Annotated in this window: 49 protein-coding genes and 1 riboswitch; all 49 genes read right to left on the bottom strand. The window is 47.7% G+C overall.

What is annotated here, in order from left to right; genetic code table 11:
• Positions 1-257 precede the first annotated feature (257 nt).
• The 49 genes from AB4Z30_RS16720 to AB4Z30_RS16480 all read right to left on the bottom strand — a co-directional run bounded on the left by AB4Z30_RS16720 (position 258) and on the right by AB4Z30_RS16480 (position 57,429).
• Positions 258-1,016 carry a WecB/TagA/CpsF family glycosyltransferase gene (locus tag AB4Z30_RS16720; RefSeq protein ID WP_441928333.1) on the bottom strand — a complete coding sequence of 253 codons (759 nt, stop codon included), beginning with the start codon at positions 1,014-1,016 and terminating at the stop codon, positions 258-260.
• 7 nt (positions 1,017-1,023) lie between these two features.
• On the bottom strand, positions 1,024-2,175 hold the full coding sequence (csaB, locus tag AB4Z30_RS16715; RefSeq protein WP_441928331.1) for a polysaccharide pyruvyl transferase CsaB: 1,152 nt from the start codon (positions 2,173-2,175) through the stop codon (positions 1,024-1,026).
• On the bottom strand, positions 2,151-4,172 hold the full coding sequence (locus tag AB4Z30_RS16710) for a DUF5693 family protein (RefSeq protein WP_441928329.1): 2,022 nt from the start codon (positions 4,170-4,172) through the stop codon (positions 2,151-2,153). Before AB4Z30_RS16710 ends, csaB begins: the two co-directional genes overlap by 25 nt.
• A gap of 190 nt (positions 4,173-4,362) precedes the next feature.
• Positions 4,363-6,084: a phospho-sugar mutase gene (locus AB4Z30_RS16705; RefSeq protein ID WP_441928327.1), complete on the bottom strand. Its 1,722-nt coding sequence runs from the start codon at positions 6,082-6,084 to the stop codon at positions 4,363-4,365.
• A 72-nt stretch (positions 6,085-6,156) separates the two neighbouring features.
• Positions 6,157-6,588 (bottom strand): 3-hydroxyacyl-ACP dehydratase FabZ, encoded by a 432-nt coding sequence (fabZ, locus tag AB4Z30_RS16700; protein ID WP_441928325.1) that lies wholly within the window; start codon positions 6,586-6,588, stop codon positions 6,157-6,159.
• Between the two features lie 481 nt (positions 6,589-7,069).
• Positions 7,070-7,297: a DNA-directed RNA polymerase subunit beta gene (locus AB4Z30_RS16695; protein ID WP_441928323.1), complete on the bottom strand. Its 228-nt coding sequence runs from the start codon at positions 7,295-7,297 to the stop codon at positions 7,070-7,072.
• Between the two features lie 11 nt (positions 7,298-7,308).
• Complete coding sequence (locus AB4Z30_RS16690; RefSeq protein WP_441928321.1) at positions 7,309-8,145, bottom strand: flagellar hook-basal body protein; 837 nt, start codon at positions 8,143-8,145, stop codon at positions 7,309-7,311.
• Positions 8,146-8,224: 79 nt separating this feature from the next.
• On the bottom strand, positions 8,225-9,109 hold the full coding sequence (locus AB4Z30_RS16685) for a flagellar hook-basal body protein (protein ID WP_441928319.1): 885 nt from the start codon (positions 9,107-9,109) through the stop codon (positions 8,225-8,227).
• Positions 9,110-9,211: 102 nt separating this feature from the next.
• Entirely contained in the window at positions 9,212-10,210 is a 999-nt protein-coding gene (locus AB4Z30_RS16680; RefSeq protein WP_441928317.1) for a rod shape-determining protein, read from the bottom strand.
• Positions 10,211-10,430: 220 nt separating this feature from the next.
• Positions 10,431-10,718: a sporulation transcriptional regulator SpoIIID gene (gene spoIIID, locus AB4Z30_RS16675; protein ID WP_024632710.1), complete on the bottom strand. Its 288-nt coding sequence runs from the start codon at positions 10,716-10,718 to the stop codon at positions 10,431-10,433.
• 172 nt (positions 10,719-10,890) lie between these two features.
• Positions 10,891-11,631, bottom strand: a complete 741-nt coding sequence (locus AB4Z30_RS16670; RefSeq protein ID WP_441928314.1) for a peptidoglycan DD-metalloendopeptidase family protein — start codon at positions 11,629-11,631, stop codon at positions 10,891-10,893.
• Between the two features lie 232 nt (positions 11,632-11,863).
• Positions 11,864-13,258 (bottom strand): stage II sporulation protein D, encoded by a 1,395-nt coding sequence (gene spoIID / locus AB4Z30_RS16665; protein WP_441928309.1) that lies wholly within the window; start codon positions 13,256-13,258, stop codon positions 11,864-11,866.
• 474 nt (positions 13,259-13,732) lie between these two features.
• Positions 13,733-15,079 carry a UDP-N-acetylglucosamine 1-carboxyvinyltransferase gene (gene murA, locus AB4Z30_RS16660; RefSeq protein ID WP_441928491.1) on the bottom strand — a complete coding sequence of 449 codons (1,347 nt, stop codon included), beginning with the start codon at positions 15,077-15,079 and terminating at the stop codon, positions 13,733-13,735.
• A gap of 523 nt (positions 15,080-15,602) precedes the next feature.
• On the bottom strand, positions 15,603-15,860 hold the full coding sequence (locus tag AB4Z30_RS16655) for a DUF1146 family protein (RefSeq protein WP_090922880.1): 258 nt from the start codon (positions 15,858-15,860) through the stop codon (positions 15,603-15,605).
• 646 nt (positions 15,861-16,506) lie between these two features.
• Positions 16,507-16,911 (bottom strand): F0F1 ATP synthase subunit epsilon, encoded by a 405-nt coding sequence (locus AB4Z30_RS16650; RefSeq protein ID WP_090922878.1) that lies wholly within the window; start codon positions 16,909-16,911, stop codon positions 16,507-16,509.
• A 63-nt stretch (positions 16,912-16,974) separates the two neighbouring features.
• A complete protein-coding gene (atpD, locus tag AB4Z30_RS16645) occupies positions 16,975-18,378 on the bottom strand; it encodes a F0F1 ATP synthase subunit beta (RefSeq protein ID WP_441928306.1) in 1,404 nt (467 codons plus the stop codon).
• Positions 18,379-18,473: 95 nt separating this feature from the next.
• On the bottom strand, positions 18,474-19,346 hold the full coding sequence (gene atpG, locus AB4Z30_RS16640; protein WP_441928304.1) for an ATP synthase F1 subunit gamma: 873 nt from the start codon (positions 19,344-19,346) through the stop codon (positions 18,474-18,476).
• Positions 19,347-19,476: 130 nt separating this feature from the next.
• The gene (atpA, locus tag AB4Z30_RS16635; protein WP_090922872.1) at positions 19,477-20,991 is read right to left on the bottom strand and encodes a F0F1 ATP synthase subunit alpha; all 1,515 of its coding nucleotides are present in this window, start codon (positions 20,989-20,991) and stop codon (positions 19,477-19,479) included.
• A gap of 16 nt (positions 20,992-21,007) precedes the next feature.
• Positions 21,008-21,556 (bottom strand): F0F1 ATP synthase subunit delta, encoded by a 549-nt coding sequence (locus AB4Z30_RS16630; RefSeq protein WP_434749156.1) that lies wholly within the window; start codon positions 21,554-21,556, stop codon positions 21,008-21,010.
• Complete coding sequence (gene atpF / locus AB4Z30_RS16625; protein WP_441928301.1) at positions 21,553-22,041, bottom strand: F0F1 ATP synthase subunit B; 489 nt, start codon at positions 22,039-22,041, stop codon at positions 21,553-21,555. Before atpF ends, AB4Z30_RS16630 begins: the two co-directional genes overlap by 4 nt.
• 117 nt (positions 22,042-22,158) lie before the next feature.
• Positions 22,159-22,383, bottom strand: a complete 225-nt coding sequence (atpE, locus tag AB4Z30_RS16620; RefSeq protein ID WP_017691934.1) for a F0F1 ATP synthase subunit C — start codon at positions 22,381-22,383, stop codon at positions 22,159-22,161.
• Positions 22,384-22,461: 78 nt separating this feature from the next.
• On the bottom strand, positions 22,462-23,280 hold the full coding sequence (gene atpB / locus AB4Z30_RS16615) for a F0F1 ATP synthase subunit A (protein ID WP_434749154.1): 819 nt from the start codon (positions 23,278-23,280) through the stop codon (positions 22,462-22,464).
• A 45-nt stretch (positions 23,281-23,325) separates the two neighbouring features.
• Positions 23,326-23,703: an ATP synthase subunit I gene (locus tag AB4Z30_RS16610; protein WP_441928298.1), complete on the bottom strand. Its 378-nt coding sequence runs from the start codon at positions 23,701-23,703 to the stop codon at positions 23,326-23,328.
• Positions 23,696-23,950, bottom strand: a complete 255-nt coding sequence (locus AB4Z30_RS16605) for an AtpZ/AtpI family protein (protein ID WP_017691931.1) — start codon at positions 23,948-23,950, stop codon at positions 23,696-23,698. The genes AB4Z30_RS16610 and AB4Z30_RS16605 overlap by 8 nt, the downstream gene beginning before the upstream one ends.
• Positions 23,951-24,136: 186 nt before the next feature.
• Entirely contained in the window at positions 24,137-25,294 is a 1,158-nt protein-coding gene (gene wecB, locus AB4Z30_RS16600) for a non-hydrolyzing UDP-N-acetylglucosamine 2-epimerase (RefSeq protein WP_441928296.1), read from the bottom strand.
• Between the two features lie 39 nt (positions 25,295-25,333).
• Positions 25,334-25,963, bottom strand: coding sequence for a uracil phosphoribosyltransferase (upp, locus tag AB4Z30_RS16595; RefSeq protein ID WP_090922856.1), 630 nt, complete (start codon positions 25,961-25,963; stop codon positions 25,334-25,336).
• Between the two features lie 449 nt (positions 25,964-26,412).
• The gene (gene glyA, locus AB4Z30_RS16590) at positions 26,413-27,660 is read right to left on the bottom strand and encodes a serine hydroxymethyltransferase (protein ID WP_441928293.1); all 1,248 of its coding nucleotides are present in this window, start codon (positions 27,658-27,660) and stop codon (positions 26,413-26,415) included.
• Positions 27,661-27,878: 218 nt separating this feature from the next.
• Positions 27,879-28,472, bottom strand: a complete 594-nt coding sequence (locus AB4Z30_RS16585; RefSeq protein ID WP_441928291.1) for a TIGR01440 family protein — start codon at positions 28,470-28,472, stop codon at positions 27,879-27,881.
• Positions 28,473-28,613: 141 nt separating this feature from the next.
• Positions 28,614-28,695: riboswitch (ZMP/ZTP riboswitch) on the bottom strand.
• 96 nt (positions 28,696-28,791) lie between these two features.
• Positions 28,792-29,364 (bottom strand): low molecular weight protein arginine phosphatase, encoded by a 573-nt coding sequence (locus AB4Z30_RS16580; protein WP_441928289.1) that lies wholly within the window; start codon positions 29,362-29,364, stop codon positions 28,792-28,794.
• Positions 29,365-29,427: 63 nt separating this feature from the next.
• Complete coding sequence (locus AB4Z30_RS16575) at positions 29,428-29,988, bottom strand: manganese efflux pump MntP (protein ID WP_441928287.1); 561 nt, start codon at positions 29,986-29,988, stop codon at positions 29,428-29,430.
• Positions 29,989-30,253: 265 nt separating this feature from the next.
• Positions 30,254-31,501 (bottom strand): L-threonylcarbamoyladenylate synthase, encoded by a 1,248-nt coding sequence (locus AB4Z30_RS16570; protein WP_441928285.1) that lies wholly within the window; start codon positions 31,499-31,501, stop codon positions 30,254-30,256.
• A 238-nt stretch (positions 31,502-31,739) separates the two neighbouring features.
• Positions 31,740-32,399 carry a stage II sporulation protein R gene (gene spoIIR, locus AB4Z30_RS16565; RefSeq protein WP_441928283.1) on the bottom strand — a complete coding sequence of 220 codons (660 nt, stop codon included), beginning with the start codon at positions 32,397-32,399 and terminating at the stop codon, positions 31,740-31,742.
• 267 nt (positions 32,400-32,666) lie between these two features.
• Positions 32,667-33,893, bottom strand: a complete 1,227-nt coding sequence (locus AB4Z30_RS16560) for an FtsW/RodA/SpoVE family cell cycle protein (RefSeq protein ID WP_441928281.1) — start codon at positions 33,891-33,893, stop codon at positions 32,667-32,669.
• Positions 33,894-34,215: 322 nt separating this feature from the next.
• On the bottom strand, positions 34,216-35,445 hold the full coding sequence (locus AB4Z30_RS16555) for an FtsW/RodA/SpoVE family cell cycle protein (RefSeq protein WP_441928279.1): 1,230 nt from the start codon (positions 35,443-35,445) through the stop codon (positions 34,216-34,218).
• Positions 35,446-35,530: 85 nt separating this feature from the next.
• Complete coding sequence (gene prmC, locus AB4Z30_RS16550; protein ID WP_441928489.1) at positions 35,531-36,421, bottom strand: peptide chain release factor N(5)-glutamine methyltransferase; 891 nt, start codon at positions 36,419-36,421, stop codon at positions 35,531-35,533.
• 24 nt (positions 36,422-36,445) lie between these two features.
• On the bottom strand, positions 36,446-37,513 hold the full coding sequence (prfA, locus tag AB4Z30_RS16545) for a peptide chain release factor 1 (protein ID WP_441928277.1): 1,068 nt from the start codon (positions 37,511-37,513) through the stop codon (positions 36,446-36,448).
• A gap of 582 nt (positions 37,514-38,095) precedes the next feature.
• Entirely contained in the window at positions 38,096-39,196 is a 1,101-nt protein-coding gene (ychF, locus tag AB4Z30_RS16540; protein ID WP_123065294.1) for a redox-regulated ATPase YchF, read from the bottom strand.
• 186 nt (positions 39,197-39,382) lie between these two features.
• Positions 39,383-39,853: a GNAT family N-acetyltransferase gene (locus tag AB4Z30_RS16535; protein ID WP_441928274.1), complete on the bottom strand. Its 471-nt coding sequence runs from the start codon at positions 39,851-39,853 to the stop codon at positions 39,383-39,385.
• Positions 39,854-40,203: 350 nt separating this feature from the next.
• Positions 40,204-40,374 (bottom strand): aspartyl-phosphate phosphatase Spo0E family protein, encoded by a 171-nt coding sequence (locus AB4Z30_RS16530; protein ID WP_441928272.1) that lies wholly within the window; start codon positions 40,372-40,374, stop codon positions 40,204-40,206.
• Positions 40,375-40,640: 266 nt separating this feature from the next.
• Positions 40,641-42,011 carry a helix-turn-helix domain-containing protein gene (locus tag AB4Z30_RS16525; RefSeq protein WP_441928270.1) on the bottom strand — a complete coding sequence of 457 codons (1,371 nt, stop codon included), beginning with the start codon at positions 42,009-42,011 and terminating at the stop codon, positions 40,641-40,643.
• 1,243 nt (positions 42,012-43,254) lie between these two features.
• A complete protein-coding gene (locus AB4Z30_RS16520) occupies positions 43,255-46,542 on the bottom strand; it encodes an S-layer homology domain-containing protein (RefSeq protein ID WP_441928268.1) in 3,288 nt (1,095 codons plus the stop codon).
• 1,196 nt (positions 46,543-47,738) lie between these two features.
• Positions 47,739-48,806 carry a type 2 isopentenyl-diphosphate Delta-isomerase gene (gene fni / locus AB4Z30_RS16515; RefSeq protein ID WP_441928266.1) on the bottom strand — a complete coding sequence of 356 codons (1,068 nt, stop codon included), beginning with the start codon at positions 48,804-48,806 and terminating at the stop codon, positions 47,739-47,741.
• A 420-nt stretch (positions 48,807-49,226) separates the two neighbouring features.
• Positions 49,227-50,879, bottom strand: coding sequence for a phytoene desaturase family protein (locus AB4Z30_RS16510; RefSeq protein ID WP_441928264.1), 1,653 nt, complete (start codon positions 50,877-50,879; stop codon positions 49,227-49,229).
• Positions 50,879-52,027 carry a glycosyltransferase gene (locus tag AB4Z30_RS16505; RefSeq protein WP_441928262.1) on the bottom strand — a complete coding sequence of 383 codons (1,149 nt, stop codon included), beginning with the start codon at positions 52,025-52,027 and terminating at the stop codon, positions 50,879-50,881. Before AB4Z30_RS16505 ends, AB4Z30_RS16510 begins: the two co-directional genes overlap by 1 nt.
• Positions 52,028-52,040: 13 nt before the next feature.
• The gene (locus AB4Z30_RS16500) at positions 52,041-52,814 is read right to left on the bottom strand and encodes a lysophospholipid acyltransferase family protein (protein WP_441928260.1); all 774 of its coding nucleotides are present in this window, start codon (positions 52,812-52,814) and stop codon (positions 52,041-52,043) included.
• Positions 52,783-53,550: a carotenoid biosynthesis protein gene (locus AB4Z30_RS16495; protein ID WP_441928258.1), complete on the bottom strand. Its 768-nt coding sequence runs from the start codon at positions 53,548-53,550 to the stop codon at positions 52,783-52,785. The genes AB4Z30_RS16500 and AB4Z30_RS16495 overlap by 32 nt, the downstream gene beginning before the upstream one ends.
• Positions 53,550-54,422 carry a phytoene/squalene synthase family protein gene (locus AB4Z30_RS16490; RefSeq protein WP_441928256.1) on the bottom strand — a complete coding sequence of 291 codons (873 nt, stop codon included), beginning with the start codon at positions 54,420-54,422 and terminating at the stop codon, positions 53,550-53,552. Before AB4Z30_RS16490 ends, AB4Z30_RS16495 begins: the two co-directional genes overlap by 1 nt.
• A complete protein-coding gene (locus tag AB4Z30_RS16485) occupies positions 54,419-55,882 on the bottom strand; it encodes a phytoene desaturase family protein (RefSeq protein ID WP_441928254.1) in 1,464 nt (487 codons plus the stop codon). The genes AB4Z30_RS16490 and AB4Z30_RS16485 overlap by 4 nt, the downstream gene beginning before the upstream one ends.
• On the bottom strand, positions 55,879-57,429 hold the full coding sequence (locus AB4Z30_RS16480; protein ID WP_441928252.1) for a phytoene desaturase family protein: 1,551 nt from the start codon (positions 57,427-57,429) through the stop codon (positions 55,879-55,881). Before AB4Z30_RS16480 ends, AB4Z30_RS16485 begins: the two co-directional genes overlap by 4 nt.
• Positions 57,430-57,671 lie beyond the last annotated feature (242 nt).

Raw genomic sequence — 57,671 nt, 5'->3', positions numbered from 1 at the left:
AGCGTTCGCATTTATCACCGAATTTCATCCTTGACAAGGATATATAGAAATTTGGGGATAAGGGCGATCGGATGGTTCTCTTGCAATCGTAGTAATGAAGTGTAACCGCTCCTTTAGCCGTAGTGACTAGTGCAACAAAAAAATATTTTCATCGAGTGACACACGTATGTGCCGGAATGAATTATACGCTGATCATATCCGAAAAGCTATCCTCAATTTCTAGCAAAAACGAGCATTTATCTCGTAATTGCCTGTTTTTAACGGACTTTTGTCACGTTTTCTTTGTCCCGCATCACTTTCACGGCAAATTTCGGAAGCGCAAGCATACGTCCAGCCCGGCTAGGTTCACGCAACAGACGATAGAACCATTCCAGCCTTAACTTTTGGAACAGCTTGGGTGCGCGTTTCATTTTACCTGAGATGATATCAAAGCTGCCTCCAACCCCCATCATGACAGGAACTTGCAGCGCATGCTTATATTTGTGAATCCAGGGTTCTTGGGTATCCGCTCCGCGAGCCACGAATAACAGATCAGGTGCAGCCTGCTGAATCGTAGCTACAACCTGCTCATCCTCAGCCGAACCGAAGAATCCATCGCGGTAACCCACAATCCGAATAGCCGGATACTGCTGTTGTAACCGAACTGCCGTTTCTTGAATCACCTCAGGAGTAGAACCGAGCAAGTATACGCCCCATCGATAGTTTTCTCCAACTCGCAGCAATTCATGTAAAAGTTCAAAACCCGGCACGCGCTCTGCTACAGGATCGTCGCAGTAGTTAGCAGCCCATACCACACCTGTTCCGTCCGGAACGATCATCTCTGCATCCTTCATCACCGTCATGATTGCCGGGTCCTCCAGCGCAGCCATGACCATAATCGGATTGGCGGTGATAACCTGATGTGGCTTTTTGGACAACACAGCTTCTTCGAGCACCTTAACTGTTTCTTTCATTGTCAGTTTGGAAAAGGGGATACCGTAGATGCAAACGGTAGGAATCGTTCCGGTCTGAGTCATTGTTATCTCATCCTTTGCGGCCTAAATAGGTAATAATTTGCTTTGCAGGCTCTCTGGCCTCCTGCTTCAATGCAGTGATGCGATCTTCATTTTGTTTCAGCCACTGTGAACGCTGATCCAGTAGTCCAGCCACGGTGTCAGCGAGCTTATCGCCATCAAGTGAATTGGTATTACCGATGGCTTCACTTTCCAGTCGAAGCAGAAACTGATCAATTTTGGGATCGTACGAAATGCCAACGGGCACGACATACTGCGATGCTGCGTAGATCAGGCTATGCAGACGCATACCGATCATCAGATCACAGCGGCTTACTTCCTCCAGCATGTGCTGAGGATCGGTCAGATCCTCCGTGATGCTAACTTCGCTGCCTTTACTGGTCACATCGCCGATCAGTTCCATAATAAAACGGGATGCTTGCACATCATCAGGCAAGTGGAACGGCATAAAGCGCAGATGTACAGCCTTCTTCGCCGCCAGTTTTTTCAAACCAGTAGCGATGGCTGTAAGCTCCTTCCGGTCCGCTTCCCAGAATCGAACAGACACACCAACCACTGGCAACTCGGCATGTTTATCTGCCGTAGCTTGCGAATGAATGGGTTGTTGATCAATAGAAGCTGTATCCGGCAAAGGTAACCCCATCACCGGATCAGGCACAACATGAATCTGGTTCCATTTTAGTCCAAGACCACGCAGATAATCTGCGGATTGCTCGTCTCGTACCGATACATAGGTACAGGATTTGAATACCGATTTGATCATCGGATTAAAGATTTTACGGTTAACAGGGCCAATCCCCTGAGCATAGATAAATGTAGGCTTTTTCAACCACTGAGCCAGCTTGATCACACCGAGGTAATAGGGAATGGACTTCAATCCCGTTGCATCCTGCAGCAGACTTCCACCGCCGCTGATGAGACCATCGCTTTCCTTCAGCGCCTGGCGTACTTCCTTCAGCTTCATCCGATGCACAGCACGAACACCATACATGGAGGTTGTCCACTCTGGGTCGATCGAGAGCACAATCGGTTCAATGGTAACATTCGACCGCTGACTCTCTTCTTCCAATGCGGTCAGAATGGATTTCAGTACGGCTTCATCTCCACTATTGTGGAATCCGTAGTATCCCGAGATGACTAACTTTTTAGAAGTGGTGACCATTTTTTCCAACATCCTTCCGCGACTTGCCACACACCCACAGCGATGATACCCAAGATCAAGCCAAGTCCGAGACCCATCACACCACGAATCAGTGACAGTACAGCAGGTGTATGAATATGCGCAAACGTATCAACCATGGACAACTGCCCCATCGTGGCGATAATCAGCGCGAAGATGACTTTACGGTATTTTAAAGCGGCGAACACGCCAACGATAAATAGTGGGTGTCCCAGCATGAATTCTTTGAATCTAGGTCGTACACCGAACGTATCTTCCAACGTTACACGTAGGAACATCTCAAATGGTGTAACCGAGCCGGAGTTGCCTGTACGGCTCAAATAATAATATCCAACAACGGCAGCGACAAGTGCCAATATAACCATAATGATGTTAATCGGCATACGCAGCAGATCCTTAACTTGTTTCACAGAAATCGAACCGGAGCCGCGATAGAACACAATGTAGATCGCAACCAGACCAAGCGGCGCAAAGTGCAGCAGACTGACTCCACGGAACTGGTTAATAACCAAGCTATATGTGATGCTGTTCAATAATGCAATTACAAAAGGTACAGCTACGAATGAAATAACCGATGTCCTTACATATAAAACGATAGTCTGTGCCAAACGACGACCCGCAGGGGCATCCGGTTGACGCAGTTGTGTTGCATTCACTGTACGAACAGCCAGTACCATCGCAATGGTCGGGGCTGCAATGGCTGCCAACAAGGCAATCCCTTGCTCAAGCAGTGTTGGTTTCAATAAGAACAGACCAGCACTTCCCACCAATCCAAGGAGGAACACAGCAATTGTAAATACAGGTGCAAAATAAGAAACCATCAGTGTAATCAATGCGATTGCTCCAATGAGCGCGATCAGCTTCGCATAACGTTGAATGGACGAATCTTTTACCGTGAATGCTTCGGCTTGTCCAAGCTCAAAGCCATGTTTAGCCATACGTTCAACGGCATGTCCGGGCTCGCCCAGACTTTTGATCAGATTTTCAATCGGATCGGTGATTTCCGCTTTGGCCGTATTCCGGCTTGGTGCGGCGTTCATATAGATCATGCGAATGTTACGATCCTTCGCTGCCAATACAAAGCGATCCGCAATCGTATCTTCCTTTAGGTTTGCATCCGCATCGCTAAGCGAATAGAGACGAGTTACATTGTAATCAATTTTATAAGCCAGCGTCTGGAATCCGGCCTGTGGTTTCTTCAGATTTTCAATCGCTGCCAGACCAATGTGATGCTTATTTAGTAGCTGAGCAAATTGCTCCAGACTTTTCATCTCTGCATTATCATTGTACCCTTTCACTGCATCCCCATCAAACAGGATACGTTTCACGCCATTCTCTTCGAAGAAGGTAAGCAGACGCTCCATGGCTTGCTGGTTGTAAGGTACGTTGTCGGAGATACGGGGTAAAATATGAAAACCTTTATCACTCAGCATTTTCACCGCAACCGGATCAGGCTGCATCGGCTGCATGTTGGCATTCTCCGGCGGTGTCTGCAATATTAAGCCGCTGCGACCTTCATACTCCCAAGGTTCAACCGGGATCTGACGTTCAGCGAACGTTTGTTCAATAATAGGGGTATAGGTCCGCGCATTCTCTTCAGATGTAAACAACACATAAGTATAGTTCGCATTGGAAGGAATGATTTCTTTGGTCATGTTTGCGAGATCCTGACCTGAGTAAACCATTAAACGGCGTGTTTTCTTGAGCTCGTCCAGCGTACTCTCGAACACAGCCATCGTTGTTACACCAGCATCTTTCAGCCGTGTCATTTGTTGATCCATGAAATCTTGCGGATGAGCCTGATAGGCGGAAATATCCAGCAGTCCTCTATAATTGAAGACCAGTTCTACTTTGTTCGCAGAAGATTCAGTCTGCACTCGATCACTGATGACCGGAATGGATGCTACCAAACCAATAATAACGATGAGCCACAACCACTTCCGGGAAGCGTTATTCCAATAAAGCCATTTTTGACGCACTGCGTGTACCTCCTCAGTTGTTGGAGCCAAATGCCCGTTCTGCTCTTATAATCCTTACGTTCAGCATGTGTTAACACGCTCTCTAATATGCCAGCACACTATCCATTTTATTTCAAAGAAAAACCCCTCCGCCAACCAACCTTACGGTGCGGAGAGGCCTTCTGCATCTTTTCTTACAGTACCATTAGTTTTATTGTGCGTCTACACGCGACATAACTTCTGAAACCAGACGTTCGATCCGGCTCTCTGCATCGTCCAAACTCTCACCGCGTACAGCAAAGTATACTTTGATCTTCGGCTCTGTACCGGAAGGACGCAAGCAAAACCATGAACCGTCTGCCAAAATAAACTTCAGCACGTTCTCCTTCGGCAGCCCGTCCAGCCCCAGAGAATAATCCAGCACATCTTGCACAGCAATGCCGGCAACTTCCTTCGGCGGATTAGAACGCCAGTCGGTCATTTTCGCCTGAATCTGTGCTACACCGTCTTTGCCTTTCAGTGTGCGGGACTCCAGTTTCTCCAGGAAGAATCCGAACTGGTTGTACAGCTCCTGCAATACATCGTAGAGCGTTTTGCCTTGGCTCTTATAATAGGCAGCCGCTTCGGCAATCAACATCGAGGCAAGGACAGCGTCCTTGTCACGGGCATAGTTGCCGGAGAGGTAGCCATAACTCTCTTCATATCCGAAGAGGAAGGTATGACTTCCGGTGGCTTCGAACTGGTTCATTTTTTCACCGATATATTTAAAGCCTGTCAGGGTGTTCATCACTTCTGCACCGTAATGCTGAGCAATAACGGCACCCATCTCACTTGTTACAATTGTTTTGATTACCGCACCGTTGCTTGGCAGCGTGCCTGTCTCCTGAAGACGACTGAGCAGGTAGTGTACCATAATGGCACCCGATTGGTTACCAGACAAGACGAAATATTTGCCATCCTTGTCTTTCACGACAGCTCCCATACGGTCTGCATCCGGATCTGTACCGATCAGAATGTCTGCGCCTACGGATTCACCCAGCTTCATTGCCAGTGTGAACGCTTCGCGTTCTTCCGGGTTAGGGGACTTCACTGTGGAAAATTCAGCATCCGGCTGCTCTTGTTCAGCAACAATATACAACTGCTCGAATCCGATCTGCTCCAGTACGCGGCGAACCGGAAGGTTACCTGTACCGTGCAGCGGTGTATATACGATTTTGAAATCACGGCCGATGCCGGATTGAATCAGTTCACGGCTTAGACTGCGGCTTGCCACAGTGTCTACGAATGCCTGATCATCTTCTTCACCAAGCCAAACCAGCAAACCTTGTGCCTCGGCTTCTTCGCGCGTCAGCTTTTTCACATCCGCCAGAGAAGGAACCTCTTGAATGTATTGAATGACTTGCTCCGCTTCATGCGGAACCAGTTGTCCGCCTTCATGATTGTACACTTTGTATCCGTTGTACTCTGGTGGATTATGACTCGCCGTTACTACGATACCACCTGTAGCTTGCAGATGGCGCACACTGAAGGACAGTTGCGGTGTAGAACGCAAGGATGGATACAGCTTGGCTACGATGCCATTTGCCGCCAGTACGAGCGCTGCATCCAGTGAGAATTCAGGTGAGAAATGACGGGAGTCATGAGCGATGACAACAGAAGGTTTACCTTCCTTGTCCCCATGTTGTTCCAGCAAATACCGGGCAAAGCCTTGAGTCGCACGGCCAACCGTATATTTGTTCATCCGATTACTGCCGGCACCAATGACACCGCGCAATCCACCTGTACCAAACTCCAAGTTTCTGTAGAAGCGCTCCTCCAGCTCTTTGGGTTGATCCTTCAGATCACGGAGCTCTTGTTTGGTTGCTTCATCAATGGAAGCATCCTCCAACCATTGCTGCAACGTCTCGGCTGCTGCTGCGCTTAACTGTTCCATATCCAATAAGCCCCTTCCGTCTATATAAAATTCTATTGATGCACGTAGCTGTTCACGATTCGCAGTATGTAATCAGTTTGGGTCTGACAGTGCAAACATGATTTCGCCTTCAGCAACAATTTTGTCTTCTACGCGAGCCGTTGCTTTGCCTTTGCCAATCGAACCTTTCAGACGTGTGATCTCCACTTCCAGAATCAACGTATCTCCAGGCACAACTTGTCCACGGAATCGGAAATTGTCCAGTCCCGCTAGGAAACCGATTTTGCCTTTGTTCGCTTCCAGATTAAGCATAGCTGCTGCACCAACCTGAGCTAATGCTTCGGTGATCAATACACCCGGCATTACAGGATATTCCGGAAAATGACCAATGAAAAATGGTTCATTAATCGTTACGTTTTTCAGACCAACCGCACGCTTGCCGTCCTCCATCTCCAAAATTCTGTCCACCAACAGGAACGGCGGGCGATGCGGGATAATCGATTGAATTTGTTTGATATCAAGCACAATATAATCTCCTCTCGGGGTGTTTATACGAAGGCTCTCCATCATGCCATAATGCCGGCGCAATAGCGTCGTTTCGGAAAGAGATCGTTCTATGATCGCCATTGTCCCTGAATTTTTTTGATCCCATTATAATGGGTAAAATTCTGTGACAAACGCGAGCGCTTTGCTTCTTTTGAACGATTCTCTTCCCTCCACTTACTGTAGTGCGGAAACCATTAAACGAGCATGATTAAGTCGAATCCTCATATAAATGAGTTTCATTTTTAATGTAGTATGAAATGTTGATTTAGGGTTAACACTAGTAATATCCTTCATGACTGCAGTAGTGAAGGTTGAGATAAGGGGTCTCTCTTCGCGATGACAAGCATGTCTTTCGCAGGGGAGGCCTCTTCTGACGTTAAACGTCATCCATCATTATACTGTTTTCAACACCAAAAAGAAAACTCCTGCCTGCGCAGGAGTTTTCGCTGAACTCGTTATCTTATGGAGCAAATACCAGATCATAGACATGCTTCCAGGTACTCCATTGCCATACGGAACCGATATCCTGTTTGCCCAGTACCACATATCCAGCGACCATTCCGCCAGCGAGGGCAAGAATAAGCAAAATCGGAATCAGAAACCATCTTGCGATGCGCCACCAACTCTTCTTTTTCTTCTTGACTTCCTTCTGCTCCGGCTTGCTGTTCTGCTGCTGTGTTTCTGTCATCCCATTCACCTTTATGCTCTCATATTATTGGCAAGACCCGCCATAGAATCACTGGATGTAAGCGCCCGCGCCGCCAGTTGATATGTCCGCTGACCCTGCATGAGCAGCGCCATCTCCTGCGTCATATCCACATTGGACTGCTCAAGAAAGCCTGTACGTATCGATGCCTGTGACTCACGTGTTGCTGCATTCGCTCCAAACACATCGTCCTCGGTTATCCCAGCATTTAGCCCGAACAAATTCTCCCCTAACTGAACCAATCCTTCAGGACGCTCGATATCCACCATCTGCAGCTGTCCTCTAATTACGGCGTTGCCGTTGCCCTGACGCACCAGCAAATTACCTTTCTCATCAAAAGCAACTGTGCTGTCTTTCGGAGCAGTAATGGGCTCTCCCCGACGATTCAGAGCCAAATGGCCATCGCCATTGACGAGCACCATCAGGTCAGGATCATTGGGATTTGCCTTCGGTCGCATATCCGGTACAAAATGAAATGCTCCTTGCCGTGTCCATACTTTCTGACCATTCGACTGAACAGCAAACAACGCATTCCCCTCAATAGCGAGGTCTGTAGGGTTGCCTGTCTCCATCATGCTGCCTTGAGACATATCTCTGGTGAGATTGACCAGACGTGCTCCAAAACCAAGGTTGTACCCCATCGGTGTCGAACGTCCATCCTGCTTGTACTTATCATCTTGCTGCTGTGTACGGGTCAATACATCTTCAAAACTTGCCTGTTTACTTTTATAGCCTGCCGTATTTACGTTGGCAATATTATCGGAAATGACATCCAGCCGTTGCTGGATCGCTGTCATAGAGACCTTGGCACTAATCATGGAATTATTCATGCGGTGGTTTTACCTCCCTGCCTCTCTTTGCAAAGGGCCTATTGCCCATTACTACGCGGTTATATGGTGACGGTTAGCGCTAGACACGACCAACTTCATTAACGGCTTTGTCCAAACTACGATCATAGAACTGAATGACCTTCTGATTCGCTTCATAGGCACGAAATGCAGCATTCATGTCAACGGTAGCCTGTGAGGCATCCACATTCGATCCTTCCAGATAACCTTGATGAATCTGGACAACATCCGCAGCACCCATCATACGTGCAGTTGCTCCATTCTCTTCATTCAGACTATAATTACCGTCTCCTTGACGAACTAGCTGATTCGGCTGGTCAATAATGCTGATTCCAAGCCTAACGTCGGTTGGTGCACCTGTAACCGCATTAACAAGGCGGCCTGCCTCATCCACTTTAAATTGCTCCACAGAACCTGTCAATACAATGGGTTGCCCGTCCATATCCATTACCTGAGAACCGGTAGAAGTGAGAAGCTGTCCGGTTCCATTCACTTCAAAATGACCATCACGTGTATAACGCGTATTACCACCTGCATCACGAACCGTAAAATAGGCTTGTGGCTTGTATATTACCGTCCCATCTGCCCCTACAAATTTGCCAGAAGCATCAAACGGAATAGGCTCAAATGTTTGTGGATCATCCACATTTATATTGGAAGAGACTGCAAAATCACTATTTCGCTTTGTTTCCATGAGAGCGCCTTGAACATTCATGGATAAACTTTCCTCGGCGAATACGCCCGAGTTCAGTCTGCCCAGCCGCTTTGTTGGAAGATTGGCATCCCCGCTCGTTAAAGTAATGAGCATTTCCGGGAAAGAGCGATTTACACTGTTCACCTGTTTATATCCCGTTGTGTTCATATTTACGATATTTTGTGTAGCTGTGTCATGGCGGCGTTGCTCTGTGATCATTCCCGCAGCAGCAGTGTACAGACCTCTTAACATGAATGAACCCCTCTCCTCAAACGCTTGTCCCTGCATAACAGGTGGCTGTTTGTCCGTTCTGTTCACCTCAGCGGTGAACCTGTTGCTTTTTATATCGGCAGACTAGAACTTTTTCTTAACCACTTGATCCAAATTATTCAGCATAATGCCTGTCCCCTTAACCACGCAGTGCATCGGATCCTCTGCAACCCATACCGGAACATGCAATTCATTGGACAACAGTTCATCCAATCCATTTAACAATGCACCTCCGCCTGTCAAAACGACACCACGATCAATAATGTCCGCAGACAGTTCAGGCGGTGTACGTTCCAATACCGATTTGGCTGCAACGATAATGGATTGCACGGAATCCCATAGCGCTTCCTGCACTTCCCTACCTGACACCGTGACTGTAACTGGCAGACCGGTTACCATATCACGGCCGCGAATGTCCATCTCCGCTTGATGTCCGGCCGGATTCACGGAACCAATCGCGATTTTAATATCTTCCGCTGTGCGTTCACCGATCATGAGCTTATACTTGGCTTTGATATACTTGGTTATCGCTTCATCGAACTTGTCCCCTGCAACTTTAATAGAAGAGGCGGTGACTACGTCGCCCATAGACAGGACTGCAACGTTAGTCGTTCCGCCGCCGATATCCACGACCATATTGCCGCTCGGCTGGAAAATATCCATACCCGCACCGATCGCTGCCGCTTTCGGCTCTTCTTCCAAAAATACTTCTTTGGCACCGCTGCGCTCCGCAGCTTCACGAATAGCCTTCTGCTCTACGGAAGTGATATTTGTAGGAGCACAGATCAGAATTCGCGGATGACTGTACCAGCTTCTTGCCCCTACACGATTAATAAAATGCCTAAGCATCGCTTCCGTAATTTCGAAGTCCGCAATAACGCCATCGCGCAGCGGTCTAATGGCAACAATGTTACCCGGCGTACGCCCAACCATACGACGCGCCTCTTCCCCGACAGCAAGGACCCGCTTCGTATCGCTTTCAATGGTCACAACAGAAGGTTCATTGAGAACAACTCCGCTTCCTTTCACGTGAATAAGCACGTTTGCCGTGCCAAGATCAATACCGATATCCTTGCTAAACATAAAAGAGCCCCCAAAGTGATAGTATTTGGTCAGCGTATCCTGTGAAAAAGTGTCTCTTATCACGTCACCGCTCGTTCGACAAAGTGCAACATATATATGTAAAAATCGGGCTGATAAGATGTCATAATTCGATCCTGTACCAGCTTTTAACATATCATACTTCAGGGGAGGGATTCAATCCATGCTGTGAGCTTTTTGGCCTAGTTCTTGAAGAACTTGCTTATGATTTGGCGGAAGCCAGCACCTCACGTTTTTTTCCACTCGTTTTTTTGTACTTGATTTTGGTCGCTTCACCGCCCCGCAAATGACGGATCGACTTATGGTATTCCAAAATGTGTTTGACCTGGTCAGCAAGATCAGGGTTGATTTCCGGCAGACGCTCCGTCAGATCCTTATGCACAGTACTCTTTGACACGCCGAATTCTTTGGCAATGGTACGGACCGTATTTCTCGTCTCAACAATGCAGCGACCAATTTTGATGGTCCGTTCCTTGATGTAATCGTGCACGCTCCCGCCTCCCTACTGTGTGGATAGTTTGGTACATTATATGAGGAGCATGCCTATATATTCGCGGTTTAGAGGAGTGACAAGCTTCGATGGTCCCATTATTTTCTGAAAAGCATAAAAAGAGCAGAGGTTATTCACCCCTGCCCATCATGCTAGTGCGGTAAAAATCATTTTATTTTTCCGGAAGATATCCTTGCGGGTTCACGGGCTGACCATCTTCATAAACTTCAAAGTGAAGGTGGTTCCCCAAGTTTTTACCCAGTTCACTTACACCAGCAGATGCAATGGCATCCCCTTGCTTCACTTCATCGTCCTGTTTTACTTTGACGTCAGCAAGGCTTTGGTATACAGTTTTCAGGTTGTCGCCGTGGGTAATTTCCACCACTTGACCTGTGAGCGGGTTTTGCTCAACACGTGTAACTTTTCCGCTGAGTGCTGCTTTGACTTCAAACGATTTGTTGTCACCCCGCGCCAGATCTACACCCGTATTCGGAATAAATGTGTCATTGTACTGCACCATTGCCGCCTCATGCTCTTCGCTTGAAGCTTCGTTGTCATAGAATGGTTTCACGACCGAAATCTCGGACGGAGATGCTACGGGCCACACGAAGTTTTCCGACTTTGCAACAACTTCCACACTTTCCTGATCTCCACCCGTCGTTGTTCCTTCAGTATTCGCTGCGCCTGTTTCTACTGCTTCTTTAGCAGAGTCCGGGTTCAGAGCTTTACCGCCTGTTCCCTGATAGACCCACACTAGAGTTAGTATAATGCCTGCTGCTGCGATGTAGACTGCCGGGAAAACCCAACGTTTGGACATTGCTTTTCTCCATGAAGAGGGCTGAGCGGCCGGTACTCCTTGCGTTGTTTTAGGAGTTTCTTCTTGGACTGTTTTTTTGTTGTTTTGTTCATTCATCTTGATCACCTCAGTAACAAGTGTTACCGGGTGCAACTCTTTTATACACGCGCGACTCTAATTATTTTCACGCAGCTTTCAAAGAGTGCTATATATGGGTGGTAGTGCGTGCTCCGCTTCTACAGGCCTTTTCTGTCCCCTGCGCTCCCCATCCGCCAGAACTCCGCATATCTAGCCAAACCTTAAAAGCTCCGAAATGGGTGGTTAGTAGAGAAATGAAAACCATAAGTGATTACTTCCCCTGCTTTGAGGCTAGCATCTCGGATGCCTGTCCAAAAGAGATTCCCGTGTAATAATGCTTCAGAATCTCGGTAGCCGTGTGCCCCTCCTGTGCCATGCCATTAGCTCCCCATTGACTCATACCTACCCCATGACCATATCCATATGTTGTAATCTGCACTTCATCACCTTCCGTTCTCCAGCTGAACTGGCTGGATCTGAGCCCGAGGCGTTTGCGGACTTCCGGGCCGCTGAAGGTTTCACCTGCAATCTGTATTTCCTTAATACGATGCCCCTTCGTCGTAGATAACACTTTTATCCATGAGCCACCGTTCTCAGTAGTTACCGGAACCGCATCCAGGTTCATCTTTTGCAAAATTTCACTACGCTTCATCGTGATCGTTTCTTTAAAACCCGGTGCCAGCTGTTTATCCCATGGGCTATCTACACTTTTTAGATAGGGGACCACATTGCCCCATACATCCTCTGCATTTTCCGTATATCCATTACTAGTGGAGAAAAAAGAGGCTGTGATCGCTTGACCTTGATACGTCATTACTGCATCACGGCTTTCGCGGACGGCTTGCTCGAGCTTCTCCAACTCCTTAGCTTTGCCAAGCCTTGTCCAATCTGCCTTCACCTGTTCAGGCGGAATGAAGACCTGATGACTAATTGTATCGGTCACGTCGGCTTCGCCTGAAGGCACACCACTTGTATCTTTTGCAGCAAGTCTTCTTACGATAAAGGTACGAGCGGCTATCGTTTGAGCCTTTAATGCTTCTAACTTGAACTCCGCTGGCATCTCGGCAGCAACAACCCCCATTACATATGTCTCCAGCGGCAATTCTAGCGTTGTTCCGGTGGCTGACAAGTAAACACGCACATGGGGCTCAGGATAGGTTACAGGTACTGCTGGAACAGGGCTCGGACTCTGTGACCTCGTGCTCGTGCTTACGTCTGCAGGAGATGGCGTTGATGTCACCTGTTCGCCTGCGCGCGGCCACACCAGAATGACCGGAATGCTTATCGCCAGAACGAGCAGTGCTGTAACTGCTGCTGCGGGCTGCCACCTCCCCGGAATACGCCCCCAGCGGTGATGGCGGCCAAAAGCACGCATACGGCGACGTTTCACCTTACGAAACGTATCCAACTCAATGAGCGGGATATTTGTATGTTCTGTAGCTTCCGGCTTCAGTTCCTCTGTAAAATGTTGCTCAGGCCTTGTATATACCGTCTCAAGTTCAGCTCCCGCTACCCTCTGTACCTTCGTCATCTGTATTGGCTTACTTCTCTTCTTTACAGCAGCAGGCTTTTCTTTCTCTGCATCCTGGGTTGGACTCTCTTCTGATCCCTGCATCCCGGTTCGGGGGACAAGAGGTATTTTCACCTGCACACGAGCTTCTTTCATCCGAGATACCCTCCGTTGTTGTTAACCAGATCTTAGCTGGTTCTTTTCTCTAATCCATAGTTTAAGATATGAGTTCACTGGATCTGATAGAACCCGGTTTAAGAGAAATGAGAGGCATTTAAATCTGCTAATCCCCTTGTCTTCCGTTTCAGTAAACTCCCGAAAACATTGTTGCTATGCGGGTTAGACTATCCTGTTCGATCAACAGGGGTTCATAACAAATCTCTTTCATTTGGTTCAGAACAGGTAAAAAATCAGATCTTGAATTGAACAAGTTAAGATCACCTATTAATAGAATCAGGTACTTACGCTCCCTACCGCACACCACGTTTGGAAAACATAAAAAAGGACACAAAAAAAGCCAAGCCCGAAGGCTTAGCTTATTCAAACACATACGTCGCGGTTCCTCTCGCATGCAAATCCACATTTTACTGTGGATTTGCATGCGAGAATGATCCGTGAAATAAATATATTTTACGCCCAAGTTGGTTGTACTTTGAACATCGGAACTTCTTCCTCGACCTTTTCGGTAGGTGCTTTAACTGCATCCAGCTTAGGCTCTTCCACGGAAATCCGATAGATATCCGCACCAAGGCCATTCAGCTTTTCTGCCAAATGTACATAACCACGGTCGATGTGATGCACACCACCCACCTCAGTTGTACCTTCAGCGACCAAGCCAGCAATGATCAAAGCAGCCCCAGCGCGCAAGTCTGTTGCTGTGACTTTCGCACCCTTCAGCTTGGCATTACCCGTAATGATAGAAGAGCGTCCCTCAACTTTGATCTCTGCGTTCATCAATTGGAACTCGTCTACGTGCATGAAACGGTTCTCAAACACCGTTTCCGTCACAACGCTAGTTCCTTCGGATGCCAGCAGCAAAGCCATCATCTGGGATTGCATATCTGTAGGGAATCCTGGGTATGGTAAAGTTTTGACATCCACTGCTTTGAGTGGACGGTCTGCAATGACACGAACACCATTCTCATCAGGTTGTACAGTCACGCCCATTTCTTCCAGCTTGGCAATAACGGAACCCAAGTGATCGGAGATGGCCCCTTCGACATATACATCACCACCAGAGATCGCCGCAGCAGCCATGTACGTACCGGCTTCGATACGGTCCGGAATAACAGTATGTCTAACACCGGACAACTTTTCGACGCCTTCAATACGAATGACGCCTGTACCGGCTCCACGCACTTTCGCTCCCATCCCGTTCAAGAAGTTAGCCAGATCTACAATCTCAGGTTCTTTCGCCGCATTCTCCAGAACCGTTACACCTTCGGCCAAAGTTGCAGCCATCATAATATTTTGAGTGGCACCAACAGAAGCCACATCCAGATAAATTTTTGCACCGCGCAAACGCCCTTGGCTGCGTGCCTCAATGTAACCTTGGCCCAAGCTGATCTCGGCTCCCATGGCTTCAAAACCTTTGAGGTGCTGATCAATCGGTCGTGTACCGATGGCACATCCTCCAGGTAATGAGATTCTTGTTTGACCCAAACGCGTCAACAAAGGCCCCATGACCAGAAAAGACGCCCGCATTTTACTTACCCATTCATACGGGGCTTCACAGGAAGTAAGGTTCTCCGCATTTACGGTAATCACTTCGTCCCGGTATGTAACTCCCGCTCCTAGCGATTCCAATACTTTGTTAATCGTCATCACATCGTCTAGAGGAGGTGCGTCAATAATAACGCTTTGTCCTTCTTCCCCTAAGAGAGAGGCAGCGATGATCGGAAGAACAGAATTTTTAGCGCCGCTAACTTTGACACTTCCGGTCAACCTTTTGCCACCGCGGACGATAAATTTGCTCATCATGGTTCCCTCCGCGCTTTTATTCCCTTTTCCTCATTCCGGAATACGTAAGCCCCACTGTGGTAGAAGGACTGTTGCTGTGTGTGGAATTTCGACAAATTCTGGCATGGATGCACAGATGTCTGATCAGAAAAGAATTGGTTTGTATAATTCATATCGATGATACCATGTGTACTGTACATCTTGCTTCATGGCTCGTAAAAATCCATTAAACAGGCCATCTTGGCAACATAACAGACCCATTGGGATGGTTTTTAGCCGGTATCTACCGGATATCCCCTTTATAACCTACATAATTAGTGAAAAATTGTGAATTCCCTAACTTCCATCATAACATTGTTGAATTGTACGATACAAGCATTTTTTACATAAACATTTTAAATTTGGTCAGTTAAACGTTCACATTTACCCTCTTACATTTTGGCCGACAGCTTATACTCTAATTGTTAACACAATTAATCGATGTTATTCGACAATGAGCCGCTTGAAGAACCTAACAGATGATTAACCAACCATCTCAACATTAAAACAAATTTCTTAACATTTGAGTCCAGGACAAATAATCAATAACAAAGCCAGCAACGGCATGCCCTAAAATGATGGCAAGCAGCAAATGTAACAATCTCCCCTGAGGACCTTTCGGCTGTCTGATCACTAAATCCAGTTTCAGATTTTGCAATGACCACCATGTGATCGCTATACATATAAGAGAAACGACAATTGAGATCAGGCTGTTCGTGCTCAATGTCTGGTTCACCTGATTCGCCAGATCATTACCCATATCTTTTTACCTCCACCTTGATTGTTGCAGCGATCAGCATATCATATGCCTTGCACCCATAACTTGTTAGTGTACTGGAATGTCCGAAGCAGAATACATGTCTGTTCAAGCTGTCAGGTATTCTCCCTGATCTACAAGATCATCGGATGCCCATATGACCTAGCAGCAACCATTCAGCTATGCATGATGATGGAAATCTAGCATCCAACTTTCTTGCACACGCCGACTCTAAGGAATATAGGCTGTTTCGCTATCGCTTGTCAATTACTTGTTTTCTACTCCCAAAAACATTTTAATTTTTATTCGCTAAGATTTTGTGACTAAAACGACATAAAAGAGCGTTGCATCGATATCGATTCTGTCATTTCCTCGGAAATAATTGATCTTAATCTCGTAAAATTAGTTCTATCAGGGGGATATGCCCATAATACTTAAGTCCTATATGTTATTCACCTCATGATTAAAAGGTGAATCTTATCATTTAAAGCTATTCATACTATATAAAGAGAACACTCTCTAACGTTCAAATCCAAATAGCGTAGTGGCACATTATCATCGTATTCCACTATTTTTATTTCTATCTGTATTTCTTTATAAAAGATTAAAAGAACCCGGCAGACAATGCCGCCGGGCTCCAAAAGTTACTTTATTTGCCGAATACGTTGATCCGGTTAACCGCTTTTTGCAAAGCAATCTCTGCACGACGGTGATCAAAGTGATCCTGGTTGCTTTGGCTGGCAAGCCGGCGTTCTGCCCGCTCTTTGGCCGCACGCGCACGATCCACATCAATGCTTTCCGGGAATTCGGCACTCTCTGCGAGTACAACAACCTTATCTTTGCGGACTTCGATAAAGCCGCCGCCGATGGCGACTTGCTTATTCTCTTTTCCGTTTTTGATCGTGATCGGTGCAATCTGTAAAGGTGTAACCATCGGGATATGACCAGGGAGAATCCCCAGTTCCCCTTCAATACCACGAGCGATGACGCTATCCACTTGCTGTGAATAGACGAGACGCTCAGGCGTTACGATCTCCAACAAAAAGGTGCTCAATTCCATCCCTCCTGAAACTATCCGAAGGATAGCTCGCTTCATAAGGACAATCCTGGACTCAGATTATACCAGTGTTTTGGCTTTCTCCACTGCCTCTTCAATCGTACCCACGAAGAGGAATGCTGCTTCCGGCAGATCGTCATGCTTGCCTTCGAGAATCTCTTTAAAGCTGCGCACTGTTTCTTTAACCGGAACGTATTTACCCGGAATACCGTTAAATGCTTCAGCAACGTGGAAAGGCTGGGACAAGAAACGTTGAATTTTACGCGCACGATAAACGAGCGCTCTGTCTTCTTCGCTGAGCTCATCCATACCCAGGATTGCGATGATATCTTGAAGTTCGTTATAACGTGCCAAGATACGTTTAACGCCTTGTGCGACACTATAGTGCTCTTCTCCAACAACTTCAGGAGACAAGATCCGGGAGCTGGATGCGAGTGGATCTACGGCTGGGTAGATACCCATCTCGGAGATTTTACGCTCCAGGTTTGTTGTTGCATCCAAGTGAGCAAACGTTGTTGCAGGAGCCGGGTCAGTATAGTCATCCGCAGGTACGTAGATCGCCTGGATGGATGTAACCGATCCTTTTTTCGTTGAAGTGATACGCTCTTGCAATTGACCCATTTCTGTTGCCAGCGTAGGCTGGTAACCTACCGCAGATGGCATACGTCCAAGCAAGGCAGATACTTCTGAACCCGCTTGGGTGAAACGGAAGATATTATCGATAAAGAGCAACACGTCACGGCCTTCTTCATCACGGAAATATTCCGCCATGGTCAAACCTGTGAGGGCTACACGAAGACGTGCGCCTGGTGGCTCGTTCATTTGTCCGAAGACCATTGCTGTTTTGTTGATAACGCCGGAATCACTCATCTCGTGATACAAGTCATTACCTTCACGGGTACGCTCACCAACACCGGCAAATACAGAGATACCGCCGTGCTCTTGCGCAATGTTGTTGATCAATTCCTGAATGGTTACCGTTTTACCTACACCGGCACCACCAAACAGACCAATTTTACCACCTTTTGCGTATGGAGCCAGCAAATCGATAACTTTGATACCTGTTTCAAGCATTTCCGCTTGGGTAGTCAGTTCATCGAATGCAGGAGCAGAGCGGTGAATCGGGTTTTTGTGTTCAGCTGCAACTGTACCGCCAGTATCAATCGCTTCGCCGAGTACGTTAAATACACGGCCCAGTGTCGCTTCACCGACAGGTACCGAGATTGGAGCTCCAGTATCTACGGCTTCCATGCCACGTACGAGACCGTCCGTGGAGGACATCGCGATACAACGTACACGGTTGTCACCCAGATGTTTCGAAGCTTCGAGTGTAAGATTTACACTAACACCGCTCTCGTTTACTGTAGTGATCGTAATGGCATTGAGGATTTCCGGCAGACCGCCGCGATCAAACTCGACGTCAACAACCGGACCCATGATGCTCACAACGCGTCCTTTGTTCATCTTAACGTTCCCCTCCTACAAGCCTGCTACTTTGGCAAAAATAAAATTCCGTTCGTTCATTTTTGCAGTGCAAGCCTTCATTAAATAAAAAACGGTTAGCCTTGTGCTGCGTTGGCACCTGCCACAATTTCCGTAATCTCCTGCGTAATCGCTGCTTGACGGGCACGGTTATAAGTCAATGACAGATCATTAATGAGTTTCGATGCATTTTTGGTTGCATTACCCATTGCTGTCATCTTCGCACCCAGTTCACTCGCTTTACCATTCAACAGTGCACCGTAGATCAATGTTTCCGCATAACGCGGAAGCAAAACTTCCAGCACAGCCTCAGCTGACGGTTCATACTCGTAGCTCGCAGTCGGTCCATCCGCAGGAGTTAACTCAGGTGTTTCCATAGGGAGAAGTTTCTCCATTGTCGGAATCTGGGTCAACGCATTTACAAAGCGGTTATAACAAATGTACAATTCATCAAATTCAGCCAGTTCAAATCCATGAACTGCCTCATGAGCGATGGATTTGATATCTGCGAATGAAGGTGAGTCCGACAGATCCGTAGTTGTGGAAGCCATAGCTATTTCACGTCTTCTGAAATAGTCACGCCCTTTACGACCAATAACGAATAATTCGTAATCGTCCTGGGAGTTGTGACGCTCTTTCAGAGTCTGACTCACCTGACGCAGAACGTTCGCATTGTATCCACCTGCAAGACCCCGATCTGACGTGATGATCAGATATGCTGTCTTTTTCACCGGACGGCTTTCCAGCATCGGGTGCTGGATACCTTGGGTACTAGAGGCAATGCTGGCCACAACTTCTTTCAACTTCTCTGAATAAGGACGTGCTGCCTCTGCTTTTTCCTGCGCTTTACGCAGTTTTGCAGCCGCAACCATCTCCATTGCTTTGGTGATTTGCTTTGTGCTTTGTACGCTTTTAATTTGCCGCTTAATTTCGCGCATGCCTTTTGCCATGATTTCACCACCTTAAAGTTTTGACAAAGTCAAAACTACTTCGTAAGCATATTCCTGCTTTGACGGAGTCAAAGTTTTGCATGCAGACATGCGGAATCGGTTAGCCAACTCCGCAGCTACAATGATCTATTTAGACAGAGACTGCGAAGCTCTTTCTGAACTTCTCGATTGCACCTTTAAGTGCATTTTCATTGTCTGCTGTCAATTCTTTCGTTTCACGAATCGATCCCAGGATTTCCGGGTGGTTGCTCTCCATGAACGCAAGGAACTCATGCTCAAAACGAGTAACATCACCTGTTGGAATCTCATCAAGGAATCCTTTAACTGCAGTATACAAGCTGACAACCTGTTGTTCTACAGGCAACGGCTGGTTAACACCTTGTTTCAGAATTTCCATCATACGCGCACCACGATTCAGACGAGCCTGAGTCGCTTTATCCAGATCGGAACCGAACTGGGAGAACGCTTGAAGCTCACGATATTGAGCGAGGTCAAGACGCAGGGAACCTGCAACCTTTTTCATCGCTTTGATCTGAGCAGAACCACCGACACGGGATACAGAGATACCAACGTTGATCGCCGGACGTTGTCCAGCATTGAACAAGTCAGCTTCCAAGAAGATCTGTCCATCCGTGATGGAGATTACGTTCGTTGGAATATAAGCAGATACATCGGAAGCTTGTGTTTCAATGAACGGCAGTGCGGTTAAAGAACCTCCACCCAGTTCATCGTTCAGCTTCGCAGCACGCTCCAGCAAACGGGAGTGCAGGTAGAAGACGTCACCCGGATAAGCCTCACGGCCCGGTGGACGGCGGAGCAACAAGGACAGCTCACGATAAGCAGAAGCTTGTTTAGTCAAGTCATCATAGATGACCAGAACGTGCTCGCCTTTGTACATGAAATACTCACCCATCGAACAACCGGAGTACGGTGCGATGTACAAGAGTGGTGATGGATCGGAAGCTGCTGCTGTTACAACGATTGTGTACTCCATTGCGCCTTTACGACGAAGAGTTTCCACAACTTGTGCAACGGTAGACTGCTTCTGACCAATAGCCACATAGATACACTTCATGCCGCTACCTTTTTGGTTCAGAATTGCATCAATGGCAATCGATGTTTTACCTGTTTGACGGTCACCGATGATCAACTCACGTTGTCCGCGACCGATTGGTACCATTGCATCGATGGCTTTGATTCCTGTTTGCATCGGCTCATGAACGGATTTACGATCCATTACGCCTGGTGCTTTACCTTCAACCGGACGGAATTCCGTTGTAGCGATTGGCCCTTTGCCATCCACTGGAATACCGAGCGGGTTCACAACACGTCCAATCAATGCTTCGCCTACAGGCACTTGCATGATTTGACCAGTACGTTTCACTTGGTCGCCTTCACGAATATCATAGTAAGGTCCCAGGATAACGACACCGACATTGCTTTCTTCCACGTTCATGGCGAGTCCCATAACACCGCTTGGGAATTCAACCAACTCGTTGGACATGACGTTCTCAAGTCCATAAACACGAGCGATACCATCACCAACCTCGATAACCGTTCCGACTTCGACTACATCGATATCGGTCTTGTATTGTTCGATTTGGCTCTTAATTAATGTACTGATTTCTTCTGGTTTGATACTCAAGTGTCCTCACCCCAATCTACTGTACTCGTCTGTTAAAAGACTGCTCAAGACGTTCGAGCTTGCCAGCCAAGCTGCCGTCATAGATCGTATCGCCAATGGCGACTTTCAATCCGCCCAGCAGAGTCGGATCAACAAAATTCTCGATACGAATCTTTTTATTCACACGGCCACCGAATTCACGGGCTACCGCTTCTTTTTCCTCATCGTTCAAAGCATATGTTGAGTATACCCGAGCGTCAGCGATTCCAAGAGAATCCCCTTCGATCTTCACGTAGTCACTCAACAACTCGTCCAACAGTTCAACGCGTCCACGCTCAATCAGGAGCAGAACCGTACGAAGGACAGGTTCGGACACTTTGCCATCAAGGCTTGCACGAAGCACATTTTGTTTGGCTTCATCAGAGATGTTCGGAGAAACAATAAATTTGATAATCTCGGCATCTCCAGTTAACGCACTAACTACGGCGCGCAGTTCCTGTTCAACCTCTAGCACCTGCTGCTGCTGAAGTGCAACTTCAAACAATGCTTTCGCATAACGCTTGGCAACAATCGTATCGCGGCTCATTGTCGGCCTCCTACCTCATTGAGGTATTGGTTCACAAGCTCCTCTTGTGCAGGACCGTTCTCAACTTCTTTTTTAATCAATCTGGATGCAATTTGAACGGAAGCTGAACCCAGTTCGCTGCGAAGTGCTGCAACTGCCTTGTTCTTCTCGCTTTCGATCTCACGTACCGCATCGTCTTTGAGACGATTCGCTTCTGCCTTGGCATCAGCCAAAATCGACTCCGCTTGCTTGCCGCCCGTTTGTTTGGACTGCTCGATGATGTCGTGAGCTTCTTTGCGCGCATGTTCAAGAGCTTGTTTTTGCTCCTCCACATAGGCAATAGCCTGTTCACGAGTCTGTGCAGCCTCGTTCATCTGCGTCATCACGAGTTCACGACGCTTTTCCATGATGGAGAACAAAGGGCCGAAAGCGTAGCGGCTAAGCAGCCAATATAGAATTGCAAATGCAACCATCGCAAGAATTGTATTTTCCCAAATGAAATTCAATCTGTTCACTCCTTCCTGGAGGTATCCTTAAAACGTTCGCCTGTTAGGACGGACATCACCCTAAAAAGAAGGCGCGGAGGGCTGTGGCCTTCCCCGCCAAACCTTTATCCATTTAAATTAAGCCATACCGTAGAACATGAACGCGAGTACCACACCGATAATCGGCAATACCTCAATCAAACCTACACCGATAAACATTGTTGTTTGAAGAGTGGATTTAGCTTCCGGTTGACGAGCGATACCTTCCACCGTTTTGCTGATTACCATACCGTTACCAATACCTGCGCCAAACGCGCCAAGTCCTGCAACAATTGCTGCTGCGATTAATGCCATTGCTCCCATTTGTATATCCTCCTTAAAATAATAAATCGTATTTTTTATTGTTCAGCCTGATGAAGATATCTTCTTAGGGCTTGAAACTTAATGTTCTTCGTGCGTTTCGATGCTCTGTGAAATGTACACCATCATCAAAATAACAAACACAAATGCCTGGATCGCACCGATAAAGATACTAAAGCCTTGCCAAACCATCAATAGTGGAATAGCCGCAATGGCACCAAACACTTTGAATGTGGTCAGCTTCAGGATCGTTGTAATCAGTACCTCACCCGCGAAGATATTCGCAAACAGACGCATACCGTGTGTTAACAGCTTCGATGCCGTCTCGATCAAGTTGATCGGTAAGAACAGGGCAAATGGCTGAAGGTAATGCTTCAGGTATCCTCTGGTGTTGCGGAATAATCCAAGTCCATGAGATACAAGGAAAGCAACCAGAGCGAGTCCCATCGTTACAGACAAGTCGGCTGTCGGTGATTTCCACCAAGCCAGTTCAACGTGTGGATGTGCATTCGGATCCTTGGCATGGGCCTTCTCAAAGGCTTCCACGGCCGTAACAATCGGTTGACCGAATACTTGCGCTTGTTCTACTTTATCCATCCCGGTTACTGCCTGGAACGGAAGTCCGAGCATGTTCCCTACGAAGATGAACATAATCATGGAAAGAGCGAGAGAGATAAAATGTTTACCTTTCTTCATATCCATTGTGCTAGAGATCAGATTGCGGACGAATTCTACTGCCCACTCCATAAAATTTTGCAGCTTGCCGGGGTTTTCAACGGATAATCTTCGTGTCGCTAGTACAGCGAAAATAAAAACAAGGGCACCTGTAACGACCAGCATCAACACAACTGATAAATCCAGTCGAAATCCGCCAAGCATAATAATTGGAGCTTCATGCATATTTTTCTCACCCCTTTCTCGACTTGAAAGCTGCAGCACCTAATTTCATTCTGCTCTGCGGGAATAGATAATCCCTATAATCAGTAAGGAAAATTGCGCAATAACCAGACCACCTGCGACCGCATATGTATTGAAATGCTGCGGAAAGCGCATCGATATAAATACACCGAGCACAGCCAGTGCTGCTCTTGTCAAAAATCCCAGGTTCACACGCTTCAAGTTACCTTCTGCCGCTTCATCAGACATTTTTCTTACTTTGTAGCCCAGGTAAAATGCATTAATCCAGCTAATTCCTGTACCCAGAGCTAGTCCCAAAGCAATTGTCTCCACTCGTGGCATAAAAGCCGCTGCGAGAAAACAAATCATAAGTACATACATGACGAAAACAGTCATTGATCTGCGGTATCTGGTTAGTTCACTCATCACTTTCCCCCATGATTTTTTTCGCGATAAAGTAAATGCTTACCCCACCTGCCGCAAGAAAAAAGAGAACGCTTACGGCGATCCATATTCCGTTGCCTCCAATGGTCTTGTCCAACCAGGAGCCAGCGTAATATCCGGCAACAGCGAGAATGGCAATCTCGATCCCAAAAGCTGTCACGAGCCCCATCGCTTTCCATACATTATCGTCATGGTTACGGGATGAATTTGGTTTGTTCGAATCGGCCATTTTCCACGCCACCCTTGCAATCCCAGTTAATTTTACTGAATGATGAGAGCCTTTGTCAATTGATTGATTTTAGCGTTTTAAAGGGGGAAACGACAGGCTTATGAACCTCTAAAGCCCATAAACCCGCGAAAACCGTACAGTTTAACTGTATGCTATCCCCTCAGTAAAACCGTCAAAAAATGTGAATTATTTTTTGAACTTTCTGTGAAATGATTCCGGACGCTCACTTTTCACGCCAAAATGGTGCAAAATCGCATTGACAATTCTTTCCGACGCATGTCCATCACCGTATGGATTAGCAGCTTGGCTCATGCTTGCATACAGTGCTTCATCCGAAAGCACTGCTTTGGTCCGTTCATATACACGTTCCTCTTCCGTGCCTACCAATTCCAGCGTGCCAGCTTCAATGCCTTCCGGGCGCTCTGTTGTATCGCGCAATACAAGAACAGGCACACCAAACGAAGGCGCTTCTTCCTGCAAACCGCCTGAATCGGTTAGGATCAAGTGAGTGTGCGGGTAAAAGTTATGCAAATCCACTACGTCTAGCGGATCAATTAACTGAATACGGGGATGATTCCCCAAAATCGCGTGAGCCGGCTCCTTCACAGCAGGACTAGGGTGCACCGGGTACACGATGGCAATATCTTCGAATTCGTCTGCAATCCGTTTGACGGCCTGGAAAATGTTGCGGTGAGGCTCGCCTTGAGATTCACGGCGATGAGCAGTCATCAGCACCAGGCGTTTGCCTTGTGCCCAATCTAGTACCGGGTGCTTGTAATCCTCCCGTACTGTATATTGAAACACATCGGTTACCGTGTTGCCTGTGACATAGGTACTAGACTCCGGTTTATTTTCTTTTGCAAGATTGGAAGAAGACCAGTCAGTAGGTGCAAAATGCAAATCAGCCAGTACACCCGTCAATTGGCGGTTCATCTCTTCCGGGTACGGAGATAGCTTGTTCCACGTCCGCAGACCTGCTTCCACATGCCCAACCTGAATCTGTTGCAGGAACGCTGCATAGCTGGCTACAAATGTAGTCAAGGTATCTCCGTGAACCAGTACAATATCCGGCTTCGCTTCACGCAAAACTGGCTCCAGACCGCCAAGAACACGAATCGTGATCTCGTTCAACGTTTGACGATCCTTCATGACATCCAGATCATAATCGGGATGAATGTCGAAAACTTCAAGAACTTGATCCAGCATTTGGCGATGCTGCGCAGTTACGCAAACAATCGACTCAATGGACTCGGGATGTTTTTGCAATTCCAGAATAAGCGGAGCCATCTTGATGGCTTCCGGACGCACTCCGAAGATTGTCATCACTTTAATTTTTTTGGACATTCGAGCAAAGCTCCTTTTCTAATACGCATGAAAATATGCTTATTTCGTTCCGTACAAACGGTCTCCTGCATCGCCAAGTCCTGGCACGATATATCCGTGATCATCCAGACGGTCATCCAGTGCAGCCACATAGATATCCACATCCGGGTGTGCATCCTGTACTGCTTTTACGCCCTCTGGCGCTGCAACGAGGTTCATCATCTTGATCTGAGTGCAGCCACGCTTTTTGAGCACGTCAATCGCTGCAATTGCTGAGCCGCCTGTTGCAAGCATCGGGTCAATTACAATAAGTTGGCGTTCCGTTACATCTGTAGGCAGCTTGGTATAGTATTCTACCGGTTGCAATGTTTCCGGATCACGGAACAATCCAACATGTCCTACTTTTGCCGCTGGCAGCAACTTCACCACGCCGTCCAGCATGCCCAGTCCTGCACGCAGAATCGGCACCAGTCCAAGCATACGTCCAGAGATGACCTTACCTTGTGTCGCTGCTACAGGTGTCTGTACGTCGATCGATTCCAGCTCAACGTCTCTTGTAATCTCGTAAGCCATCAACGTGGCTACTTCATCAACCAATTCACGAAAATCTTTCGTATTCGTACGCATGTCGCGTATAAACGTCAGTTTGTGTTGAATCAGGGGGTGATCACATATTACTAATTTTCCCATTAAATTGTCCCTCCGGTAAGTTCTTCATGAGTTAAGCATTTCCAAATATACCTAGCCATCATTCACAGGCTCGATAAATCCTGTATATTATATCATCACCCACACTGAATTACACCATCAAAGGGCACCTAATCATTACAGAAAAGCGAATCCTACAAAAACAGGACCGGAAAATGATTCATCCGGTCCTGTTTGCTCGTGCTGTTGTGTCACTTGAATGCTCAAAATACATGTGAACACTAAAGATGCTCCACAAACCGAATGATCTTCCGATCACTGTTATCCCCAGAATTCTCTGATCCACTAATTAAATGGTGGAATTCCGGTGATAAAGGCGAGCGCTTCGCTTCTTCAGATCCTTTCGGTTTGCTCCGTCTGCGTGTTCACATTATGAACATCTCAAATACAAACAGCACGAGCAATGTTTTTTAGCAGTAGAAGAGACGGTACTAGTATTTAAGATCGGTGTAGAGTGGGTATTGGTCCGTCAAGGCAGTTACTTCTGCACGCGCCTGATCAAGTGTTGCTGTATCTTTTGGATTTTTAAGCGTTTTGGCAATGATCTTACCGATGGCTACCATTGCTTTTTCATCCATACCGCGGGAAGTCGCCGCAGGTGTACCGATACGGATACCACTTGTGATGAACGGACTTGTTGGATCGAATGGAATCGCGTTTTTGTTCACGGTAATGCCGATGGAATCAAGCACATGCTCTGCTTCCTTACCCGTGATGTTTACGCTGCGTGTGTCAATCAGCATCAAGTGGTTGTCTGTACCGCCGGATACGATGTTCAATCCTTCAGCGATCAATGTTTCAGCCAGCACTTGTGCGTTTTTTACCACGTTCTGAGCGTACGTTTTGAACGAAGGCTGCAAAGCTTCACCAAATGCTACAGCTTTTGAAGCGATAACGTGCATCAAAGGTCCGCCTTGGGAACCAGGGAATACCGCTTTATCAATGGCAGCTGCCCAAGACTTACGGCATAGAATCATACCGCCACGTGGCCCGCGCAATGTTTTATGTGTCGTTGTGGTAACAAAGTGCGCATGTGGCACTGGGTTAGGATGCAACCCGGCAGCAACAAGTCCTGCGATATGTGCCATATCGACCATGAACAGCGCGCCAACATCATTAGCGATAGAAGCCAACTTTTCAAAATCAATCGTACGCGGGTATGCACTTGCGCCTGCTACGATCAGACGAGGGCGGTGTTTGAATGCTGCTTTGCGAACTTCATCATAATCAATGAGGAATGTATCTTCTTGTACGCCGTATGCAACGAAGTTGTACAGCAAACCAGAAGCATTAACCGGGCTACCATGCGTCAAGTGACCGCCGTGTGCCAGGTTCATACCCAGTACCGTATCGCCAGGCTTCAACGCTGCCAGATATACAGCCATGTTCGCTTGTGCACCGGAGTGCGGCTGCACGTTGGCATGCTCTGCGCCAAACAATTCTTTGGCACGATCACGCGCGATATCTTCAACGATATCCACATGCTCACAACCGCCATAGTAACGTTTGCCTGGATATCCTTCAGCATACTTGTTCGTCAGAACAGATCCCATTGCTTCAATTACCGCTTCGCTTACGATGTTCTCGGATGCGATCAGCTCGATGTTGTTCTGTTGACGTTTCAGTTCAAGATTCATCGCTTCCAGTACTGCAGGGTCATTTTTACGCAATTGTTCCATGATTAAATTCCTCCTAAATTATAATGAAGTTATAAAGCGAGCCTTCAGGTTACACTCCTGACTTCGATTGCATCACCATCTTACGATCACTGTTATCCCCAAATTTCTTTGAACCCCTTTGATAAAGGGGGAAATTCGGTGATAAACGTGAACGCTCTGCTTCTCCAGATTGGTGTTGCACTCTCCGTTTTCGTGTAAACATCATTTTGCTTTATACGTTAGTCACAAAAGGTTGAATCGGGCTCTTCTTCCATTCGATAAACTGCACGTTCGCCGCCAATCAGCTTTGGACGTGTAAGTGCCGCTGTAACACGGGCCTCACCAATATAGCGAAGCGATGACCGAAAAGGAACCGCTACATGGCGAAGATGCATGCCAATCATCGTTTCTCCGATATCCAGACCTGCATGAGCCTGAATATGTTCAGCCAGACATGGATCAGATAATGAACGATAGACGGTCGATGCCATGGAACCACCAGCTTTCGGCACAGGTACAGCGCCAACCTCTGTCAGTCCAAGACGCTCAAGCAACGCACGTTCCATCACAAGCGCCCTGTTCAGGTGTTCACAGCACTGGAATACAGCGTCGAAGCCAAACTCCGACTGTACCTCTCGAATGCCTGCAAGCAACTGCTCTGCAACATCCACTGCACCATTTGTTCCAATACGCTGGCCTGCGACCTCACTCGTGCTCGTGCCAATAACCACAACTTGACCGGAGCCAAGCTTTCCGGCTAGTGCCAGTTCGCGCAGGATTGATGCGGTCTGTTGCTGCAATCCGGGTTGTTCCGAATCCAATTCAATAGTCATCCTATCGCCTCCCGATAAAATCATGCCCCTGATCTTGATTGTGTGCTCAGCGCATACGTTGCATGGCATTTCAGGTTCTATTATAGCGAAAAATCAGATGAAAGACGAAAAAAAGAGCAGTCTGCGGGTATCGCAGAATTGCTCTTTTGCCCAGGCGACCGGCCGTTTGTTCCGGTGCTCCATTGTGGTTGTGTCCACTTCGTCGCCAGTTACACCGGATCCCTGTTTTCCCCTTCATCATAAATCAACCCAACTTTAAAATCAACGGTTAATTTACACTGGATGTTGCATTTCTATATCTTTCCTATGCTTGACTGAATTATTCAAGCTTATCCAGAAGCCGGGATATTGCGGTTCGAATCTCCGCCGCCGCTATATTGTAATCGTCCCGACTGCCGCCAAACGGGTCGGAAATATCAAAGCTTGGGATACGCTGCCGAATCTCGATTGCACGCTCACGCTCCGAAGCGAGAATCTCCTGTCCCAAGGCGCGTTTCATCTCCAGTGTAGCAAACAGGCTGTCCAATTCCTCCAGGTCTTGAAGCACTTGTGCATCGTTCTCGACATACTCTTTCAGCGTGTACGTCTTCTGAATGGAATCCGGAAACACCTGCATCACATGTTGCTTGTGGCTCCGGGTCAACGTCAATACGAGATCCGCCCATTCAACCAATTCTGCACTGAGCTGTGTGGAGTGAGCTGGTCCCTCTGCGCTATGATCTCTCAACACCGCTTCGGCATGGCGAGAGATCGGCATGCCCGACATTGCCGCCACACCCGCAGAACGAACATGCACCTGAATGCCACGCTCGGAAGCAAGCTTCCGCAAAAGCCCTTCTGCCATGGGGCTGCGGCACGTATTGCCTGTACATACGAATAAAATATGTTTCATTATGTTAAGCCTCCCCATTGGATTAAAATGTGATAAACCTATCCGATATTTACACGTTTTATTTTAAAATATAAACAAAAGTCCAAAGGCAAGCAAGATCGCCCCGCCTACGGCCTCACCGTAATCCCCTAGGTTCTTACTCACCCGGCGCCCGAGAAGCAGACCCATGATCGACATCAAGCCGCCGCAGAAACCGAAAGCCAGAATGGTCAGGACAAGATCACTGCTGAACATGCCAAGCGACACCCCGACAGAGAATGAATCCACGCTGACACTGAGCGAAAATAAAATAATCCCCAGCAGGGAGCGGTGATCCACCAGTTTGGTGTCCCCTTCGCGGAACGCGTTCAAAATCATGTGAGCACCTAGCAACACCAGCAAGCCACCTGCCGCATAGTTTGTGATATTGCCCAGCAAGGAGCTGACATACTTGCCCATGTACATGCCAGCAAGCGGCATGATAATATGAAACAGCGCGGTGACAGTACTGATTTTCAATATATCCCGCAGCCGTACGCCCTTCATGCCAATTCCAATGCCCAGCGAGAATGCATCAAGTCCAAGCGCAACCGCCATAATCAGAATGGTTACCAACTGCCCCACATGGGCAGACACATCCCACATCCTCATACCCCCAAGTCGCGTAAAGGTTCTTGTACACGATATGCGGACAAGGACCCAAACATGACGGATGCAGGGAAACTGGAGGTACGAAGTATCGATATAGCATTGCGACGAGAAAAGCAATCTAAGCTCGATTGCTACTATGAGAATAATAACTTGAGACGCTACTTGAGACGTTAAATGTTACGGTTGTCTGCAAACGTGATGGCTATTTGCGAAAGATTGGGCTCCTGATCCGGTGGCCAGGAGCGTTTGGGTGAGAGGCTCAATCAACTTGGATAAGTTGGTTGCCTGCCGCCTTGAGCAGCCGATTCATGACGGCTGCTCCCAGCCCTTCGCGTGAGCAGGCTTCCGCCACAATATATGTGGCGCCCAGCTCATCGCAGCTGCGCAGCGCGGCGTATAGCCTGCGCGCAGCTTCCTGCAACTCGCTGGCGTCCCCCAGCGAGAACACGGCATCGGCGCGGTACTGCTCCGCGTGCTCGGCGAACGCCAGCACCGCGGTGCGCTCTCCGCGCTGCGCCGCCTCCGCGAGGGCGGCGCGGGTCCAGGCCGCTACCGCTGCGGGCGGCCCCTCCACCACGCACAGCGCCCCTGCGGGTGCGTAGTGCGTGTACTTCATGCCCGGCGAGCGCGGCGCCGGGCTGGCACTGTCGCCACCGGACCCTTCGGCGAGAAGCGCCGGGTCCGTGGCGACACGGGCGGCCACGGCGGACAGCTGCTCCGCCGTGATGCCGCCAGGGCGCAGGATGGTGACGGTGCCGTCGTCACCGGCCTGCACCACCGTGGACTCGACGCCCACCCCCGTGGGACCGCCGTCCACAATGCCGCCGATGCGGCCATCCAGATCCTCCCGCACATGTGCGGCGAGAGTTGGGCTAGGCCGCCCGGAGCGGTTCGCACTTGGCGCAGCCACGGGGCATGCCGCCGCCGCGATGAGTGGCAGCGCCACCGGGTGGTCCGGCATGCGCACGGCCACCGTATCCAGCCCGGCGGTGACCCGCGGGGACACCGCCCCTGGCCTAACCGGCAGCACCAGCGTCAGCGGGCCCGGCCAGAAGGCCGCCATCAGCGCTTCCGCCGCTGCATTCACCTCGGTGACCAGTTCATGCAGCTGGTCACGGTGCGCGATATGCACAATGAGCGGATTGTCGGAAGGCCGCCCTTTGGCGGCAAATACCGCCTCTACCGCTTCTGTGCTGCGCGCGTCTGCGCCGAGGCCGTAGACCGTCTCGGTCGGGAAGGCAACCGTCTTCCCTTGACGAAGGCAGGCAGCGGCTGCCTGCAAGTCAGCGAGCGCCGCTTCACGGGCGGCGCTCTCTTTTTTCGCACGCGAATCCAGGGAAGTCTCTTGCACGTGCACGTTTATGGTCTCGCCCTCACCCTGCTCATTCAACAGTGCTTTGACATCCCAATAGGCTGTATTTTGTTCACCCTTGACTGGCTCTACCGCCCTATTATGGTGCTTGTCCTCTAACGAGGTATATTGTAACTTTTCGCGCTCTCTAGTCATTTATATCATCATCCCTAAACTTCAAATAGGTTCAATTACAGTACATATAAGTATACCATATCTCTCACGCTACAGGTTCGATCCAACCATAGACTACTGCCCCCGAATATCGTGTTCATGTAAAGAAGGAAGCTCCCTGCACACCTGCAACGAAACTTCCCTCCCATAATCGATATTTATAATACACCTCAATTGATATTATATATTACACTTCGACTATCTTGTCACCAATTCGTTGTTAGGAGAATAAATCTGTTACCCAGTCCCACAATTTAACAGCTACATCCCACAGGAAGAATCTCGCTTCAGGCGTCTCTCCCTGCACAGAGGCTTTTACCTCAACCGAATCCCCGGCTGCCGCAGAGACTGTCGTTGGTTTAGCCAGTGCGTCCCCTGTACTAGCGTCGATGAAACAGAGCGGCGGGAACAATACACACCACCAGTTCTGCCCCTTGCCTTCACCCAGCGTAATCCGTACCGCTTCATATTCGCCAGCAGGATAGACCGTACCGCCATATAGCTTTGTTGGAAAAGGAACCGTGCCCAGCTCCACCTGATAATCATAAGTCAGACCACGTTTATTTAACTCTTCCCCTACCCGATTCTCAATCTCGGACAGATGCTCCCGAATGACATTGCGAGCCTGCTCCAGACTTTGCGGATTCTCCAGCGCCCCAACCCATTCGCCCATCTGTGCCACAACGGCATCCCGAATCTCACGTTTTACGAGTTGATCTCCAGCCGCATCGGAATTCGCTAGAATCCGCAAACGGATCGATTGCTCCGGAATCGCTGTAGCGGCAACAGCCGCATCGGTTTTCTGACCTTCCCACATCATAATAATCATCATAAGACATATAATGATAAGTCCCATTTGTTTAACTATTCTTCTGTTCATCCCGTTATCCCCCTCGGCTCCGATATCCAGCTGCAACTCTCTCATGTCTATCAGTATGCCCGGTAGAGATAGAAGTAAACCTAGTATATGCTTGAATCTATTAAAATTTTTCATATAAACGGAGCCTGTCCGCATCTCATATACACCCTTATAGCTATACTCCTGTGGACACACAAAAGAAGCCTAGTGTTAACTAAGCTTTCTTCGTAAACATATTATATTTGGATTGCACTTTAATCTGCATTATACAAGTAGCGGAAAACACTACTACATCGTACTGTTCTCTTTTTTCTTTTTCATCAGAGTCCGAATCCGCTGCATCAAGGACGGAGACTCTTCCTCCGGAAACAGCTCATCTTCGTCCTCGTCACCGTACAACTTAATGCTCATGACCAGACCGATACAGGCCATGTTAATCAGTAAAGACGTCCCGCCATAACTGATAAACGGCAAGGTAATGCCCGTCAGCGGCATGAGGCCAAGGAATGCTCCTACATTTTCAAACACCTGATAGAGCAACATCCCGATAATGCCCACAATGATAATGGGCCCGGCCCGTTCTTTGCACTCCAGCGCAATCAGCACCATCCGATGGATGAGGATAAAATACAATAGGATTAGCAGCGAAGCTCCCACAAAACCGAATTCCTCTGCCACCACCACAAAGATGGAATCCGAATACGTATAAGGCACACGTCCGCTTTGAACAGAGGTTCCTTCCAGAAACCCTTTACCCGTAATCCCGCCTGATCCGATGGCGAGCCCTGCGTTTTTCGTATGCCACATCGCTTTGGCTGTAGCTTTCTCAGGCACAAGCCACGGATCGATCCGTTCAGCCCAGTGCTCACGTTTGATCTTTTCCAGAAAGGCAAACACTTCATCATGATAGAAGGTGTACGATTTGATGAAACCAATAAAGAATGCAGCCACAATCGTGAGCCCGATTAACGCATGTTTCAGCTTGATATTACCGATCCATAACACCGCAACCAGGATAATCACATAACCCAGAGCGTTACCCAGGTCATTCTGTGCCATTACGAGCGCAAACGGAATAAATGTCCAGAGCCCAATCGGTACCACATCTCTCCAGAACGTCAGCTCTCCACGCTTCCGCTTCACAATGAGATGAGCGAGAAACAGAATGAGGATCATTTTGAACAATTCCGCAGGTTGAAATGAAATCGTTTCGGTGATCTTCAGCCAACCATTCGCGTTATTCACCTTACTCCCAAGTACATTAGCCAGTATCAGGAAAACGATGCCTACACCATATACCATAAACGCGTATTTTACATACACCTTGTAGTTAATCAAACCAATTCCAATGACAGCGATAAATCCTACGATATAGAAATAGATCGTTTTCACATGATGATTCGCCAGTTTGGGATCAAAACGTGTACCGCTGTAAATGGCAAATATGCTGATAACCATTAACAACAACAAGACAAAAAGAATGATGCCATCGAGCTTTTTTACCATTTTCCACATGATGTTTGAATATCCCCCTAGTCCACACATCGTGCTTTACCAATAATGATCAATATTACCATTGTACCTAATTGGGTGGGAGAATGGAAATCCGGTTTACTTTAACTTCTACAGCTAATAGCGGTTATTATATTAATTCATGTTCCTGTATAGAGATTGCCTGTAAAATAACAAAAAAACCTTGAAGGTCCGTCCCAAGCTACTGCCGGGAAGAACGATTCCAAGGTCGATCTGACTTCTTTTCAATATTTCTTTTATGATAATTCTTTAAAAGCGAACTTGAATGTAACCGTACTTTCAACCTTGATGTAAACGTTCATGTTCACTGTTCCGGTTGTTCCTTCTGCGCAGGTTTGCGTCTGAACAACTTCATCACCAGCTCCGTAATGCTCGGTTGCTCCGCCGATCCGAGAATATCTTCATTCTCTTCCGTGTGTACCTTGATGCTCATGGCAATGCCCATACTGATCATGTTAATGAGCAGTGATGTTCCTCCGTAACTAATGAATGGCAAGGTAATACCGGTCAGTGGCATGAGTCCAATAAACGGTCCTATATTGACAAAGACCTGATACAGAATCATCGCAACAATACCTACAATCAAATACGCCCCTACCCGATCCTTACATTCCAAAGCAATTAATACTAACCTATGAATCAGGATGAAATACAATAAAAGGAGAACCGATGCACCAACAAAGCCAAACTCTTCACCAATCTGTACGAAAACCGAGTCCGCATAGGCCAGAGGTACCCGATTGGATTGAATCGTAGTACCTTCCATATAACCTTTACCCGTAACACCACCAGAACCAATGGCAAGTTTGGCATTATACGTCTGCCACAATACGTCTCTGGATGTCAGTTCAGGCACAAGCCACGGATCAAATCGTTCTGCCCAGTGTGCACGTTTAATATCTTTGAGGAAACTTGTAATTTCATCATGATAATGAATGTATGCCTGTATGCCAGCGACGATGGCACTTACCGCCAACACAAAACCAATCAAGGCATGTGAAAACTTGATATTACCGATCCACAATAAACCGATCCAGATAAAAATATAGCTGAGTACCGCACCCAGGTCATTTTGCAGTAACACAAGCAGTAAAGGTGGCAGAATACATAAACTGATTGGAATGACATCTCGGCCAAAAAACAAAGGCCTGTGTTTCTTCCTGGCAAGCAGTGTCGATAGCATGACAATAAGACATAGTTTGAACAACTCCGAAGGCTGGAGACTGATCCCGCCGATCGAAAGCCAGCCTTGGGCTCCGTAGTACTCATTACCGATAAATAAAACCAGCACTAACAGTAATAGACCTAGCCCATAGATGTATAAATAATTTTTGACGATAAATTTATAGTTGATCATGGACATTCCGAAAAAAACAACAAAACCCAAAACATAAAATACAATCATATTTTTGGAGAATCCCTCAACCTTTGGACGACCAAACGTAGTACTGTAAATGGCCATGATACTAATGACCATCAGGATTACCAAAATAAAAACGATGGAGTAGTCGATCTTTTTGAATTTGTGCAGCATGTAATTATGTTCCCCCAAGCATTCAGAAAATCTTCGGCATACCCCATTGTAGAGGATTTCACGGCAAAAAGAAAACTTACGTGCCTTACATTTTTGTCACCTGTTCCGAAGGTCGAACACCCATGACATGCCGTTCGATTCCGGCAAGGTCAGGAACGATAATAATCTCCGGCCAATGCCCCGCCGATTCCAGCAATGCTGCCACGTCCTGAGCCTGGCCCATGCCCAGCTCAAAACCGACAATCTGCGGCGGAGCAGGCAGCAGCTTCAGCTGCTCCACCATGATGCGGTACGGGGCAAGCCCGTCCGGACCGCCATCCAGTGCGAGGCGCGGCTCATGATCGCGCACCTCTTGCTGCAACCCGGCGATATCTCCCGCCGGGATGTAGGGCGGGTTGGACACCAGAATGTCCAACCGCTCCCCGGCGAACGGAGCAAGCAGATCGCCTTCACGGAAGTCGATCTGTACGCCGTTCGCGGCCGCGTTGCGCGCGGCCACGTGCAGGGCATCCGCCGAGAGATCCCCGGCGGACACCTGCCACTGCGGGCGAAGCGAAGCCATCGTTACCGCGATGGCGCCGCTGCCCGTGCCAATGTCGACGGCGCGCACCGCACCGCCGTCGCCGGCCAACACGCGGTCTGCTGCGCGCAGCACAGCTTCGACCAGCAGCTCGGTCTCCGGCCGCGGGATCAGCACGGCCGGCGTGACCTCGAACGGCAGCCCGTAGAATTCCTGGCTGCCGATAATGTATTGCGCCGGCTCACCCGCAGCCTTGCGCGTGACGACGTCTTCCCAGCGGCTCCGCAGCCCGCTGGGGAACGGCTCCGGCTGCATCATGTAATACTTGGCGCCATAGACGCCCAGTACATGCTCCAGCAGCAGCCGTGCATTATTGTGCGGCTCGTACACGCCGCACTTCTCCAAAAAAGAGGAAGCCTCTACGAAGGCTTCCCGGCAACTCTGCTCCGGCGTCATTACAAACTGTCCGCCCGTCACAGATTATTCTCCTCTGTCCATCATCTCGGTCTGCTGAGCAATCGTCAGTGCAGACAAGATATCTTCAATCTCACCGTTCATGATTTGATCCAGCTTGTGCATTGTCAGACCGATGCGGTGATCCGTTACACGGCTCTGCGGGAAGTTGTACGTACGAATCCGCTCACTTCGGTCACCCGTTCCCACTTTGCTCTTGCGCTCTACGGAGATTTTTGCTTCTTCTTCCATACGTTTCATATCAAAAATACGTGTACGCAGAACTTGCAACGCTTTTTCTTTGTTGGAGTTCTGGGATTTCCCATCCTGACATGTCGCTACGATACCTGTCGGTACGTGAGTTACCCGCACCGCGGATTTCGTTGTGTTAACCGATTGTCCACCGGCACCACTGGAACAGAACGTATCCACACGAATGTCTTTATCGTGAATTTCGATATCAAAATCTTCCGCTTCCGGCATTACCGCAACGGTTGAAGTCGATGTATGAATCCGTCCACCGGATTCCGTTGTCGGGATACGTTGTACACGGTGTGCGCCGCTCTCGTATTTCATTTTGCTGTACGCACCGCGTCCATTGATCATGAACACAACCTCTTTGAACCCACCGAGGTCATTCGTGTTTACATCCATCAGCTCGACTTTCCAGCCCTGAGCATCCGCATAACGGGTATACATCCGGTAAAGATCCGCTGCAAACAATGCCGCTTCATCTCCACCAGCCGCGCCGCGAATTTCCACAATAACGTTTTTGTCGTCATTCGGATCTTTCGGCAGCATGAGTACACGGATCAGATCATCCAGTTCTTTCTGGCGAGTAGACAGTTCATCAATTTCCATTTTGACCATCTCGCGCATCTCGTCATCCAGCTTCTCGCCCTGCATTTCTTTCGCTGCTTCCAGATCCTCACTCACTTGTTTGTACTCCGTGTACGCATCGTATGTCGGCTGAAGATCGGATTGCTCCTTGGAATATTCACGCAGCTTTTTGTTATCACTGGCTACATCCGGGTCACACAAAAGCTCGCTCAGCTTGTCATAACGATCGGCTAATGCCTGCAATTTATCCAACATGTATAGTCACCTCACGTTTTATTTTGTCCATGCACATGTCGTCTTCCATAACGCTTTCACATGCATTATTTGTTTTACATATCTATAATTCAAAATTCCACAAACCACAGGATTCTTCTGAAATCCCCTGACCGCAGTATGTCATTCCAATTCATCATGTGTTAAATGATCGACGTATAACCTCGCTACAACGTCATCAAATCCTTTACTTTTAAAGTGATATAAAGAAATCGCCTACCTCCCGAAGCCCTCGTTTCATCTCATCGATGGAGCGAAGAGTTCATCATCGGTATACGACTCTTAATTATAGCATATTCTTATGCTCCTGAACAGCAATAGTTCGCGGTGTAGTCATTATTTTTTTACGTATAACGTCTGCATGCATCTTTTCTTTTATTATATCCATCACGAATAAACAATCCAGTAAAAACGTAATAATATCTGCATAAATCAGATCAATTCCCTCTGAGTAAAAATACCAAACAAAAACAGCACTATTCTCCACAAAAGAGAGTAGTGCTGTTCTTTATTTAAACCGGTCAGGATTAAGAAGCTGACCCGTCCTTCATTCCATTTTCCAGATTACACGTTGAAACGGAAGTGCATGACGTCGCCGTCATTCACCACGTACTCTTTACCTTCCAGACGCAGCTGACCACGCTCTTTGGCACCGTTCATCGAACCTGCCGCAACCAGATCGTCATAGGAAACAACCTCTGCACGGATGAATCCACGTTCGAAGTCGGTGTGAATGACACCCGCTGCACCCGGTGCTTTTGTTCCTTTACGAATGGTCCATGCACGAACCTCTTGTACACCTGCTGTAAAGTACGTGTACAGGCCGAGCAATTTGTAAGCCGCTTTGATCAACAGGTTCAGGCCGGAATCCTCGATACCGAGCTCTTCCAGGAACATTTGTTTATCTTCGCCTTCCAGCTCGGAGATCTCTTCCTCCACTTTTGCACTGATCGGCACCACTTCTGCATTTTCAGCAGCTGCGAACTCTCTTACTTTTTGCACATATGCATTGTTCGCTACATCACCAATTTCGTCTTCAGCCACATTGGCAGCATACAGAACCGGTTTCAACGTTAACAAGTGCAGATCACGTACAATCAGACGTTCTTCGTCTGTCAGCTCCATGCTGCGTGCGGGCTTGTCTTCATAAAGGACCGCTTTGACTTTCTCCAATACTTCCACTTCTTGAGCAGCCGTTTTGTTGCCGCCCTTCATGTTTTTCTTGGAACGGTCGATTTTTTTCTCAACACTCTCGATATCCGCCAGGATCAACTCCAGGTTAATCGTCTGAATGTCGCTTACCGGGTCAATCTTGCCATCGACGTGAGTGATGTTCTCGTCAACGAAACAACGTACCACGTGTACAATCGCATCCACTTCACGGATATGAGCAAGGAACTTATTGCCCAGGCCTTCGCCTTTGCTCGCTCCGCGCACCAGACCTGCGATATCAACAAACTCAAATGCGGTAGGCACTGTTTTTTTCGGTACAACAAGTTCTGTCAATTTGTCCAAACGCTCATCTGGTACTTCGACGATCCCCACGTTCGGGTCAATCGTACAAAACGGATAGTTTGCAGACTCGGCACCTGCTTGTGTAATTGCGTTAAACAACGTAGATTTTCCGACGTTCGGAAGCCCTACTATTCCTGCTTTCAAAGCCATGTATATGACAACTCCTCATTCATTACTTGTTCGGTATGGATAATCCTATACATTATATATGACAAACCCCAAGGCATCAAGGAACTTCGCCAATTCGACCAGAGTGCCACTCGCTTCCCGAAATCCCCGGTTACTGCGGATGATTCGTTTTGCATAGATGGTACCTTTGGCTTAGATTATCCGGGTTTACCCTTTAATTTCTTTGTACATCGTCAAGTCCGTCACTTCATAGCCCATCTTGCGATACAGGCTGCTTGCCCGCTCATTATGTCCAAACACATGCAGCCCAATGCGATCCACCCCAAGACTTCGCGCGGTCTTTTCGAGTGCATCCATCGTTTCTGTACCATACCCTTTGCCGCGATATGCTTCTTCCACCACGATATCCAGCAGAAAGGCTTCTTTCCCGCGCCGATTCTCCGTAATATTAAACCAGAGGTATCCGACAATGCCGTCCACCGGATGCACCAGATTAAACACATATGCCCCTGGTGTCTCTAACCCTTCTGGCAGATAACGTTCGTATGATTCCTCTGCCCGCCCTAGCGCCTCTTCCGGCGCCCACGTTCCTGCTTCTACCTTTTCCTGCGCAAAATCTTCAATTGAACGGCTGCGAAAACTCGCAAATTGTTCCGTATTCATTGGAGACAGTTCCATATTGTATCCTCCTTATCTGGATGTAATAACTTAGGTGAGATAATTATGTATATCGGCGCACCTGATTCGATATCTAGTCACCGTTATGACTAACTCTCTAAGCACTTCAACTCCTCATATTATATCTACTTTATCATATCCCCTTCATAAGTTCCCATTAACTTTCTGCTCTACAATATGCGTTTATACCGAATCACTGTCGGGCAATACCCTCATCACCATAACCAACGAAAATGTCACCGTGAAGGAAAACGGTATGTAATTTGAATGTTTCTCTTTCTTCACATCGACCTATGTTAAAATATAAGGGCGAGCGACCGGCCAAAGTTTCTCGCCCAGAGGTCGATGGATTATCCCATCGGCTTTACCCTTTTAACCTGATTGTACATATTAATAAGTTCATCCAGCACCATCGACTGCTGTATCACCTGAGGGTGAAGAAGCTCGCCGTACTCCGTTTTTATTTGGTGGAGTCTCTCCCTCGCTTCTTCAATCCGCAGTTTGAGTTCGTTCCGCTCCATAACACCCCTCCCTGCTGTACCATTGTAGGACATCCTGCTAATTAGCAAAAATTCAAATAAACTCCAACAGTAAAAACAACAAAAAACACCCTTTTCTGAAATACCTTTGGACAATCTATACCAACTGTCTATATAAGGAATCTCAAAACGGAGGATGCATGAGGGTGCAACGAGTCTAAGCTCTTTTTGACCTACGGGAAAAGCACTTAGCCGTACTTAGATGTGATGCTCACTCATCTATATCTATTCTTTCTTTTTGTACCCTTTCATCGTTCCGGACCGTACAATCTCTGAATCTTCTCAATAAGCAATTCGGCGCTAGGCTTGACCCCTAGTCCAGTGACGACGTACTGCAAATCGTCAAACAGTCCCAAACAATCGAGAAGCCCGTCTTTATTCATATTTTCAATCGCAAATTCCATGCCTTGGCGAATGTAAGCTACGCCTCTGTCATATTGGTTATTTCTTAAATAATAGGTACCTAACCCTGCCAGCAAAATACCATATTGATCGTTGGTGTATTGTTTGCTCATTTTTCCGAAGTGACTGCTCTGTTCCTCGTAAACCAGATGAGATTGATACTGCTCAAGTACATCGTCAATATTGACATTATATCGATTAGCTGCGGTCACAATGGCACATAGTGCAGGAAATATTTCTTTTTTTCGGTCAGAGATATACGTTAAATAATCTGGAATCAACTCTGTTTCACCTGATAGTAGTCTGAAATAGTAGTTATTTCCCTCTGACCAATCCTGAAACTGAAGAATCACCATCTTTTCCTCTTCTGTAGGATCGTTGATCCAGCTGTAATCAGCATATTTTGACACATACTGAAGCGTTTCTTCATATTTTCCATGTTGATAACTGACCTCGGAAAGAGCAAGATACGAATACAAAGCATAATAAACGATCTTCTTTTTGGTTCTAGTCTCCACTTCTCTTAATGTTTTCTTGGCATCATATTGAATAAAAGCTTTGATCTGTAACTGGTCGGCGAATTCTTTCACTTTATCCCAGCGACGCAAGGACGCATACACATTAATCAGTTCATTCAATGCATCGAATTGGTATTGCTCATCAAGACGTTCTACGAATAGTTCGAATCGTGTGGATAGCATAAGATTATGAACCTGGTCATTCGAAAGCCCTATCGAAAACAGGCGATATTGGCATAAAGCCAGACGTTCCGAATGTTGCAATTTCTCGCTTTCAGCGACACAGCGATAGAGCGGTTTACATGCTTCCATCTTGCCTTCGCTATGCAACTGTTCTGCCAACTCAAACAACAGAGGTAGGTAGGAAAGGTTATCAATCACATAGTTCACCGCTGTCTCCATATGTGTTATATGGCCTAGCTCTGCACAACGATATAGAAAAGGCCTAAGCCTTCTCCAATCCAAGGTAGTGTCTACTAAATACTCATGTATGTATTGTTCATATAATTCGCCTTCAGGCATCCCAATTCCAGCCGTAATGCGATCTAACTGATTTAAGCCTATGGGCCGATTCCCTTTCAACGTGCCGCTCAATGTCCCGGAATTCACGCCGGAAATCTCTGAAAAGCGATTGATGGTCATTCGATTCCTTTTTAAAAAATGTTCTAAATGGTCACGAATTGTAGCTTTTTCGCTCAACAGGACACCGCCTTCCCAAGAAATGAAATTAATGCGATCATACAATATTTTAGCAAGAAGTATCAATATTTTACTTGTAAATATTTTACTTTAATATGCAAAAAAACCGCCCCATTTTAGTTGAGCGATCTTTTTGTGGAGTAATATTATTCAGTACGATTCAAAACTCCATCCATTGTAATGCATCCCTCAGTCTGCGGAATGATGAACTTTCTGAAGGAACAGTCCTAAGGCAACCCCTGCTAACCCGAAAAGATAAGTACAGACGATGCTTATCAAAGCAAACATCACATCCGACGGAAGATTCAAAACGTACCTGATTCCATAAGCAGGACCCGCCCAAACGATGGACCCAGGTATAAACAGCATGGCTAGGTCCAGATAATACCCAACAATAAGCAAAACCACTCCCGTTAACCAAAACAGCGTAGATTGAAGTACAAACCTGTTCCCATTGTTCTTCATACCCAAAACAAACCATACAAGAAGGAATAACAGAGCAGCTACGAATTGGACGATGTTAGGGAAGTTCCCTTTCAAATATGAACTAAAATTGATGATAGTGAAGGGCATCGCGATCAAAAACATCAGCAACACTTGATTGAATTTACTCATCATACTGTTGTCTGATCGTTAACTTGTTTTTTTTGGAATGATAAGAGTTCTGTTGGGTACTGATCCCCGATCCAAAAACTATTTTTAATATCACCATTCTTTGTCATTGTCGATACTCTAGAGCTGCACCACACATATCCATAATCGATAACTCCATCACATTGCATAGAGCTCACCTCATCCTATTTGATATAAGTGCCCGCAATAGAAGCGAAGTAACATGCCTTGTTTTATGTATATTATACGGGGTGTATCGTTGAGTTTTGATACGTTGACCGGAACGCTGGATGGTATCAATTTACGTTCCCCATATAGAGTGCAACTAACGGTTAAAACATCAGCGCTGATTTCATTCCTACATTGAGCGATCAGCGAGCGTGAACGTGTACCTCACCTCACGAATTCTAACGATCACCAGCGACGCTATTTGTCCCTTTTTGGTCACTTTGAAATTCTAACGGTCACCATGGAGCTTATTTACATGAAAAGCTGTGATTTTCGCCGGATTCTGTAGGTTTTCGCACAAATAGCGCTTCTGGTGATCGTTAGATTCGTAAACACCTCAAAAAGTGCAAAATAAGCTCCTGTGAGATCGTTAGCATATTTAAATACAATTCACAATTGTAATCTAGCTTGTTTTCTTCAAGAGGTTGTGAATGATCACTGCCGCTTCCTGCCTCGTCAACTGCTTTTTGGGCATAAACTTTTGGCCTGGATACCCCTTCATCACAGATTCTTGTGTGACCAAATTAATTCCATTTCTCGCCCAACTGGAGATCATTGCGTTGTCCTCATACATTGTAAAGGATGACAGCACATAACCTTGTTTCTTCATCACATTCTCGATCATGCTCGAAGCTTGTTCTCTTGTGACGTTTGCATCAGGTCTGAGCGTACCATCACTGAACCCTTTAAGAATACCATGCTGCAGCGAAGGAATAATTTCATTATAATACCAACTCTCCCTCTGCACGTCGGTAAATTCATTGTTATAAGGAGTAATTGCATTGTATCCAAGGGCTCTTTGTAGAAAGATAGCAAACTCAGCCCTTGTCACCTTTTGGTTCGCACCAAACGTTCCATCCGAATAACCTTTTACAATCCCCTCCTGTGCCAGTTCAAGGATTGCTTCCCTTCCATAGCTTGTAGCGATATCAGTAAAACCAACATTAGCAGGTTGATTTCCCTTATTAGAAGGCACAATCTGAGTATCAACAGTCACACTTTCGCTCTTTACAGATGCCGTACTCTGACTTGAATAAGGAGCAGGGTAAGCATATGGATTATAGTACGGATTGTAGTATGGGGGCACATCATAATTATTTGCGTATACTGTTGCTCCCCTTCCGTCCGGAGGTGTCGTCACAGCAACGGTCTGTTTTCCGATGACCTCTTCCGATCCGTCAGACTTAACATGAACAGCAATGATATTATATTCATAATATTTGTTTGTCTCAACGCCTGTTTCACTGAATTGCAATCGGCCATTAACTGCAGTAACCATACCTTCATCCCGTGCTTCTCCAGTAGCCGTGTTCAGATAGGTTTTGCGATAAACCCCGTTCCCTAAAGGAACATACTTGGTCTGCGGATTCCGCTCCACATAATGAATTGCCCCTTCAATCGGCTGATAGTCAAACGCAATCGTTGCATCCGGTGCATTCACTGGAGAAACATTCATTGGTACAGGCAAACCTGCTGTCTGCACCTCAAGAATGCCGGATTCAATTCTCCCATATTTATTGCTGGCTACAATGTGATACGTATATGTTCTTCCTGGCTGGAGGGTATACGCCATCATGGTATTCGAGTGACCAGACCAAACTTTGTTTACCCGATCCTGATACACCTCATACTGAGTTGCACCTTCAACCATGTTCCATTGCAGATCTATTCTGTCATCGTATATCCGATTTACTTTTAATTTAATCTGACCTTTCGGAGCAACGTCCTCGGTCACCTTAGGCATCTTTACCTTTTGGACAGCTGGAGAACTCTCGTTGTTTCCACTTTTTGCCAAAACCTTGTAAGTATACGCGTTATCTGGCGTCAGATTCACATCCTCGTACGACGTTGATTTGGTCACCGCCAAAGGCAGATCATTACGTGTGATGACATACTCTTCTGCTTTGTCTACCGCACGCCATGAAAGTCTAACTTTCGTTGAATCAAGAGCTTCGGCCTGGAAGTCGGGTGGATAAGGAAGGTATATCGTATTAGCAACCTTATGCACCTTTTCCTCACCATACACATCACCCTTGCGAGCAACGATCGTATATGTATGCCCCGAATTTATATTTACACCAACATCTAAAAACTCCAAAAGAGGCCCTTCATAGATAATTTCCCCATCACGTTTCAGTACATATGCTTCGGCACCTTCTACCGACTTCCATACTAAGTACAAGTCATTACCTATCTCTCTCGCTTCGAAATATCCTGGTTTCCCTAATACAACTTTCGGGGGCACAGGCTCCCCATTCGCCAAAGTCGGAATAACATAAGGATCTTCATCCGTACCTTGGCCTTTATACTCACCGTTGTACTCTAATATCGCTTTATATTTAAAGTTTTGTAACGTTCCTGCCGCGACATTGCTCATATGACCCTCTGGAAATGTAAGTGGGTCAGAAGCAGTCTCTGTAAAAACAACTCCCTGATTACCTGATTTTCCAAATGCGCTCTGATATGTACTCGGATCAGCCAAAGCCAGGCTGGACACCATTCGATTCGTATCATTAGGATCACTTAATACAATACCCGTATATTTTTCCATATCATCTTTGGTAACGATGCCCATAGGGGATGAATGACCATAGTTGTATTCGCCTGTGTCATATGCGGTAATTGTCCACCACTTTGTCTGGAAAGGGGAGTGTTTATCCTCATTCACTTTAACCATCTCATAACCGAGACTATCCGTGATCGTATTAGAGTAACTACTCACTTTCCACCTTGCAGTCTCTCCTTGAATATCGATGTATTTAGAAACGGTATTTTGAGAGATCAATGTTTGATCATCAACAAGATACCATTTACCGAATTGTTTCAGATCAACCACAGACCCAAAAGCTGCTTTCGAATCCCCTAACGTATAAGCATCCACAGCAGGAGGTGTAACGATAAATTCCAGGGACTCTGTTTGAGCCGGATTGGCTTGACCTGCCCATGTGAGGCGAATGATATTTTTCTCACCCGGTTTCAGACCGCTGATCCGCGCACTTGAACTTGTTTTCCCTTGTAATTCTGTACTTTTAACATCATTGACGTAAACCTCTGCCTGCTCAATGCCACTGAGTTTGTAAAATAAACTCATACTATTGGCATTGACAAGTCCCCAGTTAACATATGTAAATCCCTCTTTGATCACTTGGTCTAATTGGCCGGAAAGTTTACCTGTAAAGTCGAGTCTACCGACATAATCATATACAGGTTCTGGCTCCTTTAACCTAAGAAACAACAGCTCTGATTCACCATAATTTTTGCCGTCGTAGCCAAAAACTTCAACTCTGTACGTATAACCAGGTGTAGCTCTAATTATTGTGTAAGTTCGATCCGAGCCAAAACCTTTGCTATCCCGATTAACTAAAAGTCCATAATCAACAGCTCCAGGAACCTCGTCCCATGTTATCGTTATCGAGTTATCCGTTGAGGTTACCGTTACTTTGGGCTTTGGTAGAACGGTTCGAGTCTCCATGTCACTTATTGTTTCTGGTGACGATGATAGCACAGAAGTAGCGTTCTGGATCGATTCGTTCTTTTCGCTGGAACGGGAAGTCTCGGCATTAAAATGAGAAGAGTTTGTATTCGTTCCCGTAGCCAAGTTTGCATTAGCTGTCCCTTCTCCCCAAATCAGCACATTTCCTAGCAAAAATTGTGCAGCTAACATAACACTTAACAATCTTTTCAATTTCATAGTATGTATCCCCTCTTAGCATTAAACTATGTCTTGCATTACATCAAAGTCATTGGATTACTATTGTGTTGCTTCATTCTTACTATGAGTTACGTTCGTGTCAAAAATCGCTCTCTTGAAATGTTGATTCGGTCATCTCCTCCCTCAAAAATAAAGATTCATAGTAAACACATCTGATTATATAAGCCATTAATCCTAATACCAAACCCAAAATAATACTTATTACCTATTAATCATAAGCTGTAATGGATTAACAGACAATAAAAAATTATCCTTTGAGCTAAAGGATAATTCCCAAAAACATCACTTTTACTTTTCTCCTAGACTGAAGCAAAATCAGCACTATATACTTACTTTTTTTAATGAAACAAAAAAACTCAAGCCTTGGCGGGGAGCTTGAATTGATCATTAGATACTATAAATTTGTTGTTAGCAACTCAAACCACATTAACCAACGTTCATCAGAGGTGCTGCTTCGGCTCGGGTTACATTTTTAGATTTAATGGTAGGAACGCATTCATCTCTCCCTACTTAAGCCTGGCTTGTGATTAGATCGCAATACTTTACTCCGCCCATGCTGCCACTTAATCCATTCACGAATTCTAACGATCACCAGCGACGCTATTTGCCCCTTTTTGGTCACTTTGAAATTCTAACGGTCACCAGGGAGCTTATTTACTTGAAAAGCTGTGATTTTCGCCGGATTCTGTAGGTTTTCGCACAAATAGCGATTCTGGTGATCGTTAGATTCGTAAACACCTCAAAAAGGGCAAAATAAGCTCCTGTGAGATCGTTAGAGCTTTTGAACCGATACCGATACCGATACTGATACTGATACTGATACTGATACTGCAACTCCGCTACTCCACTACCCAACCTTCAATTCACCACTCTGACTCCTCGGTGTCCACGTGCCCACGTGCCCACGCTCCCCAACATCCTCTTTCCAGTGCGCCCCGGTATCTCTGGTATCTCTGGTATCTCCTGCAGCACCGTCACCACCGTCCCAGCACGCAGTCGGCTGAGTCCTGGGACGGTGGTGACAATCATCATCCATTGGATAGCATGCAGCGTGCAACTCACCGCACGCGGCGCCTTGCTCGTGACAAGGTGGTAAGCCATATCTCGATTGCTTATGTAGCATTAATTATGTTCCAGCGGTGCCACCACCAATCCGTCACCCAGCTCCACCAACATTACCGCCGCTCCACCAGTCGCTCCGTCTGCTTCAAATCCTCAATTCGACCTGCGCCAATGCCAAACATGACGGTGCGCAGTTCAAATTCGACCTGCTCTAGCCGCTCGGACAGCGACTCGTCGGAAGTGACAGCGGATTCGAGCAAAGAGCGGCCGAAGCCTGCGAGATCTGCACCGAGTGCGAGCGCTTTGGCAGCATCCACGCCAGTGTGCAGCCCGCCGCTACCGATCAGCGCCCCATCGGGGTTCAGCGCGCGTACATCCTGGATGCATTCGGCAGTCGGAATGCCCCAATCGGCAAAGGCTTCAGCAGCCGCTCGGCGTACCGGGTTATTGTTGCGATACTTCTCCACCTGTACCCAGCTTGTCCCGCCCGCACCAGCCACATCGATGAATGCTACGCCTGCTTCGTACAGTCGCTGTGCCGTCACACCATCGATGCCAAACCCCACTTCCTTGACCCCTACAGGCACATCCAGCCCACGGCACAATGTCTCGATCCGCTGGTACAGACCACTGAAGTTTGTATTGCCTTCGGGCTGGAATACCTCTTGCAACGTGTTCAGATGCAGCACGAGCATATCCGCGCCTGCGATATCCACAGCACGCTGGAAATCAGCCGTGCTGAAGCCATAGTTCAGCTGAACCGCGCCCAGGTTCGCGATGACCGGGATGTCCGGTGCCCAGCGGCGGACATCAAATGTGCTTGCGAGTTCCGGCTGCTCCACGGCAGCCCGGATCGAGCCTACGCCGAGCGCCCAGCCTCTGGCGTTCGCTACCCGTGCCAGGCGCTCATTGATTGCGCCTGTCGTTTTGCTTCCACCCGTCATCGAACTGATGAGCAAGGGTGTGCGCATTTTTTTGCCAAGGAACGAAGTGTCTAGACGCACCTCTTCAAAATCCAGCTCCGGTAGCGGATGATGACGAAACGCATACTTCTCCAGTCCGCTCGTTATGCCTTCTCCTGCCACATTCTCCTCCAGACAGAGGCGCACGTGCTCCAGCTTTCGTTCTCCCGTTGCCACTTCGGGTAGCAGCCGTTTGCCGGCTCGCTCTTGTTCGTTCATGATGAGACCTCCTATGTGAGAATGATATGCAGGGTAGGCTCATCTGCGTTGTTGTGCTTAATGTTCCCTACCCCATGCTGAGTTGCTCTGTACCTCTTGTTTCTATGTAAATGCGATGGAATAGACCGCAGGCTGGCATTCATGGTTCTATCCATATATGGTTCCATCCACTTAGACCTATCTAATAAATCATCCTTGTGTCGTTAACCACTGAGCTTATCCACTCGGTTCTTAGACAAAACCTATAAGGTTACGCCCATCAATGGACAACTCTTTCCAGTATACCGTTCCTCTCAACCTAATGAAAGGACACTCCAAAACCCCCATGATCTCAAACATGAATTCATTAGAGTCTTGTAGCGCCTCGGTCCACCTCATTAACTCAACGAGTTTCAGCACACCTAGCCCTCCGTACCTGCTCTACCTCCCCAGCTCCGTTGCAAGTTGCTCACCCACAAGCTGACCGGACAGCGTAACAATCGGGGTTCCGCCACCTGGGTGGGTTGTGCCGCCGACGTACCAGAGTCCCTGCACATCTTTGCTCTGGTTACCTGGTCGCATGAAGGTTTGTTTTACCGAATTGGAGGAGATTCCATAGATCGACCCTTGATGAGCGAGCGTATCCCGTTCGATGTGTTGTGGTGTATAACAGATTAAAACATCCGATTGTTTCAATCCGCCAATACCACGCGCCTCCAACTGTCCCAGCACAAACTCACTATAATGATACTTCTGCTCCTCCCAGTCCCACGCTTTAGACAGATACGGTGCATTCACTAAAATGAACAAATTGCTGGCTCCTGCTGGCGCCATGCCTGCTTCGGAGTAACCGGAGTAACAGATGTATATCGTTGGATCGGAAGGCATTCTGCGGTCACGGAAAATATCATCAAACTCCGGCTTGTACTGCTCTGGGAAAAAGACCGTATGGTGCAGCAACTGATCGTATTGTCTGCGCACCCCGGCCAGGGTGACGAAACCCGAGATGGACGGTTCATATTTTTCAATCCGCGCATCACTCATTCGTTTTCGATGCTCTGGCGCCAGCAGCAGCCGGTTTACACTCAGTACATCTCCGTTAGCCACGACCTGCTCAGCCTCCATAAAGCCCCGATCCGTATCCACACCAACCACCTTGCCATGCCGAACCACGATCTGGTTCACCTCTACACCCGTCAGGATCTGTACGCCTTTTTCCTGCGCAAGCCGGGCCATGCCTTCAATCAGCTGATACGTCCCGCCTTTGACCCCGTAGATGCCCACCTTAGCTTCCACATGTCCCATCATGGCAAAAATGGAGGGCGACAGATACGGTGATGATCCTACATACGTAGCGTACCGTCCAAACAATGCGAGTGTATTCGGATGACTGAAATACTTGCGTAGTAGCTTATCCAGCTTAACCGTAGGGCGTACACGAAGCAGACTTCGCAACATCTGGAGGTTGTATTTGTCGGACGGATTCAGCAGCAGTTTGCCGAGAAAATGACGATTTGCCTCCGTATACAATGCAGCAGATTCATCCATAAAGGCATCATAACGCAAAGCATCCTCTGGGCTGTACGCAGCGATCTGCTCTTTCATCGAGCCACGATTTTTCGACAGATCGACTACGGTACCGTCAGCAAAAATATTACGTGTCCGAGGCTCCAGCTCGTACAGTTGTACATATTTCTCCATCACTACGCCTGCCCGATCAAAAACCGAACGAAACGCATCCGGCATCGTAATCGTGCTCGGCCCGCGGTCAAAATGATATCCATCCTGCTCGATCTGCTGCAGCTTGCCACCCACATGCTCCTGACGCTCCAGAATGGTTACCCTCAAACCAGCCGTAGCAAGGCGGATCGCACAGGACAGACCACCGAAGCCCGCCCCGATTATAATGACATCCTGTTTCAAGTTCCTGCTTGAGGCACCCCCTTGGTGCCAGTTGTGCATTTCCGTTCCTTTTTCCAGCGGTGTACTCGTACCTGTAGTACCTCCCCTGGTGCCCCGACCTGTCTCTGTATGTTTAACTATCTCTGTACCTTCTGAGCCGTCACCATTTCTATTCCCCTGTACACTCTGCATCAGCTATAACGCCTGCCTTTCCATACGTACCCTTTACCGGATCGCCCCGCCTGCCATGAAGCCAGACCAATCGCAATGACACACGCCATGCTGATCGGTTGAAAAAGAGCCAGCCACCACGGCTGACCTCCCACATGATCGGACACTCGTTTTACAGCCATGCCAAGCAACGTGCCTATGAAACCATACAGAATCGAGGTGTCATTTCCCGTAAGCAGGCCTACAACGAGCCCCAGCGGCGGAACAATATACATCATAAAGTACATCAGCATCGTACCGAGTAGTAGCACGTCTTTGCGCCCCATGCCTTCATACATGTTTTTCTTATACCCGTTCCATACCTCTGCACCATTCTGATACATCCGCGTACTCGTGACATCGTGAACATCCGCCAGCATTACAGGATGACCGGCACGTTTCACTGCTTTGGCCAGACTCATGTCGTCCACCAGATGCCCTTGAATCGCTGCATGACCGCCAGATGCCTCATAACTTGTTCGATGAATAAGCAAAAAAGCCCCCGTAGCGGCAACAAACATCGGACTGGCTGACCTGCGTATCATAAAAATAGGCAAATGGCTGATGATCGTAAACACCATCATCGGTACGACAAGCTTTTCCATCCAGGTCTTTGCGACCTGATAGGGAAATCCGGTAACCAGACCGCCACCCTGCGCGCACCCCGCAGCAAGTGTTTGCCGGATGGCATCGGGCTTGACCCGAACGTCAGCATCCACGAACATAAACCAGTCCCCCTGCGCTTCCTGAACCAATCGGTGACAGGCATAGGATTTCCCCATCCAACCCGCAGGCAGCTCCGTACCACGCAGCAAACGTACACGCGAATCCCGCTCAGCGATGGCCTGAACCAAAGCGGCGGTTTCATCTTCGGAGCGGTCGTCCAGCACAAGTACCTCCATGCGGAACCCATTCGTATTACTTGCAAGCACACTTTCCAAACATGCTTCAATATGTATTCGTTCATTGCGGGCGGGAATCAATACCGAAACAAGCAGCTCGGGAGGCTGAAGGCTGTCTTTAGGGAATGAACGCACTTTCGGCAGGCAGGCGGCATTCCATATCGCAAAAAGCAGTTGCACTACCAGCCATCCAACCAGACACATCCACACGATTTCAGATGTACTCATACTCCCATTCATGTTATCGGTTCACCCGCTTTCTTGCCCCATCGTATTTTTCGCTAGTGGAGCGCATGCCCCGAATCAGAGATCTTGCCTCTGGTAAACTTCCTTGACCCAGCCGGATTAACTCTGCCCGGTGATGATCCAGTTGCTGTTCAAGCACATGCCCTAGCCGATGAGCAATCTCTTCACTCTTCCATGCTTTCCAATCTTCCACGATCGGCGGACCAGCTTTCATTGAAATTTCCGGCAGGTCATGCTGAACCATGCCATGACATAAGGTGACTGGCACGGCAATAGCCTGCGGAAAACGACGAAGCACAAGTCCTATGCCTGGACGAAACTGAATCGGCCGAGCCTCCTGATGCAGAATTTCACCCTGCGGGAATATCCAGACCCTTTTGCCAGCAGCCAGCAACTCATTCGTATATTGCAACGATGTCCGAACACCAGATGCACTGTCCTTGTTGATTGAATATGCCCCGAGTTTGCGAAAAAAAGCATACTGCCGAAGCTGCCGCTCCTCCATCATCACATAGTGATCCCCGAGCGAAGTTTGCTTCGCCGCATGATACAGTAGCAGACCATCCCACCATGAGCTGTGGTTCATGAAATAGACAACGGGCTGATCCGATGCCATAGGAAGCATCCCACCCACGCCGTTACTATCTACCATTTGCGGATCGAGTGAACCCGAGAGCGTAAACGAACGAAAACGTCTGCGCAGCAGGTAATAATGGTTGTACAGCGAGAAGAATCGGTCAAACGCTTTCGACTTTACGGCGCGGATCATACAGCCAGCTCCCCTCGGCAAGTAGCACACCTGCGATGGCAATGATGAAACTGCCTGTTATCCCTTCTTTTAGCGCAAGCACGCCGAACAAAAGAATAAATAGCTGGTACAGCCATTTTGCCCAGAGTAAAGAACGTCGATCCTTCGGCATGGCCGGCAAAAAGAGAGACAAAAATGCACCCATAATGAACCAGCTAATGTAGTTCGTCCACGGGACACCATAGAACCCGCCTGGTGCCTGCCATTCCCAAAATCCCCTTGCATGAGCGACCGGATCAAGCACGAAATCAAGTAAAACTGCCCAGAATCCGGTTTTGAGGGCTCGCACCAGCTTCCCGCCCCAAGTTGATCCGCCACCGCTGATTAAAGCCGAATTACCAACAACCGCAATCCATGCGAATCCAAGTGTCACCGGAACACTAAACAGATGGATACCGAAGAAGTCTGAATAGGCGTACTCGCCAAAAGGCCAGTGTGTATGTACACCGATCCACTCTACACCCATCCCGCCCAGCCAGATGATAAAGGAAGATATCCAGAGTCCTGGACGCAACCATTTGACTGACTGGTCGGACAGATCAGATCGGCGATGTTGCTGATAAATCAGATCAAGCACGTACAGTGCATAGAACACAAGGAACAGTCCATTGGAGAAGGATAACGCCTCAGGCACACCAATCGTAAGCATCAGGATGGCACCAATGGCGTACCATACCCAGTACACCCACTGAACCATCAGGATACCGCCGTTCGGGAAACTTGATAGGCAAGCATCGGATACCGTTTCACAATCGCGCCCAGCATCTCCAGTTTCAATTCGTCGCTGACATACGCTCGTTTCGTGTACACATCATAGTCGTTACGCTCCACGGCGTGCAGGATGGTTGAATAGAAGGCTGCGGCTAACTCAATCGAAAAGGCACTCTCTACCGGATAGGTGTCCAAGCGATCCATGCCGATCCGGAACCAGTTCAGCGCTGCCGCTTTCAGATCCTGAATGATGGCGATAAATCGATCATCCACAGCGCCATCTTCCCAGTCCTGTTCGGAGTAACCGTGTCTCTCCATGATCTCCAGTGGCACATAACGGCGCATTCTGGCCCGGTCTTCGCCCACATCACGAATAATATTCACAATCTGCATGCCTTTACCCAGCGCAATCCCGTTCATCGCCACTTCCGCTCCGTTATCATTCCGCAGCACAGGCAGCAGCATCTCACCTACGGTTCCAGCAACCAGATAACAATAGTGTTCCAGCTCTTCCAACGTTGTATAATGGGTCACTTCCAGATCGGTCAGCTGTCCTTCCATCTGACGGAAAAACGGGCCTTTGTCCAAGTGAGGGAAGCTACTGAACAGCCATCTCAGTGCCGGCCAGATAAAGTGCCCCTCCGCTTCTTCAAGGTTTTCAAACAAATCATGAATCTCATGGATTGTATATGTTGATTGTTCAGGCTCATCCACACTGTCATCAATCATGCGGCAAAACGCATAGATGACATACACCGCTTCGCGGCGGGGACTTGGCAGGCCTTTAAATGCCTGATAAAAAGACGAGGAGCCCTTCTGCATCAGCTCTTCACACCTGCTCAAAATTGCTTCGTTCATTTCCCCATCTCCTTCATGAGTTGATTGACAGCCATCCTTGCGCCTTGCATGACGATGGGTACGCCACCTCCTGGATGCACCGATGCACCGGCGGCGTATAGTCCTTGTATCTTCGGAAACGGCTTGGGCTGCGGTCGATACACGCCCGACTGAAACAAAACAGGTGCAATACCGAAGCTTCCTCCGCCATAAAGACCATCACGTGCAGCGTCTGCCGGTGTACGTACCTTTTTCCATTGCAGCGCTGCACGTAGTCCCGGGAATCCCCGCTCTTCCGCTTCTTCCAGCACACGTTCTGCCAGCGCATCACTTTCTTGTTCCCAATGCATACCTTCCGCGTCCGGTACCGGTATGAGGAAATACAATACACTCTGTCCCGGAGGTGCAGCTGTCTCGTCCACCGCAGCCGGATTGAATACGTAAAACGATGGCTTCGCTGGAATACGGCGCTCGTTAAAAACTTCACGTAAACTACCATCCAAACTTGGTGGCAAGAAAAACTGATGCGTTGTGGCATCATCCCACCTTTTGTCTACTCCGGCATAGATCAGCACACATCCCGATGATGGGCGATACGGCTTCCGCTTAACGGGTGCTTCTGACACCTGCTTCAGTAGCCCATTCAAGTTCGGAAAATCCCCGTTGTAGATTACAGCATCCACCTTTTCAGCACCGTCAGCCGTTTCAATCCCCTCGCATATTCCATTGCGGATCTCCAGTCCAGTAACTTCTGTATTCAGCTTGATCTTGCCGCCGCGAGAGAGCAGTTCCTGCTCCAGAATAGCGGGTAAAGCCGCGTAACCGCCCTTCACCATCCAAATGCCATACTCGTGCTCGGCGTAAGGAAGCAATGAATAAATGCCCGGCGTGCCAAAGGGCGAACCACCGATATACAAACTTTGCAGTGAATACGCATCGAGCAATTCCTCATGTTCAAAGTAATCCCCCACAGCCTTACGCACACTCTTGTGTGCACGCAGCTTGCCCATAAGCGACATGAGCGAGGGGGTGAAGAAATCCCTTTTGCGCGGAAACATCTGTTCCAGAAACGCTGCCCGGCCTGCGGGGAACAACGTGTCCATATCCTTCATAAACCTGTTGAACCCCCGGCCTTCCCCCGGGAACAACCGTTCAATCTCTGCGGTCTGCTCCTTCCGGTCTGTCATCTTGGTCATAACACGCCCGCTGTGATAATGCACCCGGTATAACGGGTCACAGCGCAGTAGCTCGACTTTGGAGCGATCGACACCGGCCTCTTCGAGAATGCCCAGTAGCATCTCAGGTAACAGTACAATGGTCGGACCTTGATCAATCCGGTAATCCCCTTCCTGTTCAAAAGCAATCCGTCCGCCCACGCGAGAGCCCCGTTCGTACACCGTAACATCCCATCCCTGGCGATTCAGCAGCAACGCTGAGGTAAGCCCTCCAATCCCTGCACCTACAACAGCAGCCCGCTTCATGATTGTCCTCCGGCTTGGGCAGTCTTTACATAAGAGGATGGCTTGGTACGTCTTCGTGCATCCTCTTCCTGAATCAATCTGACACTAATTCGCGCCGATTCAAAAATGGTCGGCAAGCCGCTGCCCGGATGAGTTCCTCCACCCACCAGCCAAACGCGTTCCAATTCCTCAAACTGATTATGCGGTCTGAGATACATCATCTGGCCCAGATTATGTGCCATATTAAACGTTGCCCCTTGGTATACATCCAGCTCATTCTGCCAATCCAGCGGGGTAAACAGCTTACATTCTTCAATCCGGCCACGAATGTCTGCCAGCTCAGGAATCACTTCGAGCCGCTTCAGCATGTCTTCCTGCACCTTCGCTCGTTCCGCCTCCCAATCGATGTCTCCCGTAAGGTTAGGTGTCGGCATCAGCACATAAAGTGCAGATTTTCCTGCCGGAGCGAGTGTCGGATCAAGCCTGGATGGGTTATGAACATATAGAGACGGGTCTGCCGATAATATTTTATGTTTGGTAATTTCGTCTACATTCACCCGGTAGTCTTCTGGAAAATAAATCGAGTGATGTGGCAGGTCGAACTCGCCATCTACACCCAGATACAGCATCGCTGTGGAACAAGAATATTTTTTTTGTTTCATTTTTTCCGGTGTATATTTTTTAAGTACGCCAGGTTCAAACAGATGGTTCACTGCATGGGCAAAATCGGCATTGAGTACCACATGGTCCGCTTCGATCCGTTCGCCGTTTTCAAGCAGTACACCCTCGGCGCGACCATTACGAACAATAACCTGTTTCACTGGTGTACGGGTGTGAATACGTCCGCCGTACTCTTCAACGACATCCGCCATCGCCTGGAATACCCGATTCACGCCGCCGATCGGATGAAACAGTCCATATTGATGTTCGATAAACGACAAGATCGTAAACGTTCCGGGACAATCCCATGCGGACATCCCTAAATATTTGGACTGGAATGTAAATGCCCAGCGCAGACGTTCATCGGTAAAGTAACGGGAAAGAATGCCGTAAACGGTATTATTTATATCAAGTTTAGGTAGTGCCGTAATCGCATCTTTGCGTAAATAATCGGTGAGCTTGCCAAACGGACGGCGAAGCAGTGGCATCACTTTGCCAAACTTCACTTCTTCGTCCCGCATATACCGTAGGTAATTCTCTTCATTGCCGGGGAACAGCTCTTTGATCTGCGCTGCTGTATCCTCCCGATTGCGTGAAGGTGTGAACACCTTATCTCCAAAGTTCAAAGCGTACAGCGGGGTCAGTTCTTTCATATCCACATAATCCGACAGCTTGCGTCCGACCACATCAAACATCTCTTCAATCAGTTGAGGCATCATCAGAAAGGTAGCCCCGCGGTCGAACTTGTATTCACCAAGCTCCAGACGGGAAGAACGCCCGCCAATAGTTGGTTGTTTCTCGTACACATCAACCTCATATCCCTGACCGGACAGTAACATGGCTGCTGCAAGTCCGCCTGGACCTGCGCCAATGACAGCTGCACGTTTGCGTTGTTGATTCGGTATCATGCCACTCACCTTTCTATGTAGGACCATCTCTAGTTCTCAAGCCCCTAACCTATTATTAAACCGTAGCGAAACACTTTAATCGGATAAACCCAAAAACATTATACAAATCATATACAAATATTATACGACAAGTAAAACATAAAATGACCCGCGGGTCAAATTAATGTTTTTTTCTTTTTACCACACAAAAAACATCCCTTGATCTTTAGATAAGTTGAACTACCATTTATACAAAACGGAGA

The organism is Paenibacillus sp. 2TAF8, from assembly GCF_052114825.1.
GTDB lineage: Bacteria > Bacillota > Bacilli > Paenibacillales > Paenibacillaceae > Paenibacillus.
Note: the sequence above shows the minus strand (reverse complement) of the source record. Positions and strands in the feature narration are given on the sequence as shown.

Excerpts from the sequence above, each read along its gene's own strand:
- AB4Z30_RS16720 (WP_441928333.1), bottom strand. The coding sequence starts at position 1,016 with ATGACTCAGACCGGAACGATTCCTACCGTTTGCATCTACGGTATCCCC.
- csaB (WP_441928331.1), bottom strand. The coding sequence starts at position 2,175 with ATGGTCACCACTTCTAAAAAGTTAGTCATCTCGGGATACTACGGATTC.
- AB4Z30_RS16705 (WP_441928327.1), bottom strand. The coding sequence starts at position 6,084 with ATGGAACAGTTAAGCGCAGCAGCAGCCGAGACGTTGCAGCAATGGTTG.
- AB4Z30_RS16695 (WP_441928323.1), bottom strand. The coding sequence starts at position 7,297 with ATGACAGAAACACAGCAGCAGAACAGCAAGCCGGAGCAGAAGGAAGTC.
- AB4Z30_RS16690 (WP_441928321.1), bottom strand. The coding sequence starts at position 8,145 with ATGAATAATTCCATGATTAGTGCCAAGGTCTCTATGACAGCGATCCAG.
- AB4Z30_RS16685 (WP_441928319.1), bottom strand. The coding sequence starts at position 9,109 with ATGTTAAGAGGTCTGTACACTGCTGCTGCGGGAATGATCACAGAGCAA.
- AB4Z30_RS16680 (WP_441928317.1), bottom strand. The coding sequence starts at position 10,210 with ATGTTTAGCAAGGATATCGGTATTGATCTTGGCACGGCAAACGTGCTT.
- AB4Z30_RS16670 (WP_441928314.1), bottom strand. The coding sequence starts at position 11,631 with ATGAATGAACAAAACAACAAAAAAACAGTCCAAGAAGAAACTCCTAAA.
- spoIID (WP_441928309.1), bottom strand. The coding sequence starts at position 13,258 with ATGAAAGAAGCTCGTGTGCAGGTGAAAATACCTCTTGTCCCCCGAACC.
- murA (WP_441928491.1), bottom strand. The coding sequence starts at position 15,079 with ATGAGCAAATTTATCGTCCGCGGTGGCAAAAGGTTGACCGGAAGTGTC.
- AB4Z30_RS16655 (WP_090922880.1), bottom strand. The coding sequence starts at position 15,860 with ATGGGTAATGATCTGGCGAATCAGGTGAACCAGACATTGAGCACGAAC.
- atpD (WP_441928306.1), bottom strand. The coding sequence starts at position 18,378 with ATGAACAAAGGACGCGTTGTGAGCATCATGGGTCCGGTTGTTGACGTC.
- atpG (WP_441928304.1), bottom strand. The coding sequence starts at position 19,346 with ATGGCAAAAGGCATGCGCGAAATTAAGCGGCAAATTAAAAGCGTACAA.
- AB4Z30_RS16630 (WP_434749156.1), bottom strand. The coding sequence starts at position 21,556 with ATGAGCCGCGATACGATTGTTGCCAAGCGTTATGCGAAAGCATTGTTT.
- atpE (WP_017691934.1), bottom strand. The coding sequence starts at position 22,383 with ATGGGAGCAATGGCATTAATCGCAGCAGCAATTGTTGCAGGACTTGGC.
- atpB (WP_434749154.1), bottom strand. The coding sequence starts at position 23,280 with ATGCATGAAGCTCCAATTATTATGCTTGGCGGATTTCGACTGGATTTA.
- AB4Z30_RS16610 (WP_441928298.1), bottom strand. The coding sequence starts at position 23,703 with ATGAGTGAACTAACCAGATACCGCAGATCAATGACTGTTTTCGTCATG.
- AB4Z30_RS16605 (WP_017691931.1), bottom strand. The coding sequence starts at position 23,950 with ATGGCCGATTCGAACAAACCAAATTCATCCCGTAACCATGACGATAAT.
- wecB (WP_441928296.1), bottom strand. The coding sequence starts at position 25,294 with ATGTCCAAAAAAATTAAAGTGATGACAATCTTCGGAGTGCGTCCGGAA.
- upp (WP_090922856.1), bottom strand. The coding sequence starts at position 25,963 with ATGGGAAAATTAGTAATATGTGATCACCCCCTGATTCAACACAAACTG.
- glyA (WP_441928293.1), bottom strand. The coding sequence starts at position 27,660 with ATGGAACAATTGCGTAAAAATGACCCTGCAGTACTGGAAGCGATGAAT.
- AB4Z30_RS16585 (WP_441928291.1), bottom strand. The coding sequence starts at position 28,472 with ATGACTATTGAATTGGATTCGGAACAACCCGGATTGCAGCAACAGACC.
- AB4Z30_RS16580 (WP_441928289.1), bottom strand. The coding sequence starts at position 29,364 with ATGAAACATATTTTATTCGTATGTACAGGCAATACGTGCCGCAGCCCC.
- AB4Z30_RS16575 (WP_441928287.1), bottom strand. The coding sequence starts at position 29,988 with ATGTGGGATGTGTCTGCCCATGTGGGGCAGTTGGTAACCATTCTGATT.
- AB4Z30_RS16570 (WP_441928285.1), bottom strand. The coding sequence starts at position 31,501 with ATGACTAGAGAGCGCGAAAAGTTACAATATACCTCGTTAGAGGACAAG.
- spoIIR (WP_441928283.1), bottom strand. The coding sequence starts at position 32,399 with ATGAACAGAAGAATAGTTAAACAAATGGGACTTATCATTATATGTCTT.
- AB4Z30_RS16560 (WP_441928281.1), bottom strand. The coding sequence starts at position 33,893 with ATGTGGAAAATGGTAAAAAAGCTCGATGGCATCATTCTTTTTGTCTTG.
- AB4Z30_RS16555 (WP_441928279.1), bottom strand. The coding sequence starts at position 35,445 with ATGCTGCACAAATTCAAAAAGATCGACTACTCCATCGTTTTTATTTTG.
- prmC (WP_441928489.1), bottom strand. The coding sequence starts at position 36,421 with ATGACGCCGGAGCAGAGTTGCCGGGAAGCCTTCGTAGAGGCTTCCTCT.
- prfA (WP_441928277.1), bottom strand. The coding sequence starts at position 37,513 with ATGTTGGATAAATTGCAGGCATTAGCCGATCGTTATGACAAGCTGAGC.
- ychF (WP_123065294.1), bottom strand. The coding sequence starts at position 39,196 with ATGGCTTTGAAAGCAGGAATAGTAGGGCTTCCGAACGTCGGAAAATCT.
- AB4Z30_RS16535 (WP_441928274.1), bottom strand. The coding sequence starts at position 39,853 with ATGGAACTGTCTCCAATGAATACGGAACAATTTGCGAGTTTTCGCAGC.
- AB4Z30_RS16530 (WP_441928272.1), bottom strand. The coding sequence starts at position 40,374 with ATGGAGCGGAACGAACTCAAACTGCGGATTGAAGAAGCGAGGGAGAGA.
- AB4Z30_RS16520 (WP_441928268.1), bottom strand. The coding sequence starts at position 46,542 with ATGAAATTGAAAAGATTGTTAAGTGTTATGTTAGCTGCACAATTTTTG.
- fni (WP_441928266.1), bottom strand. The coding sequence starts at position 48,806 with ATGAACGAACAAGAGCGAGCCGGCAAACGGCTGCTACCCGAAGTGGCA.
- AB4Z30_RS16510 (WP_441928264.1), bottom strand. The coding sequence starts at position 50,879 with ATGCAGAGTGTACAGGGGAATAGAAATGGTGACGGCTCAGAAGGTACA.
- AB4Z30_RS16505 (WP_441928262.1), bottom strand. The coding sequence starts at position 52,027 with ATGAGTACATCTGAAATCGTGTGGATGTGTCTGGTTGGATGGCTGGTA.
- AB4Z30_RS16500 (WP_441928260.1), bottom strand. The coding sequence starts at position 52,814 with ATGATCCGCGCCGTAAAGTCGAAAGCGTTTGACCGATTCTTCTCGCTG.
- AB4Z30_RS16495 (WP_441928258.1), bottom strand. The coding sequence starts at position 53,550 with ATGGTTCAGTGGGTGTACTGGGTATGGTACGCCATTGGTGCCATCCTG.
- AB4Z30_RS16490 (WP_441928256.1), bottom strand. The coding sequence starts at position 54,422 with ATGAACGAAGCAATTTTGAGCAGGTGTGAAGAGCTGATGCAGAAGGGC.
- AB4Z30_RS16485 (WP_441928254.1), bottom strand. The coding sequence starts at position 55,882 with ATGAAGCGGGCTGCTGTTGTAGGTGCAGGGATTGGAGGGCTTACCTCA.
- AB4Z30_RS16480 (WP_441928252.1), bottom strand. The coding sequence starts at position 57,429 with ATGATACCGAATCAACAACGCAAACGTGCAGCTGTCATTGGCGCAGGT.